Raw genomic sequence first — 52,089 nt, forward strand, 5'->3', positions numbered from 1 at the left:
CGCGCACCAGGTCACGGCGTCACGCCATGGTGCACGGGGCGCCGTTGAGCGTGAAACTTGCCGGCGGGGTGAACGGGGTGGCCCCGCCGGTGAACCCGGGCATCGCCTGGCCGCCGGGGCTGATCGTGGTGCTCCACGCGTTCGGGGTGAGCGTGCCGGTGTTCCCGGAGCGGGTGAGGATCGCGCCGAACGTGTTGTACACGACCGCCGTCGAGGCGAGCGTGAAGCCGATCGTCCAGCCGGTGACCGGTGCGGCGGTCGTGTTGGTGATCGTGACGTTGACGAGGAACCCGGGACTGAACAGCACGACCTGGACCTTGCAGGTCGGCGCGGCCGTGTACGCGAGGGTGGTGACGGTGGCCGCGGGCGAGCGGGCGGACAGGTTGCCGTTCGTGTCGAACGCGACGACCGCGAACGTGTAGGCGGTGCCTCCCGTCAGGCCCGTGACCCGGTAGAAGCGGCTGGACCAGTCGGCGGTGCGGATCGTCGTCCAGACGCCACCGATCAGCTGCTGCAGGTGGTACCCGCCGACCTGCACGTTGTCGGTCGACTCGCCCCAGACCATCGACACCCCGGTGGTGGTGACGCTGCTGAAGACCGGGGCGCTCGGCGCCGACGGCGGGGTGCTGTCCGGCGCGGCCAGCGTCGTGAACGTGACCGGCGCCGACGGCGGGCTCGCGACGTACCCGGACGACTCCGTCGGCAGCGAGTACACCCGGAACGTGTACGTGGTGCCCCGCTGCAGGCCGGTCAGGGTGATGCCGTTGAACAGGCCGCGGGCGTACTCGGTCCAGGTGCCGCCGACCTTGCGCTCGACCACGTCCTGCTCGGCGAGCAGGTCGTGCGACCACTGCAGGTCGGCGCTCGTGTCGGCGACGTGCAGCGCCTGCACGTCGACCGGCGCGGTGAGGACCGTTGCGGCGAAGGCGGGCGCCGGGGCGAGCGCCAGGAGCCCGGCGGTGAGCAGGGCGAGGAACCGGGACAGTCGCATCGTGAGCCTTTCGGTGATGGGCGTCGATCACGCCGCATCCATGCTCGGCGCCCGCCCCACCGCCCACCCCCGATCCTGGACACCGTCGGACAGCGTTGGACAGCGTCGAGAGGCGGGGCGCCGTGCGCAGCGGTGGCGGGAACGCCCCGTGGAGGGTAAGAGTGTCCGATGGACTGGACCGTCATTCCCACGCTGCTGGTCGCCATCGGGCTGGGCGCCGCCGTGGGCCTGGAGCGGGAGCTGGGTGCCCAGCCCGCCGGACTGCGCACCCACATGCTCGTCGCCGCCGGTGCGGCCCTGTTCACCATCGCCGGCAAGGAGGTCGGCAGCGACCCGACCCGCATCGCCGCGCAGGTCGTCACGGGCATCGGCTTCCTCGGCGCCGGCGCCATCTTCAAGGAGGGCGTCAACATCAGCGGGCTGACGACCGCGGCGTCGCTGTGGGTGACCGCCGCGATCGGGCTCGCGACCGGCCTGGAGCTGTTCTGGGCGGCGGGCACGGTCACCGCCGCGGCGCTCGCCGCCCTGTGGCTGTTCAAGGTCGCGGAGGCCAACTGGCTGCCGGACCGGCACCGCGTCCAGGTGACGCTGACGCTCGCCCCGGACTTCCCGCTCGACGTGGTGGAGCGGGAAGCCCTGAAGGCGCTGCCGGGCGCCCACGTGCTGCGCGTCGACTACGCCGGCCACGACCAGTCGATCGTGCTCACCGCGCAGGGCGACAACAACACGTCACTGCCGGCGATCGCCGAGTCCCTGCGCCTGCTGGACGGTGTCCAGGGCGTCGAGATCGCCCGCTGACCTCAGCCGGCCGACGGCGACGGTGACGCCGAAGCCGAGGCGGAGGCCGTCGGTGCGACGTACGGCACGGCGCTGCCCTTGACGTACTGGTCCCAGCTCGTCGACCAGTCCGTCCAGCCGTTGCCCCACTTCACCTGCTCCTCGGTGCCCTTGATGATCACCGGGTCGCCGATGCGGGTCTGCTTCCACAGCCACTCCGCGTGCGCGGCGGAGATGTTGGTGCAGCCGTGGGACACGTTGCGCTTGCCCTGGTCGCCCTCGGACCACGGGGCCGAGTGGATGTACTCGCCGTCCCAGGTGAGCCGCTGCGGCCAGTACACCTTGGTGCGGTAGCCCGCGGCGGAGTCGGCCGGGACGCCGTAGGTGGAGGAGTCGAACCACTCCCACTCGTTCTTGATCATGACGATGAAGTTGCCGCTGGCCGACGGGTTCTTCGGGCGGCCGAGGCTCACCGGGATGGTCCGCAGCAGCTGGCCGTCCTGCGTGACGGTCATCTGCTTGGTGGCGTTGTCGACCTCCATGACGAACTTCGGCCCGACCGTCGCGGTGAACGACACGTCGCGCTCGCCCCACCACTTGCCGTCCAGGTTCGTGCCACCGGTGCGCGCGTTGACCTGGAGCTTCGTGCCGGTCTGCCAGTACTCCTTCGGGCGGAAGTGCAGCTCCTTGCCGGTGAACCAGTTGAAGGCGCCCTCCTGCGGCGGGTCGCTGGTCACCTGGATGCGCTGCTGCACCGCGGCGCGCTGGGCCGGCGCGACGTCGACGCCGAACGTGATGATGACCGGCATCCCGACGCCGACGACCTGCTTGTCGTTGATGATGCTGGTGACCTTGCCCAGCTTCGACGGCTTCGCCATGGTCGTGAACGCCGTCGTCGCCGTCGTCGGCTTGCCGTCCGTCGAGGTGGCGGTGACCGTCGCGGTGTACTTGGTGCCGTACTTGAGCTGCGCGGCCGGCTGCCACGCCTTGCCGTCGGCGCGGAGCGCGCCGGCGACCTCCGCCCCGCCCGCGTCGGTGAGCTTCACGGTGACGTCCGCCGCGTTGGTCGCGGTGTACGCCAGGTCGACGGCGGTGGGCACGTTGGCGGCGCCGTCGGCCGGCCCGCTGATCGCGAGCTCCACCGGCAGCGCCGGCGCCTTCGGGCTCGCCGAGGCCGAGGCCTGCTGCTGCGTCTTGCCCGGGGACGCGTTGTCGGTGCAGGCGGTCAACAGCAGCGCCGCCGCGGCGACCAGCGCCGCGGCCGACCGCAGGCGCGGGAGTGTGGTGTGCGTCATCGAGGGGCACGTTACCCTGGCGCGTCCACCCGGACGACCCCCGGGCGGCGGCCGTAAAACCGCTGCATGACCGACATTTCGGTGTTTTTGCGCCGAGTGGCGCCGTCCGGGCGGATGGCTATGCTGGCGACGATGCTGACGCTTCCGACCGGGCGCCTGCCCAGGTTTCTGATGCTGCTGCTGGCCACCGTGATCGTGGGGGTGGTCTGGGTCGCCGACCCCGCTTCGGCGGAGCCGGGCGAGGACGGCGGGCAGAATCTCACCGTCCGCCAGGCGCTCGACAAGGCCAACGCCGAGTACAACGACGCCAAGGGCCGCCTCGACAAGTCCGTCGCCGACGAGGCCGCCGTCAACGGGCAGCTGGCGGCGACGCAGACCCAGGTCGGCGAGCTGGAGGCGTCGGCCGGGTTGGTGGCCAACGCCGCCTACCGCGGGCGCCGGATCAGCCTGACCAGCGTGGTCCTCGCCGGCGACACGCCGGAGGCCACCATCCACGGCATGACCACGGTGCAGTACATGCTGTACCGCGACGACAAGTCACTGCGCGATCTGGCCGAGACGCGCAAGCGGCTGGAGCAGCAGAAGGCGGAGCTCGCCGCGGCGATCGCCAACCAGCAGGCCCAGCTGAAGATCATGGAGACGAACAAGAAGGCCGCCGAGGACGCGCTGAAGAAGGCGGGCGGCGGCGGAGCGACCACCGGCGCGCCGGGCGGCGGCAAGGTCACCACCAACCCGGTCGGCCGCAACGGCGACGGCTCCTACGCCAGCCAGGGCTGCACCCAGGACGACCCGACCACGACCGGGTGCATCAGCCCGCGGATGCTCAACGCCTACAACGAGGCGCGCAAGGCCGGCTACACCCACTACACGTCCTGCTTCCGCAGCGGCGGGGGCGGCGACCACCCGGCCGGCAAGGCCTGCGACTTCTCCGCCAACGCCAAGACCTTCGTCAACGCCCGTGCCACCGGCGCCGACCAGCAGTACGGCGACGCCCTGGCGGCCTGGTGCGTCGCCAACGCCAAGAACCTCGGCGTCAAGTACGTCATCTGGTACAAGCGGATCTGGCAGCCCAGCAGCGGCTGGAAGTCCTACGGCGGCGACGGCACCCCCGCCGGCGACCACTACAACCACGTGCACCTCTCCATGCAGTAGGACACGGCCCCGGCCGCGCAACCGGTTTGCTCCTGGCCCTATGGATCAGGTGCGGGCGCCGGGTGCCGATGGCAGGATCGGCGCTTCGGGCGATGGAGCAGCCGGACCGTTGGACAGGGGGACCGTGGCGTGCGACGACCAACCGGACTGCTCCGGCACGGTGCCGTGGTCGGCCTCGCGGCCGTCCTGCTCGGCCTGACCGGCGTCAGCGTCGTCGGCACGAACCGCACCCGGGCCTCCGCGAACGCCGCGGTCCATGCCACGGCGCTCGCCGCGGCATACGACCTGGCCGACGACGCCGTCGCGCTGGAGGAGATCGCCGAGCAGCAGTACCGCCTCGAGCCCGGCGTGGCGCCCCGGGAGCTGCACCACGGCGCGGCCGGCGCGCTCGACGTGGCGCTGCACGACGTCGAGCAGCGCGGCGGGGCCGCGGACCGGGCGCTCGCCGCCCGGGTCCGGGAGCTGCACGCGACCTACCTGACCGCGGTCGAGCGGGTGTTCGAGGCCGTCGACCGTGGCGACGCCGCGGGTGCGAGCCGCATCGACGAGGCGGAGGTCGACCCGGTCGCGGACCAGATCGGTGCCCTCGTCCACACCGCCACCACCGCCAGCGCGGCCGAGGCGGCGCAGGCGATGCGCGACCTGCACCGCGTCGAGGGCGTCGTCTTCACCGCCACGACCGGCGCGTTCGGCGTCGGGCTGGCGCTGCTGGTCGTGTTCGGCGTCATCGCCGGCGGCTACCAGCGCCGCCTCGTGCGGCACGCCGCCGAGCACAAGTACCACGCGTCGCACGACGCGCTGACCGGCCTGCCCAACCGGACGCTCTTCACCGAACGCACCGGCGACGCGCTGCGCTCGCCCGGCTCGGCGCTCGCCGTCCTGCTGCTGGACCTCGACCGGTTCAAGGAGGTCAACGACACCCTCGGTCACCAGTACGGCGACGAGCTGCTACGGCAGGTCGCGGTCCGCACCACCGGGGCGCTGCGCGCCGGGGACGTCGTCGCGCGGCTGTCCGGCGACGAGTTCGCGGTGCTGCTGCCCGGCGCGTCCGCCGCCGACGCCGCGGCGCTGGCCACCCGGCTGCAGGGCGAGCTGCACCGCACCTTCACGCTCGACGACGTCGCCGTCGACGTGGAGGTCAGCATCGGCATCGCCGTGGCGCCCGAGCACGCGAGCGACACCGACGCGCTGCTGCGCTGCGCCGACATCGCCATGTACGCGGCGAAGGACAGCAAGACCGGCGCCACCCTGTACCGGCCGAACATGCACATCGAGGACGGCAACCGGCTGCTGCTGCTCGGCGACCTGCGCCGCGCCCTCGACGTCACCGACCAGCTCACCCTGCACTACCAGCCGAAGATCCGGCTGGACGACGGCCGCCCGTCGGGCGCGGAGGCGCTCGTGCGCTGGACGCACCCGACGCGCGGGCAGATCCCGCCCGCGGAGTTCATCCCGGTCGCGGAGAGCACCGGTCTCATCACCCGGCTCACCCTGTACGTGCTGCGCCTCGCCGTCGTGCAGGCCCGCGCCTGGCTCGACGACGGTCTCGTCGTGCCGATCGCGGTCAACCTGTCGCCGCGCTGCCTGCTGGACCCCGACCTGGTCGGCCACGTGACGCGGCTGCTGGACGAGCACGACCTGCCCGCCGGCCTGCTGCGCCTCGAGGTGACCGAGACCGCCGTCATGGCGAACCCGGCCCTCGCCACCGAGACGCTCGTCGCCCTGCACCGCATCGGCGTGCGGCTGTCGATCGACGACTACGGCACCGGGTACTCCTCGATGGCGTACCTCAAGAGCCTGCCCGTCGACGAGCTGAAGGTCGACCGCACGTTCGTCATGCACATGGACGCCGACCCGGAGGACGCGGTGCTGGTCCGCGGCGCGATCGAGCTCGGCCACAACCTGGGCATGTCGGTCGTCGCGGAGGGCGTCGAGGGCGCCGCGCACGTCGCCGCGCTGCAGGAGCTCGGCTGTGACGTCGCCCAGGGCTACCACTACGCCCGCCCGATGCCACCGGGCGAGCTGACCGCATGGCTGAAGACCAGCTCGCTCCCGGTGTCCGCCTAGGTCAGCCGGCCGGCCTGCGGCGCTGGATCTTGCGGTGCCGCAGGCGCAGCTTGAACGGCATCGTCGCGCTCTCGACCTTCGTGGCCGTGGTCATCTTCGACACGCCGTCGGTGCGCTCCTCGAAGCGGATCGGCACCTCGATGATGGTCTGCCCGAGCTTGGTCGCCAGGAAGTGCATCTCGACCTGGAAGCTGTAGCCGTTGGACTGGACCCGGTCCAGGCCGATCGCCTCCAGCGCGTCCTTCCGCCAGATCTTGAAGCCGGCGGTCAGGTCCCGGATCCGCACCTGCAGCAGGGTGTGCACGTACAGGTTGGCCCAGCCGCTGAGCGCCCGCCGATACAGCGGCCACTTCTCGTCGAGCTGCCCGCCGGGCACGTAGCGTGAGCCGATGACCACACCGGCGTTGGTGGACAGCAGCGCCCCGAGCATGCCGGGCAGCGCCTCCGGCGGGTGCGACAGGTCGGCGTCCATCTGCGCCACGAACTTGGCGCCGTCCTCGATCGCGCGGCCGATGCCGTCGACGTACGCCCTGCCGAGGCCCTCCTTGCCGGGCCGGTGCAGCACCCGGATCCGCCCGGGGTGCTCGGCGGCGAGCTTCTCCGCCACCTCGCCGGTGCCGTCCGGGGAGTTGTCGTCGGCGACGAGGATGCTCAGCCCCGGCAGCGGCAGGGCGAGCAGCCGCTCGACCAGCCGTGGCAGGTTGCCCGCCTCGTTGTAGGTCGGGACGACGACGGTCAGGGGCTCGTCACACCACGGAGACGGCAGCCGCACTGGTTCGATCATTCCCGACCTTCCTCGATTACTGACAATGTCAGACAAGAGGGTATCCGCGTCCGACCCACCGCCCGTGCACCGGCCCCTGGCCGGTCGTCATGGGCTGGCCGCGAGGAAGAGGAAGGCGGCACAGATCGACAGGTGCACCGCCGCCTGCAGCAGGGTCGCGCGGCCCGGCATGACGGTGAGGACGCCGACACCCGCGGTGAGGGTGAGCAGCACGATCTGGGTGGCGCCGAGGCCGAGGACCAGCGGCCCGCTGAGCCAGATCGAGGCGAGCGCGATCGCCGGGATGGTCAGCCCGATGCTGGCGATCGCCGAGCCGAGGGCCAGGTTGAGGCTGATCTGCACCAGGTCGCGGCGGGCGTTGCGGACCGCCGCGAGGGTCTCCGGCAGCAAGATCAGCACGGCGATGACGACCCCGACGAACGACTGGGGGAGCCCGGCCCGCGCGACGCCGGCCTCGATCGTGCCCGACTCCACCTTCGCCAGGCCGACCACCGACACCAGCGCGACGATCAGCAGCACGAGGCTGACGAGCGCCTGACGCGGCGCCGGAACCGCCGCGTGCTCCTCCTCGGCGTCGTTGACCGGCAGGAAGCTCTCGCGGTGCCGCACGTTCTGGACCAGCACGAACAGCGCGTACAGGGCGAGCGACGCGACCGCCGCGAACGCCAGCTGCGGACCGGTGAACTGCGGCGCCGGCGCGCTGGTGGTGAACGTCGGCAGGACCAGGCTGAGGGTCGCGAGCGTGATGACCGCGGCGAGCGCGGCGCCCGTCCCCTCGGCGTTGAACACCGCGATGCGGGTGCGCAGTGCCGCGACCAGCAACGACAGCCCCACGATGCCGTTGCAGGTGATCATCACGGCGGCGAAGACGGTGTCGCGGGCCAGGGTCTCCGTGCCGGAACCGCCGGTCACCATCAGGGTGATGATCAGGCCGACCTCGATGACGGTGACCGCGACGGCGAGGATGAGCGCGCCGAACGGCTCCCCGACCCGGTGGGCGACGACCTCCGCATGATGCACCGCGGCCAGTACCGACCCGGCCAGGAGCGCCACCACGACGACCTCGACGGGGACCGGTATGCCACGTCCCCACACCGCGACGAGGACCGCGAGGGCGAACGGCGGCAGGACCAGGGCGGAGCGGTTCAGAGAAGTGCGCACGCGCGCATCTGACCGCCGTCGCACGCACGAAACATGCCCGACCTTGATTCCGGCCGTACGGGTGGGATCATCGCGCGTCGGGGGGCAAGGACCAGTTCCAGGGAGGAATACATGGACACGACCCGCGCGGAGCCGCGCAACGGCTTCGACCGGTTCTTCGACATCAGTGCGCGAGGCTCGACGATGAGCCGCGAGATCCGGGGCGGTCTCGCCACGTTCTTCACGATGGCCTACATCGTCGTGCTCAACCCCCTCATCCTCGGCAGCGGTGTCGACAGCACCGGCGGCAAGCTCGCCATCGCCGCGGTCGCCTCGGCGACGGCGCTGGTCGCCGGGGTCGTGACGATCCTGATGGGCGTCGTCGCCCGCTTCCCCCTCGCGCTCGCCGCCGGCCTGGGCGTCAACGCGCTCGTGGCCTTCGAGATCGCACCCCACATGACCTGGGCCGACGCGATGGGCCTGGTCGTGATCGAGGGCGTGCTCATCGGCATCCTGGTGCTGACCGGGCTGCGGGAGGCGGTGTTCCGGGCCGTACCGACGCAGCTGAAGACCGCCATCGGCGTCGGCATCGGGCTGTTCCTGGCGCTCATCGGCTTCGTCGACGCGGGCTTCGTGCGGCGCGTGCCGGACGCGGCCAACACCACCGTCCCCGTCGGCCTCGGCATCGGCGGCAAGCTGATCAGCTGGCCCGCGCTCGCGTTCGGCGTCGGTCTGCTGCTCACCGTCGTGCTGGTGGTGCGCAAGGTGCGCGGCGCGATCCTCATCGGCATCCTCGCCTCCACGGTCCTCGCCATCGTCATCGAGGCGATCGCGAAGGCCGGCCCGGCGTTCGTGGACGACAAGCCCAACCCGAAGGGCTGGAGCCTCAACGTCCCCGTCGTGCCGGACAAGATCATCGACAAGCCCGACCTGTCCCTGCTGGGCCACTTCAACGTCCTGCACTCCTGGCAGACCGCCGGCGTCCTGATCGTGATCATGTTCGTGTTCACCCTGATGATCACCGACTTCTTCGACACGATGGGCACGATGGTCGCGGTCGCCCAGGAGGGTGACATGCTCGACGAGCAGGGCATGCCGCCGCGCACCCGCGAGATCCTGATCGTCGACTCCGTCGCCGCCGCCGCGGGCGGCGCGGCGAGCACGTCCAGCAACACCACCTACATCGAGAGCGCCGCCGGCGTCGCCGAGGGCGCCCGCACCGGCGTGGCGAGCCTGGTCACCGGCGCGCTGTTCCTCGTCGCGATGTTCTTCGCGCCGCTGGTGACGGTGGTGCCCTTCGAGGCGGCGTCGGTCGCCCTCGTCGTCGTCGGCTTCCTCATGATGACCACGGTCCGCTCCATCGACTGGTCGGACTACGAGATCGCGCTGCCGGCGTTCCTCACCATCATCCTCATGCCGTTCACGTACTCCATCTCCAACGGCATCGGCGCCGGCGTCGTCTCCTTCGTCGTCATCAAGCTCGCCGCCGGCAAGGCCCGCGACGTCCACCCGCTCCTCTACGGCGTCGCGGTCATGTTCATCGTCTACTTCCTCCGCGGCCCGCTGGAACTGCTCGTCTGAGACCCGTGAGGGGTGCGCCGGCACCCCTCACGGCCCGGTCCGCTACTGCCAGGGGAACTCGGGCGACCACGTGTGGTCGGGGAACTCCGGGTGGTACCGCCAGATGACGACGGGGGCGCCGTTGTCCATGCTCCTGCCGTAGACGGCGAGCACGTAGTCGGGCTCCCCGTCCTGCCAGGTGCCGCGGTAGTTGACGAAGTTGACGATCTGGCCGGCCATCATCTCCAGCGCCGTCCAGTACTGGTCGTCGGTGCCGCTGCACGGGAAGCCCCAGACGCGGCGCCCCTCCGTGACCTCGCCGCCGTCGACGGCCAGGCACTGGCCGTTGCCGTTGACGACCTGGCAGTAGCCGGGCTTCTCCAGAGGGCAGTTGCCCTGGTGCCACAGCTGGTCCCTGCCCTTGGTGCAGGTCCACGAGCCGGCCAGGCCGTTGGCGACGCCCAGGCACTTGCCCGTGTGCGCGTTGCGGAGGTTGCCGCCGGTCGTCACCGGCGGGTCCGGCGCCGCGGCCGCCGGGGCGACCGGCGCGACCCCGAACACCGCGACGGCGACGACGAGCGACAGCAGCAGCCTGCGGAGGACGTCTCGCATGTGTGCTCCCTCGTGGCCACCACCGCGGGCAGGCTGACCCCGGGCGCCGCCGACGTCTGGGACAGCGGCACGGTCGGCAGCGGCGAGTCGGTCGCGATCCCCTACGGCGGGCCGGCGCTGCGGTCCACCCAGACCTACCACTGGAGCGTGCAGGTCTGGGACGCGGCGGGAGCACCGTCGGCGTGGAGCGCCCCCGGGCGATGGGAGATGGGCCTGCTCACCGCCGCGGACTGGCAGGGGGCGCAGTGGATCAGCCCGGACACCGGTACACCGGACGCGCCGATCCTCAGGACCGGCTTCACCCTGCCGGCGAAGCCCGTCGCCAAGGCCCGGGCGCACGTCTACGGCCTCGGCTTCTTCGAGTTGCGGCTCAACGGCGGCAAGGTCGGCGACCACGTGCTGAGCCCCGCCAGCACGCCGTACACCCAGCGCAACCTCTACACGACCTTCGACGTCACGGGATCCGTGCAGGCCGGTGCCAACGCCGTCGGCGTGTGGCTCGGCAACGGCTACGGCCCGCGGTTCAGCCAGTACGGCTTCCGCTGGACCGGGCCGAAGCAGGCGATCGTGCTGCTCGACGTCACGTTCGCCGACGGGACCCGGCAGGCCGTCACCAGCGACCCGGCGTGGAAGTGGTCGACCGGGCCGATCACCGCCAACGACCTGTACGCCGGCGAGACCTACGACGCCCGGCTGGAGAAGCCCGGCTGGGACCGGGCCGGCTACCAGGACGCGGGCTGGCGGCCGGTGCGGACGGTCGCCGCGCCGTCGAGCCGCCTGGCCGCCGCGACCCTGCCGCCGGTCCGGGTCGTGGGCACCGTCCGCCCGGTGCGGCTCACCCAGCCGCAGCCCGGCGTGTACGTCTACGACCTCGGGCAGAACATCGCCGGCTGGCAACGCCTGCGGGTGCAGGGCGCGGCCGGCGCGTCCGTTCGGATGCGAACGGCCGAGGAGGTGAACGCCGACGGGACCCTCGACACCGCGACGAACCGCAGCGCCGCGAGCACGGACACGTTCGTCCTGGCCGGCACCGGTGGCGTCGAGACCTACGAGCCGAGGTTCACCTACCACGGTTTCCGGTACGTCGAGGTGACCGGCTTCCCGGGGACCCCGGCCCTGGACAGCCTCGACGGGCGGGTCGCGCACGCGGACGTCGCGTCCACCGGCACGTTCTCGTCGTCGAACGCGCTGCTGAACCGCATCTGGCAGAACAACCGCTGGGGCATCCTCAACAACTCGATGAGCGTCCCGACCGACACCCCCGTCCGCGACGAACGGACCCCGCCCGGCATGGACGTCCAGGCGTACTCCGACGCGTCGACCCGGGAGTTCGGGATGGACGCCTTCTACGCCAAGTACCTCGCGGACATGCCGCCCGGCACCGCGCTGCCCAGCGACGCCCACAACGCGCAGCAGCCCGACATGGGCGGCAACCAGATCACCCTGGCGTGGACGCTGTACGAGCAGTACGGCAACCGGGCCGTCCTGGCCGCAAACTATCCGCTGATGAAGACGTTCGTCGACACGAACGCCCGCAACCTGCCCGGCCACATCTGGACGACCGGCTTCGGCGACTGGTGCCCGCCCGACCTCAGCGCCAATGCCAACGGCGGCCTGGGCAGCCCAAGCGCCGGCGCCTGCACCAGCGAGGTCTCGCTGGTGAACACGGCGCTGGCGTACCGGCAGGCGCTCACCGTCGCGAAGGCGGCGACCGCACTCGGGCAGACCGGCGACGCGACCCGGTACACCCAGCTCGCCGGCGACATCAAGACGGCCTTCAACGCGCGGTTCCTCAACGCCGACGGCGCCTCCTACAGCAGCGGCCGGCAGACGACCAGCGTGCTGCCGCTCGCCTTCGGGCTGGTCCCGGACGCGAACGTCACCGCGGTCGGGGCCCGGCTCGTCGACACGGTCCTCAACCGCAACGGGGGGCATCTCGACACGGGGATCTTCGGCACGCGGTACCTCATGGACGCCCTCGCCGGCATCGGCCGCACCGACGTGGCGATGACGATCCTGAACCAGACGACCTACCCGGGCTTCGGGTTCGAGATCGGGATGGGGGCGACGAGCCCCTGGGAGCAGTGGATGTACCGGTCGTCGATGGAGACCCACGACCACGCGATGTTCGCGGGCATCAACGCGTCGCTCTACACCGTCCTCGCCGGCATCCGCCCGGGGTCACCGGCGTACCGCACCGTCGTCATCGACCCGCGGGTCCCGGCCGGGCTGCAGGCCGTCAGCGCGTCCATCGACACGGTGCGCGGCGTCGTCGCCTCGTCGTGGACGGTGTCGGGCCAGCAGATCACGATGGACGTGACCGTGCCGGTCGGGTCGGCGGCGACGGTGCACGTCCCGAACTTCGGCCGCGGCACGACCACCGGCGGCGGGACGGTCGTCACCACCACGGGCACGGAAACGGTGTACTCGGTCGGTTCGGGACGGTGGCAGTTCACCGGCAACCTCGGCCCGGCCGCCGGTCCGGCGCTGCCCGGGACGTGGACGCCGTGCGCCGCCGAGACCGGGACGTGCCAGGTCACGGGCACCGCGACCGTCGCGTTCGGCGCGCAGGGGCAGTTCCGGTACCTGACCGTCACCGGCTCGACGCCGTGCACGAACACGGTCTTCGGCGACCCGGTCCCGAACGTGTCGAAGGCCTGCTCCACGCTGGGCCTGCCCGCCGCCGGGAACGGCTGGCAGCAGTGCGCGGCGGAGACCGGGACGTGCTCGTTCGCGGGGACCTCGACGGTGGCGTTCGGGGCGCAGGGGCAGTTCCGCCACCTGACCGTCACCGGCGGGACGGCCTGCACGAACGCGGTCTTCGGCGACCCGGTCCCCGGCGTGCAGAAGGCGTGCTTCCTGATCGCCCCACCGCCGTCGGCCACCACGTGGAGCCCGTGCGCGGCCGAATCGACGACGTGCGCGTTCACCGGGACCCGCCAGGTCGCGTACGGCGCCGCCGGGCGGTACGCGTACCGCACCGTCACCGGCGGCACCCCGTGCACCAACGCGGTCTTCGGCGACCCGATCTCCGGCACCCAGAAGACCTGCTACGTCCAGTGACCCGCGTTGCGGCCCCCGGGCACGGCGAAATCGCCGGGTGGCGCGGGCACTAGCCTGGGGGCCGTGAGCGTCGAGCTGCGCCTGCTGTCGCGGGTCGCCTACCGTGGCCGGGACATCGTCGGGCCGCGGCAGTGCGGGCTGCTCGCGTTGCTGGCGGCGGAGCCGCGGACCGGCTGCGGCACCGCCAGGCTCGTCGACGGGCTGTGGCCCGACGAGCAGCCGGAGCACCCGGCGAAGGCGCTGCAGGTCGTCGTGTCGCGGGTGCGGGCGCAGGCGGGCGCCGACATCGTGGCCAGGACCGCGGGCGGGTACCGGCTGGCAGTACCGGCGCCGCTGCTGGACACCGAGGCGGTGCTGCTGCACGCGGCCGCCGCGGCGGACCTGGCCCGGGGCGGGGACCATGCCGGGGCGCTCGCCCGCGCGGAGGAAGGGCTCGCGCTGTGGGACGGGGCCGAGCCGGCCGACCCGGGCCTGCCCGACCCGCTGTCCGTCCTGCGTGCGGAGCGGGACCGGACGCGCCACGCGCTGCTCGCCGCGCGGGCCGTCGCGCTGTCGCGGCTCGGCCGGCACGCCGAGGCCGTCGGCCCGCTGACCGAGGCGGCCGCGCTGCGCCCGAAGGACGAGGCGGTGCTGCTCGAACTGCTGCGCGCCGAGGCGGCGACGGCCGGCACCGCGGCGGCGCTGGAGCGGTACGAGACCTACCGGGCCACGCTGCGCGACGAGCTCGGCGCCGACCCGGGCCCCGCCCTGCAGGACGCGCACCGGCGGCTGCTGCGCGACGAGGCGCCCGCGGTGCGGCGCGGCGTCCCGCACGACCCCAACCCGCTGCTCGGCCGCGACGACGACATCGCCGCGGTCACGGACCTGCTCGCCACGTCCCGGGTCGCGTCGGTCGTCGGCACCGGCGGGCTCGGCAAGACCCGGCTCGCGTACGCGGTCAGCCGCCAGGCCGGCCAGCCGGTCGTGCAGCTCGTCGCGCTCGCGGGCGTCGCCACCGACGCGGACGTCGCCCCGGCGGTCGCGTCGGCGCTCGGCGTCGCCGCACCCGCCGACGGTCCCGGTGCGGCCGCCGCGATCGCCGCCGCCCTCGGCGCCGGGCCGGCGCTGCTGGTGCTGGACAACTGCGAGCACGTGATCCGTGGCGCCGCCGACCTGGTCCGGGACCTCGTGGCCGCGACGAGCGACCTGCGGGTGCTGACCACCAGCCGGGCGCCGCTCGGGTTGTCCTCGGAGGTGGTGTACCCGCTGCCGGAGCTCGACCTGGCCACCACCGTCGAGCTGTTCCGGCAGCGGGCGAGGGCCGCCCGGCCCGGCGCGGACGTGCCCGGCGACGTGGTGCGGCAGCTGTGCGCGCGCCTGGACGGGCTGCCGCTCGCGGTCGAGCTCGCCGCCGCCCGCGTGCGGGTCATGTCCGTGACCGAGATGGCCCGCCGCCTCGACGACCGGCTGGCCCTGCTGCGCGGCGGGGCGAGGGACTCGCCGCCGCGGCACCACACGCTGCACGCCGTCATCGACTGGAGCTGGAACCTCCTCGACGAGCCCGACCGGGCGGCGATGCGCGCCCTGTCGGTGTTCCCCGGCGGGTTCACCGCCGGCGCGGCCCGGCACGTCCTCGACGAAGGCGACGACGAAGGCGAAGGCGACGACGTCCTGCTGGCGCTCACGCAGCTCGCCGACCAGTCGCTGCTGAAGGTCACCGACACGCCGTTCGGCACCAGGTTCCGGATGCTGGAGACCGTGCGGGAGTTCAGCACCGCGCACCGGGAGCGGGCCGGCGGGACCGGCCGCGCCGTCGACGGACTGCTCGCGTGGGCGGGGGAGTTCGGCGTCGCGCACGCCGGGGCGGTCTTCGGCGCGGACCTTCTCAGGGAGGTCGAGCGGGTCCGCGCCGAGCAGGACAATCTCGTCGTCGCCCTGCGCCACGCCGTCGACCGAGCCGATGGTCCCGCCGTCGCCGCCGCGGCAGGTGTACTGGCGGCGCTGTGGACCGTCGAGGGCAGCTTCGTGCGGATGACGGCTCTGGCCCGCGACGTCGAGTGGGTCATGTCGCACGTGCGGCCCGCACCCGCGCTGGTCGAGGTGGCCCGCACCGCGGCGCTGCTGTGCGCGATGAACGACTTCCTGATGCGCGGGCCGATGCCGGGCCGGTTCCTGGTCGCCCTGCGCCGGCTGCCGCCCACGACGCCGGACACGCTGATCGGCGCGGCCGACGCGGTCCGGCGCGCCATGACGCACGACGAGGCCGCGCTGTGGGCGCTCTGCGACAGCGACGAGCCGTTGCTGGCCGGGATCGCGAACGGCGCCGCCAGCTACCTGTGCGAGCAGCGGCAGGACACCGACGGCGCGCTGCGGGCGGCCAGGAGGATGCTCGCCGTGCTCGGCACCCGCACGACCCCGCTGATGCGGGCCGTCGCGCACTCCCGCATCGGTGAGCTGCTCGTGGAGGTCGGCCGCGGCGAGGAGGCGGCGGCGCACCTCGCGGAGACGCTGGCGGTGCTGGACCAGCTGCGCCGGCCCGGCGTGCCGTCCAGCGCGTCGCGCGTCCGCGGTGCGATGGCCCTCGCGAGCCTGCAGCGCGGCGCGCTGGACGAGGCGGAGGACCTGATCGAGCAGGCGGTGCAGAGCGCCCACGACCCGGGCGACGACCCGATGATGTTCGGCTCCGGGGTCCGCGCGGAGATCCTGATCGCCCGCGGCGACGTCGACGCGGGCCTCGCGCTGTGGCGCGAGGTCGTGGCCCGGCTCGACGCCGCCGAAAGGCAGGAGCTGCCGGGCTCGGCGGGCTGGGCGATGGAGGTGCGGGCCACGACGGTGATCGCGCACGCCCAGCGCGGCCGGTTGGACCTCGTCGTGGCCATCGCCGATGGCCTGCCGGACATCCTGGCGCGCCTGCTCGCGAGCACCGGCACCGTCAACGCGGTCGGCGCCCCCGTGTACGGCGCGCTGCTGCTCGCCCTGGCCGTCGCCGACCTGGACCGCGGGCGGCGCACCGGCGACACCCGGGTCGCCGCGTGCGCGGCGCGGATGATCGCCCTGGCGGAGGCGTTCCGGTTCACGATGGGCTTCCAGCCGACGATGCACGCCGGCTACGCCCGCGACCTCGCGGAACAGGCCGACGCCGCCGAGTACGTCTCGGCGGCGTCGGACTACGCGGCGCTGGAGCGCGACGCGCTGCGGGAGGCCGCGTCCGCGGTCCTGCTGGCGCGCCGCGCGCTCATCGGCGCGGAGCGCGGTTGAACACGGACCTCGCCCACAGGTAGCCGACGGCGGAGAGCCCCACGCACCAGGCGACCGCGATGCCGCCGCTGTTGCCGACGGGCGTGTCCATCAGCAGCGCCCGCAGCGTGTCGATGATCGGCGTGAAGGGCTCGTTGGCGGCGAACCAGCGCACCGCCCCCGACATCGACTCCGTCGTGACGAACGCGCTGCTGACGAACGGCAGCACCTGCACGAGCAGCAGGAAGCCCGTGGTGCCCTCGGGGGTGGGGGAGACCAGCCCGATCGCGACCGCCAGCCAGGTCAGCGCGAGGACCAGCAGCAGCACGAGGCCGGCCGCGCCGAGCCACCGCACCGGGTCGGTGGTGGGCCGGAACCCCATCAGCAGCGCCACCCCGACGACGAGCGCCAGGCTCAGGAACGTGCGGATCGTGGCGGCCAGGACGTGCCCGGTCAGCACCGACTGCCGGGCGATCGGCATGGTGCGGAACCGGTCGATGATGCCCTCGGTCATGTCCTTGTTGACCGCCAGCGCCGTGGTCGAGGCGCCGTACCCGGCGGTCACCAGCAGGATGCCGGGCACGATGTAGTTGATGTAGGTGCTGCCGCCGGCGATGCCCGCGTTGATCGCGCCGCCGAAGACCCCGACGAACAGCAGCAGGAGCAGCACCGGCACGAGCAGGGACGTGACCATCGAGGCGGGGTACCGCACCGTGTGCAGCAGGCTGCGGCGCAGCATCGTGGCGGAGTCGGTGACGGCGGTGGTCATGGTGCTCATCGGGCGCCTTCCTTCGCGGCGGTGGTTGCGGTGGTCTGGTCCCCGGTCCGGCCGCTCTGCTGGCCGGTCAGGGCGAAGAACACGTCGTCGAGGTCCGGCGTGTGCACGGACAGGTCGGCGACGGGCACGGAGGCGGCGTCGAGCCGGTCGAGCAGGGCCCGCAGCGACGAGACGCCGCCGTCGCCCGGCACGCGCAGCGCCAGCTCCTCGTCGTCCCGCGCCGAGCCCGCGAACAGCCGCGCGGCGGTGTCCAGGTCCTCGGCGGTGTCGAACCGCACCCGGATGTGCCCGCCGGGGATCTGCCGCTTGAGCTGCTCGGCGGTGCCGGTGGCCACGATCCGGCCGCCGTCGAGCACCGCGATGCGGTCGGCGAGCTGGTCGGCCTCGTCGAGGTACTGCGTGGTCAGGAACACCGTGACCCCGTCGGCGACGAGCCTGCGGATGATCTGCCACATGGTCCGGCGGCTGCGCGGGTCGAGCCCGGTGGTGGGCTCGTCGAGGAAGATGACGCTCGGGTCGCCGACCAGCGTCATCGCCAGGTCGAGCCGGCGCCGCATGCCGCCGGAGTAGGTCGCGGCGGCCTTCTTCGCCGCGTCGACCAGGTCGAACCGCTCCAGCAGGTCGGCGACCCGCCGCCGGCCGCCGGCCCGGCCGAGGTGGTGCAGGGCCGCCATGAGCGCGAGGTTCTCCTCGCCGGTGAGCAGCCCGTCGACCGCCGAGAACTGCCCGGTGACCCCGATCGCGGCGCGCACCGCGCCGGCCTCGCGGGCCACGTCGTGCCCGGCGACGGACGCCTGCCCGCCGTCGGCGCCGATGAGCGTCGACAGGATGCGCACCGTCGTCGTCTTGCCGGACCCGTTCGGGCCCAGCAACGAGAAGACCGTCCCGCGCGGGACCTCCAGGTCGATTCCGTCGAGCACGACGTGGTCACCGAACGACTTGCGCAACCCGGTAGCCACGATCGCCGACGGGGACGGGGTGGTAGCCACGTCCCTCCCTCCCAACCGCCGCTGTGACGCTGGTGCGCCACGACTGCGACGATCGTGCGGGCCGCGACCTTCACCGCGGTTTCACGGGACTTTCAGCGCCTTTCACCGCCGGGCGGTGCCCGCCACCACCCTCGTGGCCAGGTTGTTTCCGCCGCGCACGGTGCCGGTGACGGTGACCTGCATGCCGGTCCTCACCCCGCCGAGCGCACCGGGCCCGGCCGGGACGCCGTTGACCACGACGGCGGTGCCGGACGTCAGCGTGAACCTGACCGTCCTGGGCCGGCTGTCGCGGAACTTGTAGGCGCGGGTCACCACCAGCGACGCGTCGGCGGTGCGGACCGACGCGACGGTCCCGACCACGGACACCGCACCCGGTGCCGGCGTCACCGCCGCGGCCCGGGCTTCCGCCGGCGTCATGAGCTGGCTTCCGGCGACCACGGCAGCGATCAGACCCGCGGTGCGGTGATGACGTCGTGACAAGGTTCCTGCCTCCTGATGGTGTGCCGGAACCGGTAGCGTCCCCGACCAGGGTTGCGGCCCGGGTGCCGTCGCGGTCCCGTCAGGTTTCGCGCCGCCGCCTGTCAGCCGGGCGGGTCGGCCAGGAAGGACGAGAGGCGGCCGAGACGGTCGTCCCAGTCGGCGGCGAGGGCGGCCAGGTAGCCCTGGGCGAGCTTGATCGGCTCGGAGCGGTGGCGGAACAGGACCCGGCGGCCGGTGCCGGCGTCGCTGGTGACCAGGCCGGCGTCGGCGAGGAGGGCGAGGTGCTTGGCGACGCCCTGGCGGGTGATCGACAGCCGGCCGGACAGGTCGGTGGCGGTGCTCGGGCCGTGCTCGGCGAGCGAGGCGAGGATCGCCCGGCGGTTGGGGTCGGCGAGGGCGGTGAAGACGGCGACCGCCGTTTCCTCGGGTTCAGACGGCATGGCTCGAGGTCGTCGGCATGGTCGGCTCCTGCGGTCGCGGCGTGGCGATCTACCGTACCTGGACGGCCGCACCCGCTCGACGCATCCGGCTCCCCGGCCGTGCCCCGCCCGCCCGGGGGCTGCCGCGGCGGCCGGTCGTGCACCCCCGGGAAGCGGCCCGCGCCGCCCGCCCGGTGCTGCCGCGGCGGCCGTCACGCCTCCGTGAAGCGGCTGGTCATGCACCCCGGGAAGGGGCCGGTCAGCCGCCCCAGAGCGTGAGCGCGAGCGTCGCCACGCCGGAGCCCCCCAGGGCGAACGCCCACACCCGGTCGACGTCGAGCCTCGCCCTGACCCGCACCGGGCGCAGCCGCAGCACCTCGTAGGCCACCAGCGCGACCAGGCCCGCCGCCGCGACCATCGCCGCCGTGTGGACCGTCGTGGCGAGGATGCCGGTCATCGCCGATGTACGGCCGGCGGCGCCGACGGCGTGGCCATGGTGGGCGGCCGCCGGAGCCGCGGCGAGCAACGGCAGCAGGACGAGCCCGGCGCCGTGCGCGGAGGACATCAGGAACGACCACGTGAGCAGGTCGGCCGGGCGCGGGCCGGTCCGGTGGTGGCTCGGGGACAGCAGCCGCCAGACGCCGAACGCGGTCAGCGCGACCCCGCCCGCGGTCGCGACGAGCCGCGCGCCGGTCACCGACATGAGCGCCGCGACCAGCGTCGCGATCACGAACACCGACGCGGCGTGGCCGAGCGCGATCGGCCCGAGCGTCGCTGCGATCGCCGCGCGCCGCCGCTCCCGCACCCCGCCGGCGAGGGCGAAGAGCCACCCCATGCCCGGGTTCAGCCCATGGAAGGCGCCGAGCCCGGCCAGCACCACGTACTGCCACGGATGCATTGCCCGCTCCCTTGTCGCAACCGTCCGGTTGCAGGAACGTATCGCAACTCGGAGGTTGCGTCAACGGCGCCGCGGCGGCCCGGGTCAGGCGGCGCCCTGGTCCGGATCCGAGGGGAGCGCCAGCCAGCAGTGGTCCAGCGCCGGGTCGGCGAACGCGACCCGGCGCGGCCGGCGCTTCGCCCGGTACATCGCCTCGTCCGCGGCGCGCACCAGCTCCTCGGGGTCGACGGCGGTCTCCGGGTCGCCGGCGACCGCCACGCCGATGCTGGTGGAGACCGTGACCGTCGCCAGGGACAGCACCAGCGGCTCCTCGACCGCGGCCAGGATGCGCTGGAGCACGGGCGTGACCCGGTCGACCGGCCCGAACTGCTCCAGCACCACCACGAACTCGTCGCCGCCGATGCGGGCCACGAAGTCGGTGCTGCGGACGGTGCCGGCGAGCCGGCCCGCGATGCGGATGAGCAGCTCGTCGCCGACGGCGTGGCCGTACTTGTCGTTGACGGGTTTGAAGCCGTTGAGGTCGAGGAACAGCACGGCGATCGGCCCGCCGCCGCGGCGGACCCGTTCGGTGGCGTCGCGGATCCGCCCGACGAGCCGGCGCCGGTTGGGCAGGCCGGTGAGGACGTCGTGCGCCGCCTCGTGCTCCTGCCGCCGCTGCTCGGTGACGTCCCGGTTGACGAAGACGTACCCGGCGGGCGTGCCGTCGTCGGACGCGTGCAGCGCCGAAACGGACGACAGCACGGTGAGCGGCGCCGCGTCGGAGCGCCGCTCGCGCAGCTCGCCCTCCCACCGCCCGGACGCGGCCACGTCCTGCAGCATCTGCGCCGCGGGGACCTCGGTGTCGTCGGTGACGCAGGCGGTGGCGAGCAGCGCGAGCAGGTCGCAGCCGACCGCGTCGCCGGAGGAGTACCCGTACAGGCGCTCGGCCCCGGAGTTCCAGCTGACGATCACGCCCTCGGCGTCGCAGGAGACGATGGCGTCGGAGATCGCGTCCAGCAGGTCGCCCTGGCGGCGGGCGTCCTCGAGCAGCTCCAGCGTCGCGGCGAACGCGTGGCTGTGCTCGATCACCCCGCCGGCGACGGTCGCGGCCGCCTCGACGAAGGCCAGCTCCGCGGGCTGGACGGGGTCGCCCTCGCGCCCCAGCACGCCGAGCGCGCCGATGACCGCGCCCCGGGCGAGAATGTGCGCCACACTGATGGCGTTTTCCGCGTCTGTACGGGGTGGCCCGGCGACCGCGTCGAGCAGCGCTCCGGCCAGGGCGGGGCCGGCCTCACCGGCGGTCCGCACCACCGGCGCGGCGCCCGTGGTGAGCGCTCCCACGACGCAGCAGTCCGGCAGCTCCGCGCCGACGGCGGAGACCAGACGCTCCAGAAGGTGGCCGTCGTCGGGCGGTGCGTCCAACATGCGGACGCAGACGTCTGCCACCGCGCGCAGTCGGGACACATCGTTCTATCGGCCGCCCGAACGCGAACTGAAGCACCCGCGGGCAGGCCGGGCGGGTGACGCCGCTCAGTCCTTCCCGTCCGGCGCGGGCGGCTGCCCCTCGTCGCCGCCCATTGCCGGCGGCGGTGCAGGGTCGTCGCCGCCCGTGACCGGTGGTGGTGCAGCGTCGTCGCCGCCTGGGGCCGGTGGTGGTGTGTCGTCGCCGCCCGCGGTGCGGGTGCCGGGGCGTGGGGTGCCGAGCACGATCAGCGCCGGGCCGGCGATCGTGAGCGCGGCGGTCAGCGCCGACCCGTACTCCACGCCCTCGTCCACCGCGGTGCTCCAGGCGATCGCCGTGTAGGCGTCCCCGTCCCCGCACAGGGCGTCGGTGAGCGCGGCCACGGTGAGCCACGCGCCGGTCAGGTCGGACTGCGTCACGGCCGCCTGCACCGCGACGAGCCCCGCACCCGCCGCCACCAGCCACCGGCGGTCCTCGCGCCGGCCGGCCAGGAGCAGCAGCCCGAGACCGGCCGCGACGGCGAGCAGCCCGGGCCACGCGCAGCGGGCCACCCCGGCCATCTCGTCCAGGTCGACGTCGAGCCAGAGGCCGGCCAGGACGCCGACGCCCACCGCGACGGCCGCGACCGTGGTGGCCACGATCCGCACCCGCCGGTGGGCGCGGGGCAGCCCGAGCACGGCGGCCACGAGCAGGACCACCGCGCCCAGCTGGACCAGCGTCGCGATGGACTCCCGCCGGTACGCCCGGCCCGCGGCGTCCAGCATGGCCGGCAGCGCGACCGTCTGCGACGGCCCGTACCCGAACCAGCCGGCGTCCTGTCCCGCGTCGTCGACCGCGGCGTCCCGTACCAACGCGGCGGCCGCGAACACCAGGCATCCTGCCGCCAGCGCCCACCGCGACCGGCTCCACCGGACGGCGAGCACCGCCAGCACGACCAGCGCCGCCGCCGTGCACCGCAGCGACACCTGCGTCGCCGAGAGCGCCGCCGCCGACACCGCCAGCACCCCGGTCACCGCGAACATCGACACGAGCAAGGACAGGCGCACCGCCGGATCTTGCCACAGCACCCGCCGCCGCAGGGGGCCCGAACTACATGGGTGTACTTATCGATCATTGCTTCCCGCTGGTGACGGGGCTGTCGTAGCGTCGGGTGGTGAGCGCGGCCATGATGCAGACACCCGACGGGCGGTGGCGCGTCGAGGTCGGCGGGGTGGGCTCCGTCGCGTGGTACAGGCTGATCGGCCCGGGCGTGTCGCGGGCGGTGCCGAGCGTGGCGAAGCTCGCCGACGTGCTGCGCGAGGAAGGCGTCGAGCTCGGCGACTTCGTCGAGCAGGAAGTCGCCTGACGCCCGCTCAGACGGTGACCGGGCGGCGCTTGCGGTCGTACATCTTCCGGTCCGCCTCGGCGACGAGCTGCTCCGCCGTGCCCGGCCCGGCGAGCGCTGTGCCTGCCGCGTCGAGAGCATTGCCTGCCCTGTCGAGGGCGCTGCCTGCCGTGGCGGAAGCACCGCCTGCCTCGTCGAGCGCGGTGCCTGCATGGTCGAGGGTGGTGCCTGCCTTGCCGGACGCGGCGCCCCGCCTGTCGCGGCTCGGGCCTGACCTGTCGAGGGCGGGGCCCGACCCGGTGAGGGCGGTGCCGATCGTCACCCCGACGTCGACCTGGTGGCCGGCGACCGTCATCGGCGCGCCGACGGCGGCGGTCAGCCGCCGCCGCAGCGCGTCGGCCCGCGTGGCGTCGACGCCGTGGCAGACGATCAGGAACTCGTCGCCGCCGATCCGGCCGACCAGGTCGCCCGGGCGCACCGCGGCGCGCAGCCGGGCCGCGACCTGCCGCAGGACCTCGTCGCCGGCGAGGTGGCCGAGCGTGTCGTTGATCGGCTTGAAGCGGTCGAGGTCGCAGTACAGCACCCCGACGCCGGCGCCGAAGGACTCCTCCAGCCTGGCCAGGACGCCGTGCCGGTTGAGCAGGCCGGTGAGCTCGTCGTGGCTGGCCCGGTGCGCCAGCGCCGACTCGGCCTCGGCGCGCTGGCGCAGCAGCTGGCCGATCCGGGCGAGGACGAGCCCGATGACGACGAGCGTCCCGACGCTGAGCAGCGGCGCGTCGGCCTTGCCGCCCCACAGGACGGGCAGCGCGCCGACGACCGGGTTGATCGAGAGGACCGCGCCGAGGTGCGCCAGGCGCAGCGTGGGGCGCTCCGGCTGCCGCCCGACCGGCTCGGTGAGCGTGACCGCCGCCGGGTGCAGCGCCGCGGCGCCGAAGCTCAGGTACGCCACCGCCCACAACGCCGGCACGAGCTTCGCGGCCACCGGGTGGGGCAGGTCCGCGGCCAGTACCGACGCGACGACCCCGGCGAGTCCCAGCGCGATCGACACGTAGAGGTAGCGCAGCGACCCCGTGCCCATCGTCCGGGCGATGCGCCGCATCGAGCCGAGCGTGGCCAGCAGCGCCAGGAGGTTGGCCAGCGCCAGCAGCTGCACCGCCGCGGGCGCGTGCCCGGCGGCCAGCCGCGGCCGCAGCACGAACTCCCACAGCGGGCCCGCGGCGCCGACGCCGATCAGCGCCGCGTCGATGACCCCGCCGCCGTCGCCGGGCGTGTGCCGGGTCACGACGACCGCGCTGGCCGACAGCAGCCCGAGGAACCCGGCGGCCATCAGGACCGGCGCGACGAGCCCGCCGCCCGGCACCACGACGCCGAGGTCGGCGCCGAGCCCGAGCAGGTTGGTGCCGGTCAGCAGCCCCAGCCCGACGAGCGCCAGGTGCCAGGGCAGCGGCCCTCCCGGCCGGCGGCGGCGCAGGTGCCAGCCGATCGCGGCGGCCGGGGCCAGCCCGCTGAGCAGCATGACGAACGCCTCGGCGGGCCCGTCGAACGCCAGCAGCGCCGTCACCGTCACGACGACGGCCAGCGCGTAGGCTCGATGCAGGATCACCACCCCGGAGAGATCGTCCTTCGGCGTGCGGGCATGAGCAGAACGGTAGGCTGCCCCGCGTGTCCGCCTATGGCCCAGCGCTGTTCGTGTCCAGGAACGACGGCGCGGCGGTCCCGCCGGAGGAACAGGAGACGATCCTGCACCTGGTCCGCGCCGCCGTCGCCACCGTCCGCCTGAAGGACGAGCAGGGCGCGCCCGCCGACCCCCGCGTCTACGACTACGACGAGTACGAGCCGCTCGCCCTCGGCGTGCTGCTGTACTCCGGCTACGCGTACGGGCAGATGCCGGAGGAGATCCAGCAGGACCAGGACGATGCCTGGACCGCGGAGACCACCCGCGTCGCCGCCGAGGTCGACCGCCACGCGCCCGGGGTCTACGCCTACACCGGCTACGGCGTCGAGGACTGAGCGCCCGGCAGGTCGGGCAGGGGCACGCCGAGGGCGGCGGCCAGGTCGAGGGTCCGGCGTGGCGTGACGCAGCGCCGGGCCAGGGCGGCCTCGTCGAGCCGTCCGGCCCGGGCCTGGTAGAGCACCGGGGCAGCCGGGTGGGCGCGCAGGGCCGCGTCCGGGAGCTCATGGGCGAGCGCCTGGGCGGCAGCAACCAGGGCGGGCAGCGACGAGCGCAGCAGCGCGGCCCACGCTCCGACCTCGTCCAGCCACGGGTCCTCGGCGCGGGACAGGGCGGCGGTCAGGTCGGGCCAGGTGTAGTCGCGCCAGGGGCGGGTGCGCAGGACCGGGAGCTGCCACTCGCGGCGGGTGACGGACCAGTGGTCGGCGTGGGCGGGGACCGCGTGGACGGTGCGGTCCGGCAGGACCAGGGCGGTCAGGTTCCAGCCGTGGCAGGCGCCGGTGTCCAGGCCGAAGACGCGGCCGTCGCGCACGAGCGGCTCGCGGCCGGTGACGTGGTGGCCGAAGGCGACCGGCTGAGGGTCGGTGTAGTGCTCGTGCCAGTGGCCGGTCGGGACGATCCCGGCGAGGGCCTTCTCGCCGCCGGTCGAGCCGCACAGGATCTCTTCCCGCTGCTCGTCCAGCGGCACGCCCGGGACCAGCGCGGCATGCACGACCCGGACGTGCTCGTTCTCGAAGAAGTACGGCAGGGTCCGCATCCACGCGACCGCGTCGGCGTAGCCGGCGCCGAGCTGCAGGCGGGTGATCTCCTGCGCGTAGGAGAGGACGCCGCGGACGTGCTTGCGCTCGTGGTTGCCCATGACGACGACGGAGTTGGGCCGGGCGCGGAAGAAGCCGACGACCTCGGCGGGTGACGGGCCGCGGTCGACCACGTCACCGACGCTGACGAGCAGGTCGTCGGGGCGCAGCGCGACGGCGTCGCAGAGCTCGAGCAGCTCGGTGAAACAGCCGTGGATGTCGCCGACGACGACGGTGCGTCCCATCCGCAGGAGCGTAGGAACGCACCGTGCCGGCGTGCAAAGGGTTTAGGCGAGGAAGGCGGTGATCCTGGTTGGCAAAAATCGCCGTGGCGATTCTTAAGGAGAAGGAAGGACCACCATGGCCTCGCCCTTCGATGCTAGCAGCTGCCCCAGATCCACGGGATCGAATTGACTGTCCTGGTTGGACGGTCGGAAGACGTAGGCGGGGCCGCCGGTGACGGCGGCGTCCGTGTCGTCGTAGCGGACCGGCATGCCGTCCCCGGCCGCCGGGGCATGCCGGAACAGGTCGTGCACGCTCGGCAGGCTCGCCAGGTACTCGACGTACGGCGGCAGCGTCCCGGCCAGCAGCGCCCCGTTGAGCGACGCCGACTGGACGCGGGAGGGCAGGTTCGCGTCGAGGTACACGAGCTCGCGGCGGGACAGGTCGAGGTGGGCGACGAACTTCGTCAGCCCGGCGCCGCGGACCGGGAACGACAGCTGGACGCGGCTCGGCTCGAACAGTCGGCCCTCCTGCGGCTCCGAACCCCACTGCAGCGCGGCGTGCACGTCGCTGGCGGCGTCGAACGAGCGGCGGGAGTAGCACAGCAGGCTCCACACCGCGTAGCGGACGCCGGCGGCGGCGAGCTCGTCGAGGTAGAGGTCGATGAGCTGGCAGGCGCGGCCGTCGAGGTCCTTGGAGTTCGTCGGGTCGCCGGAGAACACCGCCGCGTCGCCGAACCGGACGTGGTCCCAGCAGCAGGCGCCGACCGGCTGCCAGGCGTCGTCGAAGAAGTTCCAGCTGTTGTCGTACCAGATGTTGCCCACCGTGGGACCCGTCGCCCAGTAGGACGCGCTGCGCACGAACCGCACCCCGGCGGGGATGCCGAAGACCGTGCCGCGCCCGTACGGTGCGAGCTCGGCGTCGTTCGTCGGCAGCTTCACCTTCTCCGTCGCTGGATCCAGCGCCACGGGTCCGGCGCCGGCGAGGCGGCGGGTCAGCTCGGCGTCGATCGCGGCCAGCACGGCGTCGCGCGGGCCGGCCGGCAGCCGACGGTCCCCGCCGGCCGCGACGACCTGCGCCCTCGACCAGTTGCCGCGCGGCGGGAACATGCGCCACTGCCGCGCGTCGACGGTCTCCAGGTGCCGCCGCAGCTGGAGCAGCCGCAGGGTCGTGAGGTCCCGGACGACGGTCTCGACGCCGGGCGCCTCGCCGAACGTGACGAGGAGCTGCCGCAGCCGGCGCGCGTACTCGCCCGGCCGGGTGGCGAGCAGGCCCGCCACGGCCGGGTCGCGGGCGGCGAGCAGCCGCTCCACGTCGGAGGCGAACCCGCGCACCGGGCGGCCGGTGTACAGCGCGTCGTACGCCGCCACGACCCGCGGGAACGCGGCCCGGTAGTCGCCGGGGTGCAGCGCGAAGAGCAGGCGCTTGAAGGGCTCCCGGCGCCGGGCGATGTCGTCGAGCAGGTGCGGGGCGCTCTCCAGCAGGCCGAGCAGGTGCCGCCGCTCCGCCCGCGTGAAGCGGCGCAGCCGCTGGGTGGCGCGCAGGCCGGGGTCGCCGCCGGAGAGCGCGGCCGCGAGGCGCAGCACGTCGGTCGCGGTCGAGACGCGCGCCTCGACGCCGGTCTCGAGCAGCCGCACGGCGAGCCGGACCCGGTTCTCCACAAAGGACACCCCGGCGAGGTCGACCGGCCCCTCGGTGAGGTCGGTGACGTCGCGCCACTGGTCGTCGGTCCAGCGCGCCGGCAGCGCGTGCAGCCCGGCGAGGATCCGCGGCAGCGCGGCGTCGTCGGCCGGGTGCAGCACCCGCGGCGCGGGCAGGTCCCGCAGCGGCGCCCGGGCCGCTTCCTCCTGGGTCACCAGGTCGTTGGGCAGCCCCCAGTACATGAGGATCTGCCGCAGCCAGTACTCCGCCTCGTCCATGGCGAGGACCTCGGCCGGGAAGTTCTTGTAGACGACGAAGTCGGCCATGCGCTTGTCGGCACCGGTCAGCGCGGCGAGCACCGGCTCGACGCCGGCCCACCACCGCCGCAGCTCGTCCTCGCCTGTCCCGCTCAGCATGGTGTACGCGCGGGCGGACAGCGCGAAGCCGTAGTGGGCGATGTTCGCGGTCACGGTCGCGAGCGCCGCCGCCGGGGCGGTCCGCGGCGCCGGTGCGGGCATGGCGATGAGGTCGCGGGCGATCAGGACTCGTTGCACGCCCGTGAGGGTCCCGCACCCGCGGCGCCACGGTCAAAGGCGTTTGCGGTGCCGGCCGGACCACCGCTGTCGGGTTCCCGCCTCAGTCCGCTCCAACCGGACGGCGATCGCGGCGTCTTAGGGTGCATGACCGGATGGTGGGGAGACAGATGTCGATGACTATGTGGGAGGCGGGCCCGGCGGTGGCCGAGACGGACGCCCGGCAGGAGTTCTTCGCGGCCGAGTATCCGCGGCTCGCGGGATGGGTGCGCAGGCAGGTCGGCGACGACGACACGGCGCACGACGTCGCGGCCGAGGCGTTCACCCGCCTGATGTCGCGGTGGTCGGCGGCGCAGGAGCCGCACGCCTACCTGTACAAGACGGCGGTCAATCTGCTGAAGGACCACTGGCGGCGGACCCGCAAGGAGCGGCGCGCGCTGAGCCTCGTGGCGGCCGAGCAGGACCACGGCCCGGACGGCCGGCCCGACCGGGCCAGCGACCTGCGGGGGCTGCTCGAGCCGCTGCCCGAGCACCAGCGCACCGCGGTGCTGCTGCACTACCTCGCCGGGTTCTCGATCCGGGAGGTGTCGGCGATCGTCGGCCGGGCCGAAGGGACGGTCAAGTCGGATCTGTTTCAGGCGCGGGCGCGCATTCGAGTGGAGTTGGGTGACAATGATGACTGACCGTTTCGAGACGTGGTTGGACGAGCAGCAGGTCGAGCTCCTCGCTCCGCCGCCGGGCGCGTATCCGAGCATCGCCCGGTCCGCGCGGCGCCGGCGGGCCGGCCGGGCGGTCGCCGGGGTGGCCGCCGCGACCCTCGCCGTCGCGGTTGCCGCGGGCGCCGTGCACCAGTTCATGAACGCGGCCCCGCCGCCGGACCTGCCCGCGGCGACGCCGACCGCAGGGCCGACCGCAGGGCCGACAGAGGCGCCGACGACAGCGTCGACGGACGGGCCGACCGCGGCGGGCAGCACCGGAGCTGCCGCACCCGCCGGGAGCGCGACGACGCAGGTGACCGGCCGCTGCCGGGCCGGCGACCTGCGGGTGACCGCCAGGATCGCGCCCGGCGGCGGCGCGGCGGGCGGCGTGTACACGTGGCTCGTCTTCACCAACACGTCCGGGCGGACGTGCTCGTTGTACGGGTTCCCGGGCGTGTCATACGTGACGGGGGCGTCCGGCACCCAGATCAACGAGCCGGCAACGCGGGAGGGCACCGCCCCGGTGCGGGTCGACCTCGCTCCGGGGCAGGGCGCCCACGCCCAGGTGCGCACGGGACAATCCAGTGCGTACCCGGACACGTGCCATCCTGTCGAGGCGGCCGGGTACCGGGTGTACGTCCCCGACGAGACGGCGTCCGTGTTCGTGCCGTGGCGGTCGACGGTGTGCTCGACCGACGGCGTCAACGGCATGCTGATCGGCCCGGTGTACCCGGGGACGAACGGATAGTCGCGGGCGCGCGGCGGAGCGGGTACGGTGCCTCGGCAGGTGGTTGGCGCTCAGGTTCCGCGGGTCGCGGTCGATGAGCATCTGGGACGGGGCTGGTAGTAAGGGCGGGCGGCAGATGACCGGATCGGGACAGCCGAGCCCGGTGGCGCGGCTCCGTGACGCCGTGTTCGGGGCTTCTCGCGCCGATGTCGCCCTTCAGGCCGGGATCGTCCTGATCGCGTGGGTGTGGTTCGCGGTCAACGTCCAGGGCCCCGTCGGCTCCCCGGTGCTCGGCTGGGTGCCGAACCTGTGCTCCGCCGCGCTGGCCGGCGCCGCACTCTGGACCGTCGGCACCGGCCCGCGGGTGAACCCGGCCGCGGCCCGGTTCTGGCGGTTCATGGGCGCCGGCACCCTCCTCGTGGGTGTCGGCTCCGTGGTCCGCGGGATCCAGGCGCTCCACGAGCCGAAGACCAGCATCGGCCCGGTGGACGGCGCGATCTACCTGGTCGCGGTGCTGCTGGAAGGGTGGGCGCTGCTGCGCCTGCCGCTCGGGCTGGAGCGCGGCCGGCGGCGGGTCACGTTCCTGCTCGACGCGTGCACGGTCGTCGTCGCCGGCGGGCTGTTCCTGTGGCAGTTCTGGCTGCGCCCGTCGCTGGAGCGCGACAGCGGCAACCAGGCCGCGTTCGTCACGGGGCTGGTCACGCTGGTCGTGTCGATGCTGGCGCTGTTCGCGATCGTGAAGGTGGCGCTGACCGGCACGTCGACCGTCGACAAGGCCGCGCTGCAGTGGTTCGGCCTCGCGATCGTCGTCGGGGCGCTCGCGTCGGCGCCGGAGGCGCTGCTGCCGCCCGGCGCGCCCAGCCCGAGCCAGCTCGCGGTGCCGCTGAGCTGTCTGTTCGCCGTGTTCGCGGCCCGCCTGGAGCGGCGTGGCCGGACCGCACCGGACCCGGCGGTCACGGGAGGGCGCCGCCGGCCGTTCAGCGTCATGCCGTACGTCGCCGTCGCCGCCTGCAACGTGCTGCTGCTGTTCGTCATGTCCTCCGACGACCCCGGCGAGCGGCTCGGCGTCGCCGTCGGCGTGGTGATCCTCGCCGTGCTGGTCATCGCCCGGCAGATGCTCACGTTCCAGGACAACACCCGGCTCGTCGCCCGGCTCGACGCGGGCATGGTCGAGCTCGGCGACCGGGAGCGCCGCTTCCGCTCCCTCGTGCAGAACGCCTCCGACCTCATCACCGTCACCGACGCCGACGGCGTCCTGACCTACGTCAGCCCCGGCGCGACCCGCCTGCTCGGGCTCCCGGCCGAGCAGTGGCCGGGCCGGCCCGCCGCCGACATGCTCTACGTCGACGACGTGGACCTCGTGCTCACGGCGTACCAACGCGTCATCGACGACCCGGGGACCCCGGCCGTCTTCCAGGCCCGTCTCGCGCACGCCGACGGCAGCTGGCGCTGGGCCGAGATCACGATGGCCAACCTCCTGCACGACCCCGGCGTCGCCGGCATCGTCTGCAACTCCCGCGACATCACCGACGCCCGGGACTTCCAGCAGCGGCTGCGCCACCAGGCCAGCCACGACGCGCTCACCGACCTCGCCAACCGCAGCCTCTTCGGCGAGCGGATCTCCGAGGCGCTCGCCGCCGGCCCGCCCGAGCGGCTCCGCGTGCTGCTCATCGACCTCAACGAGTTCAAGACCGTCAACGACACCCTGGGCCACGCGGTCGGCGACGCGCTGCTGATCGCCGCCGCCAACCGCCTCCGCGCCGCCGTCCGGCGCGCCGACACCGTCGCCAGGCTGGGCGGCGACGAGTTCGCGGTGCTGCTGGAGCACGCCGACGACGAGGCCGCCCTCGCGGTCATCGCCCGCATCGCCGCCGCCTTCGATGAACCAGTCCACGTCGACGGCCACCGGCTGCGGCTGGCCGCCAGCATCGGCGTGGCGCTCGGCACCGTCGCCGCCACGCCCCAGGAGCTGCTGCGCCGCGCCGACGTCGCGATGTACGCGGCGAAGGCCGACCGCGACGGCCCCCGCATCCGCCACGTCGACTACGCCGCACCCCTGGACGTCCAGGTCCAGGCCCGCGCCACGCTCGAACGCGACCTGCGCACCGGCATCGACGAGGAGCGGTTCTCCGTCGTGTACCAGCCGATCGTGGCGCTCGGGGCCGCCGCCGCATCGGACGCGGATCCGGGCACCGACCCGGGCGCGGCACCGGCCGTGGTCCCGGCCATGGTCGAGGCGCTGGTCCGCTGGGAGCACCCGGACCTCGGCACGGTCTCCCCGGCCGACTTCATCCCGGTGGCCGAGGCGTCCGGCCTCATCGTGCCCCTCGGCCGGTGGATTCTCGCGCAGACCTGCCGTCAGGCGGTGCGCTGGCATCAGCTGTACGGCGACGCCGCCCCACGGATGAGCGTCAACGTCTCGGCCCGTCAGCTGCAGGAGGCGGACTTCGCCACCGACGTGGCGCGGCTGCTGACGGCGTCCGGCCTCGCCCCGCACCGGCTCACCGTCGAGATCACGGAGACCGCCACCCTGCACCCGTCCTGCGTCCAGTCCGTGCACGCCCTGCGCGCGCTCGGGGTGCGCATCTCGCTCGACGACTTCGGCACCGGCCACTCCAGTCTCAGCACCCTGCAGACCTGCCCCGTCGACGAGATCAAGCTCGACCGGGCCTTCACCGGCACCTGTACGGCCCCGGACGGTCGTACCGTCGCCGCCGCCGTCATCCAGATGGCCCGCGCCCTGCGTCTCGACGCCGTCGCCGAGGGCATCGAGACACCGGCGCAGGCCCAGCGGCTGCGCGAGCTCGGCTACCCCCACGGCCAGGGCTACCACTTCGCGAAGCCGCAGCCCGCGGAGGCCATCGACACGCTGCTGGCCGCCGCCACGTCGGCCGTCGCCGCCCACTGAGCGCAACGCCCGCCGTAGCCCGCCCACCGCCGACTACGCCGCCGGTCGTAGCCGGTCGCGCCCTGAGCACGACGACCGCGACCCTCTCCGGTTCCTACCGTGTCGCATGTACCTCCCACATGCGCTCGAGAGGAGCCCTCCAATGCTCGTTTCCGTCGACCCAACGGCGGCCACCGTGGCCATGATGAGCGCCGGACGCGGCACGGCGATCCTGGCCGGCGTGATCGCCCTGCTCGGCATCGCCATCGGCGCCGCGACCCTGAACCGCACCTCGCGCGCCGACGATCCCGGCAACCTGCTGCGCTGGACCTTCGCCGCGCCCGTCCTGGGCGCGTTCGCGGTGGCCCTCGGCACCGTCGTCGTAGCGACCGCCGACGGCGGCGTGGGCACCGGCAACGGCCTGGCCGGCGGCGTCGTCGCCATCGTCCTCGGCCTGACCGCCGCCGTCCTCGGCGGGCTGGCCCTGCGCCGCACCCGCCGTCGCACCGGCTGACGCACGGCCACCGTGCGGGCTCGACGGAGGCCCGTCCGGCGGGACCTGGCAGGCCGGGCCGGACGCGGGCGGTCCGCGCTCGAACGGGCCGGTGGCGCGCGACGATCGGGCAGGTGCGCGTCGGCGGGCCGGTGGAATCGCCGGCACGGGTATTGACCAGGATCGGGGCGCTGGTTACAGATCAACTGTGACCACGAAGGAGCCCGCCCTGAAGCGTCTCGCGACGATCGCCGCCGCCGTCCTGCTCGCCGCGTCGGCCGGATGTGCCGACGAACCGGCGGGCGGACGGTCCGAGGCGGGCGCGCCGCAGGACGTGTGCGGCCCGATCGAGCGGCTCCAGCCCGCCGAGGTGCTCGGCGGGCCGCCCGCCGAGCACCGGCCCTGCGCGGCGGATTCCACGGCGGGCATGCTCGGCGTCGCGGTGTGGACCGCCGCCGACGGCAGGCGGGTCTCCGTCGGCGTCGCGGGCGGCCCGCACGCGGCCACGTTCGAGCAGCTGTACGCGGCGGCACCCGAACCCCAGCGGTGCACCGCGGGCGGGGGCGTGCGGTGCGTCGACAAGACCAGCACCGGCCAGGCCGAGACCGGGACGCTCATCGTCGAGCGGGGCAGCACGTACCTCGTCGTCTGGCTCACCGACACCGGCGGCCACCAGGCCGGGCTCGACGTCCCGGCGGACCGCCGCCCGGCGTTCCTGCGCCTCGCCGCGGCGGCGATGCGGTCGGTCTACGGCACCGAGGTGCACTTCCCCGACACCGCCGCCGCGGGCCGGTCGCCCGCCGGGAGCACGGCGGCGCCCAGCGGCACCAGAGGCACCGGTGGCACCGGTGGCGCCGGCTCGGCCGACCCCGTCGTCGCCGAGCTCGGCAAGCTCGGCTACCAGCGCACGATGACCGGCGGGTACCAGTCGCCGCAGCTGGGCCGGAAGGTCACCATCGAGGACTGGAAGCCGGCGTCCGGTGCCGGGCCGACCGTGCAGCTGTCGGACGCGCCGCCCGGCCGGCCCGGCGCGCTCGCCGTCGCCGACGTCGACTGGGGGCAGGTCGGCCAGTACCAGCGGTTCCTGTGCGAACCCGACGACGCCACCGCGTTCAAGGTCGCCCGCAGCATCGACCTGTCCCGCATCGTCAAGGACAACGTCACCAACGGCGTCACCCAGCCACAGCCCGGGCCCAGCGGCTCCCGCACCGTCGCCGGCAACGGCGTCACCTGCACCGTCCGGTGATGGAGCGGCCGACACCGGGCGACCGTCCGGCGGCGCCGGTCGGCGGGCCGCTCAGCAGGCGTGCCCTGCTGGCCGGTGGCGCGCTGACCGCGGGTGGGGTGGTCGCCGCCGGCGTGGCGGCCGTGCGCGGCAGCACCGGCGACTGGCCCGGCCCGGCGCCCGCGCCGGCCACGGAGCTGGGCGGGCTGATGGTGCCGTTCTACGGGGTGCACCAGGCGGGCGTGGCGACGCCGGCGCAGGCGCACGCCGCGTTCGTCGCGCTCGATCTCGCCGGCGGCGTGGACCGGGCGGCGCTGCGCCGGATGATGCTGCTGCTCACCGACGCCGCGGCGCGGCTGACCCAGGGCCGCGCGCCGCTCGCGGACGGCCAGCCGGAGCTGGCGCACCTGCCGTCCCGGCTGACCGTCACGTTCGGGTTCGGGCCGCGGCTGTTCGACGTCGACGGCCTCGCCGGGCGGCGGCCGGCGTCGCTGGAGCAGCTGCCCGCGTTCGGCATCGACCGGCTGCAGGAGCGGTGGAGCGGCGGCGACGTGCTGCTGCAGCTCTGCGCCGACGACCCGCTGACCGTCGCCCACGCGCAGCGCATGCTGGTGAAGGAGGCGCGGTCGTTCGCCACCGTACGATGGGTGCAACGCGGGTTCCGCCGGGGTCGCGGCATGCAGGGCGACGGGGTGACCCAGCGCAACGTCCTCGGCCAGCTCGACGGCACCGGCAACCCGGCTCCGGGCACCCCGGCCTTCGCGGGGGCGGTGTGGACCGACGCCGGACCGGCCTGGCTGCACGGCGGGACGACGGTGGTGGTGCGCCGGATCCGTGCGGAGCTGGAGGCGTGGGACGCCACCGACACCGCCGGCAAGGAGTCCGCCGTCGGCCGGCGGCTGTCCGACGGCGCGCCGCTCACCGGGCGGCACGAGCTGGACGAGCCGGACCTCACCGCGAAGGACGCGCACGGGCGCCCGGTCATCCCGGAGCTCTCGCACGTCGCCCGCGCCCGGGTGGGCTCGGACCGGCTGCGGATCTTCCGCCGCGCGTACAACTACGACGAGCCGCCCGCCCCGGACGGCACCGCCGACAGCGGGCTCGTCTTCGCCTCGTTCCAGCGCGACGTCGGCGAGCAGTTCGTCCCCATCCAGCGCAGGCTCGCCGAGGCCGACCTGATGAACGAGTGGATCACCCCGATCGGGTCCGCGGTGTTCGCCGTCCCGCCCGGCTGCGCCCCCGGCGGCTGGATCGGCGAGCGGCTGCTCGGGTAGCCGGGACGGGCCCCGGCACCCGCTCGCCCCGATCGATGCCGTTCCGCGAGAATGGGTCGATGGACGTCGACGTCTGGTATCGAAAACTGAGGATGGCGGTCGGGACGTACGTGCTGCACCTGCACGACGCCGAGATCGAGGCGGCCGGGCAGCTCTACTGCGTCAGCCCCGGGAACCAGCCGTCCGGCTCCGACGACGGGCGGGTCCCGGCGCCGGCGGAGGACGCGGCGCGATGGCGGGCGGCGACGGAGGCGGTGCTCGCGGCCCTGGGGTCGGTGGAGGAGCGGGACCGCGCGGCGCGCCGGCAGCTGCACCGGCCGGACCAGGCCTGGCAGGGAGTGTGGTGGGGGCTGCGCCGCGACCGGTTGCACCGGGACTACGAGGTGCGGAAGGCGGCGCTGGAGGTCGAGGTGCGGGCGGCGTACCGCGCCTACCGGGCCGAGGCCGGCGACCTCACCGACCACATCGCGGCATGGCGGGAGCGCTGGGCGCGGGAGGAGCGGGAGCGGGCGGAGCGGTCGCGGGCGGAGCGGGTGGCGGCGGTGCGGGAAGGCGCCGACGGTGCCGTCTGGACCTACCGGATCGGGGACCACGGCGGCCACCGCCGGGTGCTGATCTGGCTGCCCGCCGTCGAGCGCGGCGACGGCGACGAACGCGGTGCCGTCGTACGCGGCCTGACGGCCCGGCAGGTGCAGAAGATGATCGAGGAGCGGCGCGGCCGGGACCCGTACCTGTGGATCGGCTGGCGGGAGGCGACCGGCACGGCCATGCAGGAGTGGCTCGAGGACGGCGGGGGTCCGGCCGGCGGTGAGCGGCTCGCCGGCGACGTCAGGGCGTGGGCGGCGCTGACCGGCGTGGCCGTCGAGCCGATCGTGTGGCGGCCCGGCGAGCTCGAGGCGCTGCGCGCGTCGCGGCCGAGCCGCGGCTACGGCCCGTCGAGCAGCTACTTCAGCCCGGGGACCTTCGGCACCTCGTTCTGAGCGGGCGGAAGCCCCGTGGGTGGCTCCGTGGGCGGCTCGGTGGCGTCTGGTTGACTGGGGCACCCGATCGCCGTCGTACGAGGAGCCGCGCCGTGGCCGCACGAGTGACCCGCAGGGTGACCCCGACCCTCGACGTGGAGGGCGAGCTGTGGGGGCGCGGGCACCTGACGGTCGCCGGGATGGACGAGGTCGGGCGTGGGGCGTGGGCCGGGCCGATCGCCGTCGGGATCGCGGTGGTCGCCGGGGACTGCCCGCCCGTGCCGGAGGGGCTGGCCGACTCGAAGTTCCTGTCGGAGGCGCAGCGGGAGCGGATGGTGCCCGTCGTGCGGGAGTGGGTGCGGCACTGGGCGGTGGGGGAGGCCAGCGCCGAGGAGGTCGACGAGCTGGGGGTGACGGCGGCACTGCGGAAGGCGGGGTGGCGGGCCCTCGCGGCGCTGCCCGAGCACCCGGACGTGATCATTCTCGACGGCGCGCACGACTACCTCAGCGACCCGATGGAGGAGACGCTGTTCTGCCCGGAGCGCAGCATCCCGCCGGTGCGCACCGAGGTGAAGGGCGACGCGCGGTGCGCGGTCGTCGCGGCGGCGTCGATCCTGGCGAAGTCGCACCGGGACCTGTACATGGCGGCGCTCTCGGCCGAGTTCCCGCAGTACGGGTGGGAGCGCAACGCCGGGTACGGGGGTGCGGCCGAGCACGTCGACGGGGTCGCGGCGCACGGGCTGAGTGTCCACCACCGCAGGTCGTGGCGGATGGCTGCTGGTACAACGGGAGCATGACGACAGCTGCGGCGATGCGGGCCGAGGCGGCCGCGCTCCTGGCCCTCGCACCGAAGGCGGGGCTGGCGTTCGAGGACGACGCGCACCGGCGCTGGATCGAGTACCGGCCGCGGCCACGGCCGGGCGTGAGCCTCGGCGCGCTGGACCCGGAGGGGCGCAAGGCCGCGCACCGGCTGCTCGCCACGGGGCTGCGACCGCACGCGTTCGCGCAGGCGACCGTGATCCTCGCGCTCGAGGAGGTGCTCGACCGCGAGGAAGGGTACCGGCGCGGCCGGCACAGCAACGACTACACGATCGTCGTGTTCGGCACGCCGGACGGCACGGGGCGCTGGGGGTGGCGGTTCGAGGGGCACCACCTGTCGGTGACGATGACGCTCGACGGTGACACGGTCTCGCCGGCGCCGGTGTTCCTCGGTGCGAACCCGCTCGCTACCTGGTACCGCGGCCGGCCCGTGGTGCGGCCGCTCGCGCCGGAGGAGGAGCTCGGCTGGGCGGTGCTGGACGCGGTCCCGCGGGACCTCCTGCCGCGCGTCGTGCTGCGGCCGGCGGCGCCGCCGGACATCCACAGTGGACCGCGGGCGGCGGTCCCGCCGGTGCCGGAAGGCGTCCCTGCGGTCGAGCTGCCCGATCCGGCGCGGCTGCTGCTGGACGAGCTCGTCGCCGTCTACCTGGACCGGCTGCCGGAGGACGTCGCGCCGGCCGTGGACCGGGACCGGCTGTCGTTCGCGTGGGAGGGCGCGACCGGGCGCACCGGCCGGCACTACTACCGTGTGCAGGGCCCCGACCTGCTCATCGAGTACGACAACACCGCCGACGACCTCAACCACGCCCACACCGTGCTGCGCCGCCCCGACTCGGACTTCGGCGCCGACGTCCTCGCCGAGCACCGGGCCGACTGGCACGCCCGGTAGGGCTCAGGCGCCGCAGAAGGTCTGGAACGAGGCGCCGAAGCCCTCGGGCGCGGGAGCGGCGTAGCGCTCCAGGCCGGGCCGCTCGGTGTACGGGTCGGCGAGGACCTCGACGAGCTGGGTGAGCGGCGTCAGGTCCCCGCCGGTCGCGGCGGCCAGGGCGTCCTCGACCAGGTGGTTGCGCGGGATGTAGACCGGGTTGACGCGGTCCATCGCGTCGGCGTCGGGGGCGAGCGCCTGCCACCGTGCCAGCCACGCGCCGGCGAGGGGGTCGGGCAGGAGGCCGCGGAACCGGCCGGCGTTGCCGCGGGCGGCCGCGGCGAGGGCGCGGAACGCCGACGTGTAGTCGACGCCCTTGGTCTGCAGCAGCGTGAGCAGGTCCTCGACCAGCGGCGCGGCCACGTCGTCGGCGAGTCCCGCCGGCAGGCCGAGCTTGGCGCGCATGCCGGCGGACCAGGCGGTGTCGTACCGGCGCCGGAACTCCCCGAGGGCGGCCACGGCCAGCTCGACGGCGCGGTCCTGCACCTCGTCGAACAGCGGCAGCATCGCCTCGGCGAGCCGGGCGAGGTTCCACTCCGCGACGATCGGCTGGTTGCCGTAGGCGTACCGGCCGCCGTGGTCGATCGAGCTGTAGACTGTCGCCGGGTCGTAGGCGTCCATGAACGCGCACGGCCCGTAGTCGATGGTCTCGCCGGAGATCGTCATGTTGTCGGTGTTCATGACGCCGTGCACGAACCCGACGAGCATCCATCGTGCGACGAGGGCGGCCTGCGCCGCGACGACCGCCTCGAACAGCGCCAGGTGCGGGTCGGCGCCGCCGGCCGCGGCCGGGTGGTGGCGGGTGATCGCGTGGTCGGCGAGGCGCCGCAGCAGGTCGGTGTCGCCGGTGCCGGTGGCGTACTGGAAGCTGCCCACCCGCAGGTGGCTGGCCGCCACCCGGGCGAGGACGGCACCGGGCAGCATCGTCTCCCGGCGGACGGGCCGGCCGGTCGCGGTGACGGCGAGCGAGCGGGTCGTGGGGATGCCGAGCGCGTGCATGGCCCCGCTGACCACGTGCTCGCGCAGCATCGGCCCGACCACGGCGAGCCCGTCGCCGCCGCGGGCGAACGGGGTCCTGCCGGAGCCCTTCAGGTGCAGGTCGCGGAGCCGCCCGCCGGCGTCGAGCTCGCCCAGCAGCAGCGCCCGGCCGTCGCCGAGGCGCGGGTTGAACCCGCCGAACTGGTGCCCGGCGTAGGCCTGCGCGACGGGCGTGGCGCCGTCGGGCACGGCCGCGCCGACCAGCAGCCGGACCCCGGCGGGTGAGCGCAGCCACGCGGGGTCGAGGCCCAGCTCGGCCGCCAGCACCTCGTCGAGCACGAGCAGCCGCGGCTCGGGGAACTGCTCGGCCTGCCACGGCACCGCCATCTCGGGCAGCTCACGGGCGAAGCGGTTGCCGAGGGTGACGGCCGTTGCGATGCTCACCCGGTCGAGAGTACGTCCCACCGGCGGGTGATCCGCTCGGCCGTGTTCCCGGTCACGCCGCTTCCTTACGCGGGTTCGCGCACGCCGCCGGGGTCGGCGCCGCCCTCGTCGTCGCCGGGCATCGGCTCGGCCGGGGCCTCCGGCAGGTCGCCGGGCGTCCCGGGCAGCAGCTCACCCGGGTCGTCGGGCACGGGCTCCCGAGGGTCGATCGGCGGGTAGTCCTCGGGGTCAAGATCCGGATTCGCCATTCCGTCAGTATTGAGCACGGATGCCGTCTCCGCCCGTCAAGCGCCGCGGGCGGTCGGCCGTGCTGTCCGGGGGGCCGCCGGGGTCGTGGCGAGCCCGGCGGCCAGCCGGCGGGGCACGTGAGCTTCCTCAGGAGTAGGATTAGTTATGCGCATAATATTATGCGCATAACGAACTCGTCGAGGGGGCACCGTGGGGCACGCCGTCAACCAGGCGATCCGGGCGCTGAGCCTGCGCCACCGGGCCAGGGCGGCGGCGCTCCTCGCCCCGCTCGGGCTGCACCCGGGCCAGGAGGCGCTGCTGCTCGAGCTGGCGCGGACCGGGCCGATGATCCAGGCGCAGCTCAGCGACGCCCTCGGCGTCGAGCCGCCCAGCGTCACGCTCATGACCCGCAAGCTGGAGGAGGCCGGGCACGTCCGGCGCGAGCCCGCCCCCACCGACAAGCGGGCCAGCGTCGTCGCCCTCACCGACCGCGGCCGCGACCTCGCCGGCCAGGTCACCCGCCTGTGGTCCGCCCTCGAGGAGGAGACCGTCGCCGGCCTTCCCGCCGGAACGGTGGCGGCGCTCCCCGCCCTCCTGGCCGCCCTGACCGCCAACGTCGACCCCCGCGCGCGACAACATGGGGTTGACACGCCATCGGCGGCGGCCCAGCATGAGGGCATGACCGACCAGTCGCTGTTCCACCGCCTCGACAGCGTCCGCGCCGAGGCGCTGGACCACGCCAGGAGGGCCCAGCAGCTGTCCGCCGAGCGCCGCGAGATCCTCCAGCAGCTGATCGGAAACGGACACTCCCAGGCCGACATCGCCCGCGAGATGGGCGTCACCCGCCAGGCCGTCCAGAAGATGCTCAGCGCATGAGAACGCCGGCCGGACCGGGAAGGTCCGACCGGCGGGTGAACGAAAGAGGTCAGCTGGCCGTGCAGGTGAGCGGGGACGGGACGGCGTTCGTGCCGTTCCAGGTGCCGAGGAAGCCGAACGACGTGGTCGCGCCGGCGCCGACGGAGCCGTTGTAGCTGACGTTGCCGGCGGTCACGGCCGCGCCGGAGCTGGTGATCGTCGCGCTCCAGCCGTTCGTGACGGTCTGGCCGTTGGCGTACGACCAGCCGACCGTCCACCCGGAGATCGCCGAGCCGCCGGCGGTGACGCGGACCTCGGCCTGGAACCCGCCGGGCCACTGGCCGACGATCGCGTAGGTGGCGGTGCAGGTCTTGCCGCCGGGCGGCGGGGGCGAGGAGGACGGGCTGCGCGACGCGGACGGCGACGCCGACGGGCTGCGCGACGCCGACGGGGAGACCGACACGGACGGCGACGTGGTCTGTCCACTGTAGATCGACGCCTCGCGGGAGGTCGCCTTCAGGCCGTTGGCGCCGTTGACGATCCGGTCGCCGAACGTGGTCAGCTGCGCCGGGTTGAAGTTGACCGTCATGTCGAGGATCGGGTCGCTGTTGCCGCTCCACGACCAGGCGATCCAGCCCAGCCCGCGGGCCTGCGCCTCGGACAGGATCGTCTCGTGGTCGACCTCGCCGGAGTTGAACTTCCAGCCGAACTCGCCGACGACGAGCGGCCAGCCCTTGTTCTTGAACGCGTCGAAGTAGGCGACGATCGTGGAGGCGTTGGCGTACACGGCGTACATGTGGATCGACAGCACCGTGTTGTGCTTGGTGTCCGCGTCCAGCACGGTCTGGCCCGTGTCACGCATGACGTTCTGCCAGTCCTGGCCCCAGTTCGGGGCGTCGACCATGATGAGGTGCTCGAAGCCGTTGCTGCGCAGCTTCTGGATCGCGGCGGCGGTGGCGGCGGTCCACTGCGCGGGGTTGGTGTTGCCGATCGGCTCGTTGCCGATGTTGATGACGACGTAGTTCTCCTGGCCGACCAGGTTCGCCTTCTGGCTGATCCAGTAGTTGGCGGCCTCGTCCAGCGACGCGGCCGCGCCCTCCTCGCCGTAGCCGGTGGTGTCGTGGACCTCGAGGACGCAGATCAGCTTGTTCTGCTTGCACAGGCTGATGACGGCGGGCACGTCGTTGGAGGGGCCCCAGCGCTTGCCGGTGCCCAGCACCACCCGGATCGTGTTGGCGCCGGCGGCCTTGATGGCCGCGAACGAGGACGTCTGGCCGGTGTACCACACGTGCGGGTGGTTGACCCCGCGCATGATCAGGTTCTGGCCGTTGGCCTCCACGATGTTGCGGCCGCTGATGTGCAGGCCGACCGCGGCGGACGCGGGCTGCATGAACATCACCACCGACGCGGTGACGGCGAGCAGCAGCGCGCCGCCGAGAACGCTGAGTTTTCTCCTCATGGCCTACCTCGAGACATCGATGGGAGCTGGGCGGGCCGGACACTAGGTTCGGCCGTCGACGGCTGTCAACGCGCACGAGCCGCGCCGCGGCCTTCGCGGTGGCGGTGTTTGCGCTGGTACGGACGCGGACGGCGCGGTCACTCCCGGCCGGGACAAACCGTGTACGTTTCACGCTTTGTCCCGGGACGGGGCGTTGCCGCGAACAGGTACATTGGGTGCCGGTGAGCGCGCGGGGGATCTATCGGCTGACGGTGCTGGGCGTCATCGTCGCCTGCGTGATCGTGTCCTGGGTGACGCTGGCGCGGCGCGCCGAGGGGCACCCGCAGAAGCCGGGACCGCGGCCCGCGTTCCAGCTGCCGTTCCCGTGCGGGGAGTCGTGGAGCCTGACCACGTATGCGGGCCACGACGACTACGACATCGACTTCTTCTACAACGGCGGCCCGAGCGGCGGCCGGGCGGTCCTCGCCTCGGCCGCCGGCACCGTCGCCTGGGCCGGCTGGCAGGCGACCCTGGAGGGCGGCGCGCCGGCCGCGCCCGGCACCGTCGGCACCCGCGGCGGCCTCGGCTTCGGCGTGATCATCGACCACGGCGGCGGCTGGTTCACCTCGTACGGTCACCTGCAGACCTGGCCGGAGGTGAAGCAGGGCCAGGTGGTGCCGCGGGGCCGGCTGCTCGGCCACGTCGGCAAGACCGGCTCCACCAGCATCGAGCACCTGCACTACGAGCAGCACGACGACACCCGGGACCCCGGCCACACCCGCGGCAACGCCGACAAGGTCGAGTCCGTCTTCGACGGCGTCCCCTCGGGCATCACCAGCGACGGCAGCGCCGGCACCGGCCCCCTCCGCACGGCCGGCCCGGTCTCCCCGCCCCAGAACCGGACCAGCCGCAACTGCTGACGTGCGCGGTGGGTCAGACGGCGGCGGCGCCGAGCACCCACGAGCGGGTCTGGTCGATGAAGTCGGCCGGGAAGCCGGGGGTGAACCCGGTCGCCGCCTCCAGCCGCGTGACCAGCTCGGGCGGCAACGTGACCTCCGTGCAGCCCAGGTTGTCGCGCAGCTGCTCGACGGTCCGGGCGCCGACGATGGGCAGCACGCCGTCGCGCCGGCGGGTCCAGGCGAGGGCCACCTGCGCCGGCGTGACGCCGAGCTCGCCGGCGACCACTTCGACGGCCTGGGCGACGCCGAGGTCGCGGTCGCTGATCGCGTCCCGGCTCAGGCGGCTCCTGGCGCCGGGCGCGCCGGCGTTGTACTTGCCGGACAGCACGCCGCCGCCGAGCGGGCTCCAGGCGGTCACGGCGAGGCCGTAGGCGTCGGCCATGGGCAGGAGCTCCCGCTCGGCGTCGCGGTTGACCAGGCTGTACGGGACCTGCAGGCCGGCGAACGGGGTCCAGCCGCGCCACTCGGCCAGGGTGTTGGCCCGGGACACCACCCAGGCGGGGGTGTCCGATACGCCGACATACAGCACCTTGCCGGCGGTGACCGCGTCGTCGAGCGCCCGCATGGTCTCCTCGATCGGCGTGTGCCGGTCCCAGATGTGCACCCAGTAGACGTCGACGTGGTCGGTGCGGAGGCGGCGCAGGCTGGTCTCCAGCGACAGCCTGAGGTTCTTGCGATGGTTGCCGCCGCCGTTGGGGTCGGTCGCGTCGCGGGTGACGGTGTACTTCGTGGCCACCACGAACCTGTCGCGCCGCCCGGCGAGCAGCTCGCCCAGGATCTCCTCGCTGGCGCCGCCGCGGTAGTTGACGGCGGTGTCGACGGTGTTGCCGCCGGCATCGGCGTAGGCGTCGAGGATGCGCCGGCACTCCTCGATCGGCGCGCCGACCCCACCCTGCTCGCCGAAGGTCATCGCGCCGAGCACCAGCTCGGACACCCGCAGGCCGGTCCGCCCGAATGTCGTGTACCTCATGCGGCGACCATACATAGTGTCTGGTCATGCTGTCCAGACATGCCATGCGGTATGCTGCCGCACGTGGCAGCACGACGTGACGGACCCCAGCAGAGCGGCGCCGAGCTGCGCGAACGCATCCTCGACGGGCTGCACGGACTGCTGCGGGAGCGCACCTTCGACACGCTCAGCGTGGCCGAGATCATCACCGCCGCGGGGGTCTCCCGGGCGAGCTTCTACTTCTACTTCGCCGGTAAGCAGGCCGTGCTGGCCGAGCTGGTGCGCCGCGCGGTCGGCGCGGGCCACGAGGCGGCGCGGCCGTGGGCGGAGGCGGCGGCGGGCCCGCGCGAGACCCTGCGAGCCGGCGTCGACGCAGGCGCCGGGCTGTGGCTCGCCAACGCCGCAGTCCTGCGCGCGATCGTGGAGAGCTGGGCGTCCGACCCGCAGCTGCGCGAGCTGTGGCTGGAGCAGATGGCGTCGTACACCGACGTCGCGGCCACCCGGATCGAGGCCGACATCCAGTCCGACCCCGCCGTCGCGGCCCGGCTGGAGGGCATCGACGTGCGCGCGCTCGCCGCCTCGCTGACCTGGACCGGCGAGCGGCTGTACTACCTGGCGGCGTGCGGCGTGCCGCCGTTCGACGACCGGACGGTCCTGGTCGACACGCTGACCCACCTGTGGGTGTCCGCGCTGTACGAGTAGCGGCCCTCCGGAATCTCTTCGCCCGATTCCTGTTATGCCCGGCCACGCCCTCGCATCTACCTGGGTGCCCGCCGGACCGCCCCGGCGGTTCGTAGCTCAGCGTGACCGGAAGGGACCGGGTTCATGTCCAGATCGAGTTGGTCGAGGCGACATCTGCTCTACGCCGCGCTCGCCGTCGCGGTGCCCGCCGTGGTGACCGGGGTGTCGACGCTGCCGTCCGACGCGGCGACCCTGCCACCCACGGGCGGCACCTATCAGCTGGCGGTCAGGAAGAGCGGCATGTGCATCGACGTGCCGTCCGCGTCGACGGCGAACGGCGCGCTGCTGCAGCAGTGGGGCTGCACGAGCGGCGCGGCCTGGCAGCAGTTCAGGCTCACCGCCGCGGGCTCGAACTACCAGCTGGTGAACGTGAGCAGCGGCAAGTGCGTCGACGTGCCGGGCTGGTCGACGGCCTCGGGGGTGCAGCTGCAGCAGTACACGTGCGTGGCGAGCCAGGCCAACCAGCAGTGGCGACTCGTCGCGTCCGGTACCGACACCTTCCAGATCATCAACGTGAACAGCGGCCTGTGCGTCAGCGACAAGGACGCCAGCACCGCGTCGGGCGCCGCGGTGATCCAGGAGACGTGCACCGCCAACAGCAACAAGCAGTGGGCCTTCAACGCCGTCGGCGGCACCGGGCCCGCCACCGTCGCCAAGGACGGGACCGGGCAGTACACCACCGTGCAGGCGGCGGTCGACGCGGTGCCGGCGAACAACAGCACCCGCCGGGTCATCACCATCAAGGCCGGCACCTACCGCGAGATCGTCACGATCCCGTCGAACAAGCCCTTCGTCACCCTGCAGGGGCTGGGTTCGTCGGCGTCGGCGACGGTCATCGTCAACAACCACAGCAGCGCCGGCGGCTACGGTACGAGCGGCAGCGCCACCGTCTTCGTCAACGGCCACGACTTCGTCGCGACGAACCTGACCATGTCCAACGACTACGGCGAAGGCAGCCAGGCGGTCGCGGCGAACGTCAACGCCGACCGGTCGGTGTTCGACAACGTGCGGTTCCTCGGCAACCAGGACACGCTGCTGGTCAACAACTCCCGCCAGTACTACGTGAACTCCTACGTCGAGGGCACCGTCGACTTCATCTTCGGCGGCGCGACCGCGGTGTTCAACGCGAGCACCATCCACGAGAAGCGCAGCAGCGGCGGGCCGATCACCGCGGCGAACACCGACGCGGCCAAGACCTACGGCATCCTCGTCTACAGGTGCACCATCACCGGCGCCGCGAACAACGTGACGCAGCTCGGCCGCCCGTGGGGCCCGGCCGCGCAGGTGCTCTACCGCGAGTCGAACCTCAGCGCGACCATGAAGACCGCGCAGCCGTGGACCGACATGTCCGGCAACTCGTGGAAGAACGCGCGGTTCCTGGAGTACCGCAACACCGGTGCCGGCGCCGGGACGAACAGCAACCGCCCGCAGCTGAGCGACTCGGCCGCGGCGAACTACACCCCGCAGAAGTACCTGGCCGGCACCGACGGCTGGAACCCGGTCTAGGAAGCCACCCGCAGGCCGGCATCGGCCTGCGACCACCCGCTTGCCCCGGTGCGTGCGCGACGCGTGCACCGGGGCAAGTCGGCTGCAATTGCGCTGCAATCGGGGCGTTCCATCGTGGTGCGGCACACGATGGAAAGGACACAACTTGCGCACCATTCTTGTCACCGGATCGGCCGACGGCATCGGCCTGCACGCCGCGACCCAGCTCGTCGACGGCGGGCACCGGGTCATCCTGCACGCCCGCAACGAGGAGCGCGCCGCCGCCGCGAAGGCCGCGCTGCCCGGCGCGGCCGCGGTCGTCGTCGGCGACCTGCGCTCGCTCGACGACACCCGGGCCCTGGCCGCGTCGCTGTCGGGGTACGGCCACCTCGACGCCGTCGTGCACAACGCCGGGATCGCCCGGCTGGACAGCACCGAGCGGGAGGTGACCGGCGACGGCCTGGAGTCGATGTTCCAGGTGAACGTGCTCGCCCCGTACCTGCTGACGGCGCTGCTGCCGCGCCCGGAGCGGCTGGTGTTCGTGTCGTCCGCGATGGCCGCGGACGGCGCCGTCGACCTGGCCGACCTGCAGTACGACCGGCGTCCCTGGAACGGGTTCGCGGCCTACTCCACGTCGAAGCTGCTCGACCTGATGCTGGCCGTCGCGATCGCCCGGCGCTGGCCCGAGACGCACAGCAACGCCCTCGACCCGGGCTGGGTGCGCACCAAGATGGGCGGCGACAGCGCCCCGACGGACCCCGCGGACGCCGCGCGGGCGCAGGTGCGGCTCGCCGCCGGCACCGACCCGGAGGTGCTGGTCACCGGGCGGTACTTCAGCGACCGCGACTGGCGGCCGAGCGACGCCCACCTCGACGCGGCGCTGCTGGAGGCGCTGCTCGCGCACCTCGCCGACCTCAGCGGGGCACCGCTGCCGGCGTAGGTGTCGTATCCTGGCCGACTTTGCTGTCACAGGAGGTATCGAATGGCCAGGTATCCGAAGAGCATCACCGAGCGGTTTCACGGCACGCCGGAGCAGCTGGCGGCGGGGTTGGTCGGCGACCCGCCCCGCCGCTGGTCCGCCGTCGTCGTCGACGACTACGACCCGTCGTGGCCGCTGCGGTACGAGACGACCCGCGCCGCCCTGACCGAGGCGCTCGGCGACCTCGTGCTGGCCGTCGAGCACGTCGGCTCCACGGCCGTCCCCGGCCTGCCCGCGAAGCCGGTCATCGACGTGGACCTCACCGTGCCCGACAGCGACGACGAGTCGTCGTACGTGCCCGTCCTGGCCCCGCTCGGCTACCGGATCGTGCTGCGCGAGCCGTGGTGGCACGGGCACCGCATGCTGGTCAGCGCGGCCGACGACGTGCACCTGCACGTGTGGCCGCCGGGCGCCCCGGAGCCGATCCGGCACCTGCTCTTCCGCGACTGGCTGCGCGAGCACCCCTCGGACCGGGACCTGTACGCCGGCACGAAGCGGCGCCTGGCCGGCGAGACCGCGGACCGGCCCGGCGACTACAGCCTGGCGAAGAACGACGTCATCGACGCCATCTACACCCGGATCTTCGCCGCCTGACGGCTCCTGGCGGCTTTACGCGCCGCGGGATTTCTCAGGAGCGGGACGGTGGGGCCGATCGGTGGGGTGCGAGCTTCGCGAGAACGGTCGGCGAGGGGTGGCAGACATGGACGCGCTGCGGCGGACGCGGGTGGTCACGCGGCTGGCGATCGGCTTCCTCGTCATCGCGCTGTGCGTGGTGGCCATCTGGGTGGCGGCGGTCTCGGCCTCCCGCGGCACCCGCGACACGGCCGGGCACCTGTCCGCCGCCCAGGCCCAGCTCGACGCGGCCGAGCAGCTGAAGTTCCGCATCACCGACATCTCCGGCTGGCAGGTCGGCTACGCGTTCGACGTCGAGCGCGGCGAGCCCGGCAGCACCGACGACACGGCCGACACGCGGGCGGCGTTCCTGCAGGCCATGCAGGATTTCAGCAGCGAGCTGGACACGATGGCGGGCCTGCCGCTGCCGGCCGCCGACCAGGCCGCCGTGCGGGCGATCCGCCAGGCGTTCGACGACTTCAAGGCCCTCGACGACCGGGTCATCGCGGCGTACCGGGCGGGGACCCCGGAACAGGTCAAAGCGGCCAACGACCTCGTCGTCGGCGAGGGCCTGGAGGTGTACGCGCGCATCAGCGACCCGGTCGACCAGCTGCTCGCCGGCGCCAAGCAGCGGTCGGCCGCGGCCGAGAAGTCCGCCCGGTCGACGGCGAGCAGCACCGGCAGGCTGGCCAACATCGTGGGCAGCAGCGCGCTCGTGCTTGCCGTCGCCATGGCGCTGGCGCTGTCGGTCTCGATCCTGCGGCCGCTGCGGGCCCTGCACGAGCGCCTGTCGGACATCGCCGAGGGTGACGGCGACCTGACCCACCGGCTGATGGTCAGCGGCAACGACGAGTTCACCACCGTGAGCCGCGAGTTCAACACGTTCGTGGAGAAGATCGCCGCGACGGTACGGGCGATCAGCGGGTCGGCGTCCACGGTCGCGATCGCCAGCGAGCGGCTCAGCGACACCTCGACCCGGATCATGACCAGCGCCCAGCAGACCTCGACCCGGTCAGGGCTGATCGTGGCGTCGGCCGACGAGGTGTCCGACAACGTCCGCACCGTCGCGACCGGCGCGGAGCACATGAGCGCCTCGATCCAGGAGATCGCCGGCACCGCCGCCGACGCGGCCCGCATCGGCGGGCAGACCACCGAGCTGACCCAGTCGGCGCACGACCTGATCGGCCGGCTGAGCGGGTCGAGCCAGCAGATCGGCAACGTCGTCACGGTCATCAACGACATCGCGGCGCAGACCAACCTGCTGGCGCTCAACGCGACCATCGAGGCGGCCCGGGCCGGCGAGGCCGGCAAGGGCTTCGCCGTCGTGGCCACCGAGGTGAAGGACCTCGCCCAGGAGACCGGCCGGGCGACCAGCGACATCGCGTCGAAGGTGCAGAGCATCCAGGCCGACACGATGGCCGCGACCGAGGCGATCACCCAGATCGTCGAGATCACCGGGCGGCTCGGCGACTACCAGAACACCATCGCGGCGGCCGTCGAGCAGCAGAACGCCACCACGACCGAGATCGGGCGCAACATCTCCCAGGCCGCGGCCGGCTCGGCCGACATCGCCGCGAACATCGCCACCATCTCCGACGCGGCCCGCATCACCACCAGCGGGGTCGAGGAGACCCGCACCGCCGCGGAGGAGCTGTCGGCGATGAGCCGCGAGCTGCACGCCCTGGTCGGCCAGTTCCGCGTCTGACGCAGGCGCCGGGGACGGGCTACGCTCGGTGGTCTCATCTACCGCAGGAGCCGCCGCGATGCCGATCGACGAAGCCGAGGAGCGGCTGCGGGTCCGGCCGCCCGCCGACCACGCGGCGGGACTGCCGGCGGTGCGGCTCAGCGTCACCAACGCGGTGCGGCGGATGGGGATCGTCAGGGCGACCCGCAACCTGCTCGCGCTCAACCAGGTCGACGGCGTCGACTGCATGAGCTGCGCGTGGCCCGACCCGCAGGGCAAGCGGCACACCGCCGAGTTCTGCGAGAACGGGGCGAAGGCCATCTCGTGGGAGGCCGTGCGGGAGACCGTCGAGCCCGCGTTCTTCGCCGCGCACTCCCTGGAGGACCTCGCCGGGCGCACCGACCACTGGTTGGAGGCGCAGGGCCGGCTCACCCACCCGATGGTCCGCCGCGACGGCGGCACCCACTACGAGCCGATCTCCTGGGACGAGGCGTTCGCGCTCGTCGCCACCCACCTCAACGCCCTGGACGGCCCCGACGAGGCGGTGTTCTACACGTCCGGCCGGGCCAGCAACGAGGCGGCGTTCCTCTACCAGCTCTTCGCCCGCGCGTACGGCACCAACAACCTGCCCGACTGCTCCAACATGTGCCACGAGTCGACGTCGGCCGGGCTGGCCGCCACGATCGGCATCGGCAAGGGGTCGGTGTCGCTCCAGGACCTGCACGAGGCCGAGCTCATCGTCGTGTCGGGGCAGAACCCCGGCACCAACCACCCGCGGATGCTCACCGCGCTGGAGACCGCCAAGCGCAACGGCGCGAAGATCCTCGCGATCAACCCGCTGCCCGAGGCGGGGCTGCTGCGCTTCGACAACCCGCAGAAGGCGCGCGGGCTCGCCGGGCGGGGCACCGGACTCGCCGACGAGCTGCTGCAGATCCGCTCCAACGGCGACCTCGCGCTGTGGCAGGCCATCGGCCACCTGCTCCTGCAGGCGCCCGGGGCGGTCGACCGTGACTTCGTCGACCGGTACACCACCGGCTTCGACGAATGGGAGCGCCAGGCCCGCACCGTCGACCGGGCCGCGGTGCTCGCCGCGACCGGCCTGACCTGGTCGCAGATCGAGACCGCCGCGGCGATGCTGGCCGCCTCCAAGCGCACCGTGCACTGCTGGGCGATGGGCATCACCCAGCACCACAACGCGGTCGCCACCATCAAGGAGTTCGTCAACGTCGCGCTGCTGCAGGGCAACATCGGCAAGCCGGGCGCCGGACTGTGCCCGGTGCGCGGCCACTCCAACGTGCAGGGCGACCGCACGATGGGCATCTGGGAGAAGCCGCCCGCCTGGTTCCTCGACGCGCTCGGCGCCGAGTTCGGCTTCGCGCCGCCGCGGCTTCCCGGTCACGACGCCGTCGACGCCGTGAAGGCGTTCCGGGACCGGCGGGCCAAGGTGTTCGTCGCGCTCGGCGGCAACTTCGTCGCCGCCATGTCCGACACCGACGTCACCACCGCGGCCATGCAGGGTGCGGCGCTCACCGTCCAGGTGTCCACGAAGCTCAACCGCAGCCACGTCGCCGCCGGCCACACGGCGCTGATCCTGCCGACGCTCGGCCGCTCCGAGCAGGACATGACCGGCGGGAAGGTGCAGCGGGTCACCGTCGAGGACTCGATGTCGGAGGTGCACGCGTCACGGGGCCGCTCCGCGCCGGCGGGCCCGCTGCTGCGCTCGGAGGTCGACATCGTGTGCGGTCTCGCGGCGGCCGTCCTGGGTGACCGGCACGGCATCCCGTGGGCGTCGTTCACCGTCGACTACGACCGGATCCGCGACCGCATCTCCCGCGTGGTGCCCGGCTGCGCCGACTACAACGCCCGCATCGCCGACGGCGGCTTCACGATGCCGCACGGGCCGCGGGACTCCCGCACGTTCCCGACCCCGCAGGGCAAGGCCGTGTTCACGGTCAGCCCGCTGGTCGTGCTGGAGGTGCCGCCGGGGCGGCTGGTGCTGCAGACGATCCGCAGCCACGACCAGTTCAACACGACCATCTACGGCCTGGACGACCGGTACCGCGGCATCCGCTCCGGGCGGCGGGTCGTGTTCATCAACGCGCTCGACCTGGCCGAGCTCGGCTTCGCCGACGGGGACCTGGTCGACCTCGTGTCGGAGTTCTCCGACGGCGTCGAGCGTCGCGCCCCGCGGTTCCGGCTCGTCTCATACGACACGCCGAAGGGCTGCGTCGCCGCGTACTACCCGGAGACCAACCCGCTGGTGCCGCTGGACTCGCAGGCTGCGGTCAGCGGCACCCCCACGTCGAAGTGGGTCGTCGTGCGGTTGGAGGTTAGCGGTACGTGATGTCGCTCGCGCTGTAGAAGCAGTTGACGCCGTCCGCGCCGGAGCCGACGTGGGTCGGTTCGCTGCCCTTCGGGGCGCCCTTGTACTTGTCGCAGATGGTCGCCGAGCCGTAGACGGTGATCCGGGTGAACCGGGCCGTGTCGCCCCAGTTGATGTTGATCCCGGCGATCACCTTCGTGGACTTCGCGATGATGTTGTCCACCACGACGTTGCGCTGGTAGGAGTTCGTGCAGTTGCCGCAGGCGCGGTACAGCTT

Annotated in this window: 45 protein-coding genes; 25 read left to right on the top strand and 20 right to left on the bottom strand. The window is 73.6% G+C overall.

The window, feature by feature from the left end:
• Positions 1–19: 19 nt before the first annotated feature.
• Positions 20–991, bottom strand: coding sequence for a cellulose binding domain-containing protein (locus AB0J72_RS51665; RefSeq protein WP_363414187.1), 972 nt, complete (start codon positions 989–991; stop codon positions 20–22).
• A gap of 168 nt (positions 992–1,159) precedes the next feature.
• On the opposite strand from AB0J72_RS51665, the gene AB0J72_RS51670 reads away from it, so the two are divergent.
• Positions 1,160–1,789 carry an MgtC/SapB family protein gene (locus AB0J72_RS51670; RefSeq protein ID WP_363414190.1) on the top strand — a complete coding sequence of 210 codons (630 nt, stop codon included), beginning with the start codon at positions 1,160–1,162 and terminating at the stop codon, positions 1,787–1,789.
• 2 nt (positions 1,790–1,791) lie between these two features.
• Here the strand turns inward: AB0J72_RS51670 and AB0J72_RS51675 are convergent, their stop codons facing one another.
• Positions 1,792–3,063 (bottom strand): Ig-like domain-containing protein, encoded by a 1,272-nt coding sequence (locus tag AB0J72_RS51675; protein ID WP_363414194.1) that lies wholly within the window; start codon positions 3,061–3,063, stop codon positions 1,792–1,794.
• Positions 3,064–3,195: 132 nt separating this feature from the next.
• On the opposite strand from AB0J72_RS51675, the gene AB0J72_RS51680 reads away from it, so the two are divergent.
• The gene (locus AB0J72_RS51680) at positions 3,196–4,215 is read left to right on the top strand and encodes a hypothetical protein (RefSeq protein ID WP_363414197.1); all 1,020 of its coding nucleotides are present in this window, start codon (positions 3,196–3,198) and stop codon (positions 4,213–4,215) included.
• A 129-nt stretch (positions 4,216–4,344) separates the two neighbouring features.
• Positions 4,345–6,282, top strand: a complete 1,938-nt coding sequence (locus AB0J72_RS51685) for an EAL domain-containing protein (RefSeq protein WP_363414200.1) — start codon at positions 4,345–4,347, stop codon at positions 6,280–6,282.
• Position 6,283: 1 nt separating this feature from the next.
• Here AB0J72_RS51685 and AB0J72_RS51690 read toward each other — a convergent pair whose 3' ends face one another.
• Positions 6,284–7,066, bottom strand: a complete 783-nt coding sequence (locus tag AB0J72_RS51690; protein ID WP_363414203.1) for a polyprenol monophosphomannose synthase — start codon at positions 7,064–7,066, stop codon at positions 6,284–6,286.
• A gap of 87 nt (positions 7,067–7,153) precedes the next feature.
• Positions 7,154–8,227 carry an ionic transporter y4hA gene (locus AB0J72_RS51695; protein WP_363414206.1) on the bottom strand — a complete coding sequence of 358 codons (1,074 nt, stop codon included), beginning with the start codon at positions 8,225–8,227 and terminating at the stop codon, positions 7,154–7,156.
• 111 nt (positions 8,228–8,338) lie between these two features.
• Between AB0J72_RS51695 and AB0J72_RS51700 the strand changes: the two genes are divergently transcribed.
• On the top strand, positions 8,339–9,787 hold the full coding sequence (locus tag AB0J72_RS51700; RefSeq protein WP_363414209.1) for an NCS2 family permease: 1,449 nt from the start codon (positions 8,339–8,341) through the stop codon (positions 9,785–9,787).
• 42 nt (positions 9,788–9,829) lie between these two features.
• Here the strand turns inward: AB0J72_RS51700 and AB0J72_RS51705 are convergent, their stop codons facing one another.
• A complete protein-coding gene (locus AB0J72_RS51705) occupies positions 9,830–10,378 on the bottom strand; it encodes an RICIN domain-containing protein (RefSeq protein WP_363414212.1) in 549 nt (182 codons plus the stop codon).
• Between the two features lie 12 nt (positions 10,379–10,390).
• Here AB0J72_RS51705 and AB0J72_RS51710 point away from each other — a divergent pair, with 12 nt between their 5' ends.
• Positions 10,391–13,441 carry a family 78 glycoside hydrolase catalytic domain gene (locus AB0J72_RS51710; protein WP_363414215.1) on the top strand — a complete coding sequence of 1,017 codons (3,051 nt, stop codon included), beginning with the start codon at positions 10,391–10,393 and terminating at the stop codon, positions 13,439–13,441.
• A gap of 63 nt (positions 13,442–13,504) precedes the next feature.
• Entirely contained in the window at positions 13,505–16,678 is a 3,174-nt protein-coding gene (locus AB0J72_RS51715) for a BTAD domain-containing putative transcriptional regulator (protein WP_363414218.1), read from the top strand.
• Here AB0J72_RS51715 and AB0J72_RS51720 read toward each other — a convergent pair.
• The 7 genes from AB0J72_RS51720 to AB0J72_RS51750 form a co-directional block, all read right to left on the bottom strand.
• Positions 16,656–17,435 (bottom strand): ABC transporter permease, encoded by a 780-nt coding sequence (locus tag AB0J72_RS51720; protein WP_363414221.1) that lies wholly within the window; start codon positions 17,433–17,435, stop codon positions 16,656–16,658. The two genes, AB0J72_RS51715 and AB0J72_RS51720, sit on opposite strands and share 23 nt — an antisense overlap.
• A complete protein-coding gene (locus tag AB0J72_RS51725; protein ID WP_363414224.1) occupies positions 17,432–18,424 on the bottom strand; it encodes an ATP-binding cassette domain-containing protein in 993 nt (330 codons plus the stop codon). Before AB0J72_RS51725 ends, AB0J72_RS51720 begins: the two co-directional genes overlap by 4 nt.
• A gap of 102 nt (positions 18,425–18,526) precedes the next feature.
• Positions 18,527–18,862 carry a hypothetical protein gene (locus tag AB0J72_RS51730; protein ID WP_363414227.1) on the bottom strand — a complete coding sequence of 112 codons (336 nt, stop codon included), beginning with the start codon at positions 18,860–18,862 and terminating at the stop codon, positions 18,527–18,529.
• A 143-nt stretch (positions 18,863–19,005) separates the two neighbouring features.
• Positions 19,006–19,344, bottom strand: coding sequence for a metalloregulator ArsR/SmtB family transcription factor (locus tag AB0J72_RS51735; RefSeq protein ID WP_344512672.1), 339 nt, complete (start codon positions 19,342–19,344; stop codon positions 19,006–19,008).
• Between the two features lie 238 nt (positions 19,345–19,582).
• Positions 19,583–20,221, bottom strand: a complete 639-nt coding sequence (locus tag AB0J72_RS51740; protein WP_363414230.1) for a hypothetical protein — start codon at positions 20,219–20,221, stop codon at positions 19,583–19,585.
• 84 nt (positions 20,222–20,305) lie between these two features.
• Positions 20,306–21,625, bottom strand: coding sequence for a sensor domain-containing diguanylate cyclase (locus tag AB0J72_RS51745; RefSeq protein ID WP_363414233.1), 1,320 nt, complete (start codon positions 21,623–21,625; stop codon positions 20,306–20,308).
• A gap of 105 nt (positions 21,626–21,730) precedes the next feature.
• Positions 21,731–22,708, bottom strand: a complete 978-nt coding sequence (locus AB0J72_RS51750) for a hypothetical protein (protein WP_363414236.1) — start codon at positions 22,706–22,708, stop codon at positions 21,731–21,733.
• 107 nt (positions 22,709–22,815) lie between these two features.
• Here AB0J72_RS51750 and AB0J72_RS51755 point away from each other — a divergent pair, with 107 nt between their 5' ends.
• Positions 22,816–23,007 (top strand): hypothetical protein, encoded by a 192-nt coding sequence (locus AB0J72_RS51755; RefSeq protein ID WP_363414239.1) that lies wholly within the window; start codon positions 22,816–22,818, stop codon positions 23,005–23,007.
• A gap of 7 nt (positions 23,008–23,014) precedes the next feature.
• Here AB0J72_RS51755 and AB0J72_RS51760 read toward each other — a convergent pair whose 3' ends face one another.
• Positions 23,015–24,589, bottom strand: coding sequence for a GGDEF domain-containing protein (locus tag AB0J72_RS51760; protein ID WP_363414241.1), 1,575 nt, complete (start codon positions 24,587–24,589; stop codon positions 23,015–23,017).
• Between the two features lie 59 nt (positions 24,590–24,648).
• On the opposite strand from AB0J72_RS51760, the gene AB0J72_RS51765 reads away from it, so the two are divergent.
• On the top strand, positions 24,649–24,996 hold the full coding sequence (locus AB0J72_RS51765; RefSeq protein ID WP_363414244.1) for a hypothetical protein: 348 nt from the start codon (positions 24,649–24,651) through the stop codon (positions 24,994–24,996).
• Here the strand turns inward: AB0J72_RS51765 and AB0J72_RS51770 are convergent.
• Both AB0J72_RS51770 and AB0J72_RS51775 read right to left on the bottom strand, forming a co-directional pair.
• The gene (locus AB0J72_RS51770; RefSeq protein ID WP_363414247.1) at positions 24,978–25,979 is read right to left on the bottom strand and encodes a metallophosphoesterase family protein; all 1,002 of its coding nucleotides are present in this window, start codon (positions 25,977–25,979) and stop codon (positions 24,978–24,980) included. The genes AB0J72_RS51765 and AB0J72_RS51770 overlap by 19 nt on opposite strands.
• 93 nt (positions 25,980–26,072) lie before the next feature.
• Positions 26,073–28,151 (bottom strand): hypothetical protein, encoded by a 2,079-nt coding sequence (locus tag AB0J72_RS51775; protein WP_363414250.1) that lies wholly within the window; start codon positions 28,149–28,151, stop codon positions 26,073–26,075.
• A 155-nt stretch (positions 28,152–28,306) separates the two neighbouring features.
• On the opposite strand from AB0J72_RS51775, the gene AB0J72_RS51780 reads away from it, so the two are divergent.
• The 9 genes from AB0J72_RS51780 to AB0J72_RS51820 all read left to right on the top strand — a co-directional run bounded on the left by AB0J72_RS51780 (position 28,307) and on the right by AB0J72_RS51820 (position 38,101).
• The gene (locus AB0J72_RS51780; protein WP_344512688.1) at positions 28,307–28,813 is read left to right on the top strand and encodes an RNA polymerase sigma factor; all 507 of its coding nucleotides are present in this window, start codon (positions 28,307–28,309) and stop codon (positions 28,811–28,813) included.
• On the top strand, positions 28,806–29,576 hold the full coding sequence (locus tag AB0J72_RS51785) for a DUF4232 domain-containing protein (RefSeq protein ID WP_363414253.1): 771 nt from the start codon (positions 28,806–28,808) through the stop codon (positions 29,574–29,576). Before AB0J72_RS51780 ends, AB0J72_RS51785 begins: the two co-directional genes overlap by 8 nt.
• A gap of 115 nt (positions 29,577–29,691) precedes the next feature.
• The gene (locus AB0J72_RS51790; protein WP_363414256.1) at positions 29,692–32,463 is read left to right on the top strand and encodes an EAL domain-containing protein; all 2,772 of its coding nucleotides are present in this window, start codon (positions 29,692–29,694) and stop codon (positions 32,461–32,463) included.
• Positions 32,464–32,605: 142 nt separating this feature from the next.
• Entirely contained in the window at positions 32,606–32,956 is a 351-nt protein-coding gene (locus tag AB0J72_RS51795; protein WP_363414259.1) for a DUF6223 family protein, read from the top strand.
• 187 nt (positions 32,957–33,143) lie between these two features.
• Entirely contained in the window at positions 33,144–34,181 is a 1,038-nt protein-coding gene (locus tag AB0J72_RS51800) for a hypothetical protein (RefSeq protein WP_363414262.1), read from the top strand.
• Complete coding sequence (locus AB0J72_RS51805; protein WP_363414265.1) at positions 34,181–35,434, top strand: Dyp-type peroxidase; 1,254 nt, start codon at positions 34,181–34,183, stop codon at positions 35,432–35,434. The genes AB0J72_RS51800 and AB0J72_RS51805 overlap by 1 nt, the downstream gene beginning before the upstream one ends.
• A 59-nt stretch (positions 35,435–35,493) precedes the next feature.
• Positions 35,494–36,414, top strand: a complete 921-nt coding sequence (locus tag AB0J72_RS51810; protein WP_363414267.1) for a hypothetical protein — start codon at positions 35,494–35,496, stop codon at positions 36,412–36,414.
• Positions 36,415–36,506: 92 nt separating this feature from the next.
• Positions 36,507–37,190 carry a ribonuclease HII gene (locus AB0J72_RS51815; protein WP_360559992.1) on the top strand — a complete coding sequence of 228 codons (684 nt, stop codon included), beginning with the start codon at positions 36,507–36,509 and terminating at the stop codon, positions 37,188–37,190.
• Between the two features lie 14 nt (positions 37,191–37,204).
• On the top strand, positions 37,205–38,101 hold the full coding sequence (locus AB0J72_RS51820) for a DUF3500 domain-containing protein (protein ID WP_363414308.1): 897 nt from the start codon (positions 37,205–37,207) through the stop codon (positions 38,099–38,101).
• A 3-nt stretch (positions 38,102–38,104) separates the two neighbouring features.
• Here the strand turns inward: AB0J72_RS51820 and AB0J72_RS51825 are convergent, their stop codons facing one another.
• Complete coding sequence (locus AB0J72_RS51825) at positions 38,105–39,559, bottom strand: protein adenylyltransferase SelO (RefSeq protein WP_363414270.1); 1,455 nt, start codon at positions 39,557–39,559, stop codon at positions 38,105–38,107.
• A 65-nt stretch (positions 39,560–39,624) separates the two neighbouring features.
• Positions 39,625–39,807 (bottom strand): hypothetical protein, encoded by a 183-nt coding sequence (locus AB0J72_RS51830; protein ID WP_363414273.1) that lies wholly within the window; start codon positions 39,805–39,807, stop codon positions 39,625–39,627.
• A gap of 190 nt (positions 39,808–39,997) precedes the next feature.
• Between AB0J72_RS51830 and AB0J72_RS51835 the strand changes: the two genes are divergently transcribed.
• Positions 39,998–40,663 carry a MarR family transcriptional regulator gene (locus AB0J72_RS51835; protein ID WP_363414276.1) on the top strand — a complete coding sequence of 222 codons (666 nt, stop codon included), beginning with the start codon at positions 39,998–40,000 and terminating at the stop codon, positions 40,661–40,663.
• Positions 40,664–40,712: 49 nt separating this feature from the next.
• On the opposite strand, the gene AB0J72_RS51840 is transcribed toward AB0J72_RS51835, so the two are convergent.
• On the bottom strand, positions 40,713–42,101 hold the full coding sequence (locus AB0J72_RS51840) for a cellulase family glycosylhydrolase (RefSeq protein ID WP_363414278.1): 1,389 nt from the start codon (positions 42,099–42,101) through the stop codon (positions 40,713–40,715).
• 221 nt (positions 42,102–42,322) lie between these two features.
• Here AB0J72_RS51840 and AB0J72_RS51845 point away from each other — a divergent pair, with 221 nt between their 5' ends.
• On the top strand, positions 42,323–43,000 hold the full coding sequence (locus AB0J72_RS51845; protein ID WP_363414281.1) for a M23 family metallopeptidase: 678 nt from the start codon (positions 42,323–42,325) through the stop codon (positions 42,998–43,000).
• A gap of 13 nt (positions 43,001–43,013) precedes the next feature.
• On the opposite strand, the gene AB0J72_RS51850 is transcribed toward AB0J72_RS51845, so the two are convergent.
• Entirely contained in the window at positions 43,014–44,009 is a 996-nt protein-coding gene (locus AB0J72_RS51850; RefSeq protein WP_363414284.1) for an aldo/keto reductase, read from the bottom strand.
• A gap of 63 nt (positions 44,010–44,072) precedes the next feature.
• Between AB0J72_RS51850 and AB0J72_RS51855 the strand changes: the two genes are divergently transcribed.
• The 6 genes from AB0J72_RS51855 (at position 44,073) to AB0J72_RS51880 (ending at position 51,833) form a co-directional block, all read left to right on the top strand.
• Positions 44,073–44,690 (top strand): helix-turn-helix domain-containing protein, encoded by a 618-nt coding sequence (locus AB0J72_RS51855; protein WP_363414287.1) that lies wholly within the window; start codon positions 44,073–44,075, stop codon positions 44,688–44,690.
• A gap of 123 nt (positions 44,691–44,813) precedes the next feature.
• Complete coding sequence (locus tag AB0J72_RS51860; RefSeq protein ID WP_363414290.1) at positions 44,814–46,235, top strand: pectinesterase family protein; 1,422 nt, start codon at positions 44,814–44,816, stop codon at positions 46,233–46,235.
• A gap of 145 nt (positions 46,236–46,380) precedes the next feature.
• The gene (locus AB0J72_RS51865; protein ID WP_363414293.1) at positions 46,381–47,154 is read left to right on the top strand and encodes an SDR family NAD(P)-dependent oxidoreductase; all 774 of its coding nucleotides are present in this window, start codon (positions 46,381–46,383) and stop codon (positions 47,152–47,154) included.
• A 42-nt stretch (positions 47,155–47,196) separates the two neighbouring features.
• Positions 47,197–47,787, top strand: coding sequence for a GrpB family protein (locus AB0J72_RS51870; protein WP_363414296.1), 591 nt, complete (start codon positions 47,197–47,199; stop codon positions 47,785–47,787).
• Positions 47,788–47,893: 106 nt separating this feature from the next.
• Positions 47,894–49,510, top strand: a complete 1,617-nt coding sequence (locus AB0J72_RS51875) for a methyl-accepting chemotaxis protein (RefSeq protein ID WP_363414299.1) — start codon at positions 47,894–47,896, stop codon at positions 49,508–49,510.
• Between the two features lie 58 nt (positions 49,511–49,568).
• Positions 49,569–51,833, top strand: a complete 2,265-nt coding sequence (locus tag AB0J72_RS51880) for an FdhF/YdeP family oxidoreductase (protein WP_363414302.1) — start codon at positions 49,569–49,571, stop codon at positions 51,831–51,833.
• Here the strand turns inward: AB0J72_RS51880 and AB0J72_RS51885 are convergent.
• Positions 51,820–52,089, bottom strand: a 270-nt coding sequence (locus AB0J72_RS51885) for a pectate lyase (RefSeq protein ID WP_363414305.1), incomplete at its 5' end; no start/stop codon positions are given. The genes AB0J72_RS51880 and AB0J72_RS51885 overlap by 14 nt on opposite strands.

This window comes from Dactylosporangium sp. NPDC049742 (genome assembly GCF_040674675.1).
Lineage (GTDB): Bacteria > Actinomycetota > Actinomycetes > Mycobacteriales > Micromonosporaceae > Dactylosporangium > Dactylosporangium maewongense.

What these genes read in the sequence shown, in the direction of transcription:
- AB0J72_RS51665 (WP_363414187.1), bottom strand. Translation starts at nt 991, where the DNA reads ATGCGACTGTCCCGGTTCCTCGCCCTGCTCACCGCCGGGCTCCTGGCG.
- AB0J72_RS51670 (WP_363414190.1), top strand. Translation starts at nt 1,160, where the DNA reads ATGGACTGGACCGTCATTCCCACGCTGCTGGTCGCCATCGGGCTGGGC.
- AB0J72_RS51675 (WP_363414194.1), bottom strand. Translation starts at nt 3,063, where the DNA reads ATGACGCACACCACACTCCCGCGCCTGCGGTCGGCCGCGGCGCTGGTC.
- AB0J72_RS51680 (WP_363414197.1), top strand. Translation starts at nt 3,196, where the DNA reads ATGCTGACGCTTCCGACCGGGCGCCTGCCCAGGTTTCTGATGCTGCTG.
- AB0J72_RS51690 (WP_363414203.1), bottom strand. Translation starts at nt 7,066, where the DNA reads ATGATCGAACCAGTGCGGCTGCCGTCTCCGTGGTGTGACGAGCCCCTG.
- AB0J72_RS51700 (WP_363414209.1), top strand. Translation starts at nt 8,339, where the DNA reads ATGGACACGACCCGCGCGGAGCCGCGCAACGGCTTCGACCGGTTCTTC.
- AB0J72_RS51705 (WP_363414212.1), bottom strand. Translation starts at nt 10,378, where the DNA reads ATGCGAGACGTCCTCCGCAGGCTGCTGCTGTCGCTCGTCGTCGCCGTC.
- AB0J72_RS51720 (WP_363414221.1), bottom strand. Translation starts at nt 17,435, where the DNA reads ATGAGCACCATGACCACCGCCGTCACCGACTCCGCCACGATGCTGCGC.
- AB0J72_RS51735 (WP_344512672.1), bottom strand. Translation starts at nt 19,344, where the DNA reads ATGCCGTCTGAACCCGAGGAAACGGCGGTCGCCGTCTTCACCGCCCTC.
- AB0J72_RS51740 (WP_363414230.1), bottom strand. Translation starts at nt 20,221, where the DNA reads ATGCATCCGTGGCAGTACGTGGTGCTGGCCGGGCTCGGCGCCTTCCAT.
- AB0J72_RS51745 (WP_363414233.1), bottom strand. Translation starts at nt 21,625, where the DNA reads ATGTTGGACGCACCGCCCGACGACGGCCACCTTCTGGAGCGTCTGGTC.
- AB0J72_RS51770 (WP_363414247.1), bottom strand. Translation starts at nt 25,979, where the DNA reads ATGGGACGCACCGTCGTCGTCGGCGACATCCACGGCTGTTTCACCGAG.
- AB0J72_RS51780 (WP_344512688.1), top strand. Translation starts at nt 28,307, where the DNA reads ATGACTATGTGGGAGGCGGGCCCGGCGGTGGCCGAGACGGACGCCCGG.
- AB0J72_RS51785 (WP_363414253.1), top strand. Translation starts at nt 28,806, where the DNA reads ATGACTGACCGTTTCGAGACGTGGTTGGACGAGCAGCAGGTCGAGCTC.
- AB0J72_RS51790 (WP_363414256.1), top strand. Translation starts at nt 29,692, where the DNA reads ATGACCGGATCGGGACAGCCGAGCCCGGTGGCGCGGCTCCGTGACGCC.
- AB0J72_RS51795 (WP_363414259.1), top strand. Translation starts at nt 32,606, where the DNA reads ATGCTCGTTTCCGTCGACCCAACGGCGGCCACCGTGGCCATGATGAGC.
- AB0J72_RS51805 (WP_363414265.1), top strand. Translation starts at nt 34,181, where the DNA reads ATGGAGCGGCCGACACCGGGCGACCGTCCGGCGGCGCCGGTCGGCGGG.
- AB0J72_RS51810 (WP_363414267.1), top strand. Translation starts at nt 35,494, where the DNA reads ATGGACGTCGACGTCTGGTATCGAAAACTGAGGATGGCGGTCGGGACG.
- AB0J72_RS51820 (WP_363414308.1), top strand. Translation starts at nt 37,205, where the DNA reads ATGCGGGCCGAGGCGGCCGCGCTCCTGGCCCTCGCACCGAAGGCGGGG.
- AB0J72_RS51830 (WP_363414273.1), bottom strand. Translation starts at nt 39,807, where the DNA reads ATGGCGAATCCGGATCTTGACCCCGAGGACTACCCGCCGATCGACCCT.
- AB0J72_RS51840 (WP_363414278.1), bottom strand. Translation starts at nt 42,101, where the DNA reads ATGAGGAGAAAACTCAGCGTTCTCGGCGGCGCGCTGCTGCTCGCCGTC.
- AB0J72_RS51850 (WP_363414284.1), bottom strand. Translation starts at nt 44,009, where the DNA reads ATGAGGTACACGACATTCGGGCGGACCGGCCTGCGGGTGTCCGAGCTG.
- AB0J72_RS51860 (WP_363414290.1), top strand. Translation starts at nt 44,814, where the DNA reads ATGTCCAGATCGAGTTGGTCGAGGCGACATCTGCTCTACGCCGCGCTC.
- AB0J72_RS51870 (WP_363414296.1), top strand. Translation starts at nt 47,197, where the DNA reads ATGGCCAGGTATCCGAAGAGCATCACCGAGCGGTTTCACGGCACGCCG.
- AB0J72_RS51875 (WP_363414299.1), top strand. Translation starts at nt 47,894, where the DNA reads ATGGACGCGCTGCGGCGGACGCGGGTGGTCACGCGGCTGGCGATCGGC.
- AB0J72_RS51880 (WP_363414302.1), top strand. Translation starts at nt 49,569, where the DNA reads ATGCCGATCGACGAAGCCGAGGAGCGGCTGCGGGTCCGGCCGCCCGCC.